Here is a 55,003-nt window from a genome sequence, read left to right as displayed (position 1 = left end):
GCGGCTGCGGATGCTGCGCGACGTGGACAGCAAAAGCCTGGACGGCGCGCTTCAGGACGGATTGCGAGACAATACGACCTCGCAGGAACTTGCCGCGCTGAAGGCGCCCGCCGAGCGCCTGTCACGCTTGATGAACGACATCGGCGCCGCGCGCGAGGGCGATGTCATCGATCTGGACTTCGATGCCCGCGGCGTTGCCGTTACCAGCAACGGCAAGCCGCGCGGCCGCATCGACGATCCCGCGTTCGCCCGCGCCCTGCTTCGCGTCTGGCTGGGCGACAGCCCCGCGCAGGCCTCCCTGAAGAAAGCCCTGCTGGGCAACTAGGGCCTTGCGCCCCAACGGAACCGCAAGACATGGAACGAATCTGGCACAAGAGCTATCCCTACGGTGTGCCCGCCGAGATCGGGACCGACAGCGCGACCACCCTGGTGACGATCATCCAGGAAAGCTTCCGGCGCTTTCCCGACAAGACGGCCTACATCAGCATGGGCAAATCGATCACCTATGCCGAATTGGACGCGCTGACGCGACGCTTCGCCGCATGGCTGCACGCGAACGGCATTGGCCGCGGCGACCGCGTCGCGCTGATGATGCCCAATCTGCTGCAGTACCCCGTCTGCCTCTTCGGCGCCCTGCGCGCCGGTTGCATCGTGGTGAACTGCAACCCGCTCTACACCGCGCACGAGCTTGAACACCAGCTTGCCGATGCGGGCGCGCGCGCCATCGTGGTCGCGGACAACTTTGCGGCCACGCTGCAAAAGGCGTTGCCCGCCACGCGGATCGAACGCGTGCTGGTGACTTCCATCGGCGAGATGCTGGGTCCCATCAAGGGGCGTCTCGTGGACTTTGCCGTGCGGCGCGTCAAGCGCATGGTGCCGGCGTGGTCGCTGCCCGGATCGCAGAAACTGGGCGATGCGCTGCGCCAAGCCCGCGACCTGCCTTTCACCGACGTGCCGCTCACCGCTGCCGACCTGGCGTTCCTGCAGTACACGGGCGGCACGACCGGCGTCGCGAAAGCCGCCATGCTGTCGCACGGCAACCTGGTGGCCAACGTCAGCCAGGCCTACGCCTGGGTCAGGCCCCTGGTGAAAGACGGCGAGGAATGCATCGTCACGGCCCTGCCGCTGTATCACATCTTTGCGCTGACGGCGAACTGCCTGACGTTCATGAAACTGGGCGCAAGCAACCTGCTCATCATCAATCCGCGCGATATTCCGGGGCTGATAAAAGAGATGGGCAAGGTGCCGTTCTCGGCGTTCACAGGCGTAAACACGCTCTTTAACGCGCTTCTCAACCACCCGGATTTTGCCCACCTGGATTTCTCGCGGCTGCGGTTGACGATGGGCGGCGGCATGGCGGTGCAGCGCTCGGTGGCAGACCGCTGGCGCGCCGCGACGGGCGTGTCGATTGCGCAGGCTTACGGGCTCACGGAAACGTCGCCCGCCGTCACCATCAATCCCCTGGACACCAAGATCTTCAACGGCTCCATCGGCTTGCCCGTGCCTTCCACCGACCTGTCGATCCGCGACGACGCCGGCCGCGAACTGGGGGTCGGGGAAAACGGCGAGATCTGCGTGCGTGGCCCGCAGGTCACGCAGGGCTACTGGAACCGGCCGGACGAGACGGCGCTGGTCATGTACCCGGACGGCTTCCTGCGCACGGGCGACATCGGCTACGTCGACGAGACGGGCTATGTCTATCTGGTCGACCGCAAGAAGGACATGATCCTGGTGTCGGGCTTTAACGTGTACCCGAACGAAGTCGAGGACGTGGCCGCGCTGCACCCGGGCGTGCGCGAGGTGGCGGCAGTGGGCGTGCCCGACGAGCGCTCCGGCGAGGCCGTCAAGCTCTACGTCATCCGCAAGGATCCCACGCTGGACGCGGATACGTTGATCGCGCATTGCCGCACGCAGCTCACGGGGTACAAGGTGCCCCGGTACATCGAATTCCGCGACGACCTGCCGCGCACCACCGTGGGCAAGATCCTGCGGCGCGAACTGCGTCCGGACGCGCAAGGCGCGGCGCCGGCCAATGCGCCCCACGCGGCCACCGACGCCATCGACAACGCAACTGCCCCCGCTCCCGCCGTCACCCGCCAAGCGACCGGCCAGGACTGATCGCCGCAGGCGCCCCGCCTTTCCGCCCTCGCGGCACTGTCGCACGCGGGCAACAGCGCCCGCGTCGGCCCCGGGCGTGGAACTGCGCGTCAACCCGCTGAATTCGCAAGGCTTTTCTTCGGCAATTCCCAAAGCCCCGCGCTGCCGCAGGGCTTTTTTACATCTTCCCCGATGTCCGCTATTGGCTGCGTGCATCAACACAATTAATAATAGTTATCGTTGTTATTTCTATACGTAGCTGGCCGCATCCTTTTGCCGCGCCAGTGGGGAGATCCTTTTGAAACGCCATCACACTCCGGCCGCCCAGCGCGCGCGGCTGCGCCCCCGTGTTCCCGCCGCCGCAGCGCTGGCTGCCTGCCTGGGCGCGGGCGCCGCGCACGCGCAACCCGAGCAGCCCGCCACGCTGCCCGCCGTGCAGGTCCTCGGCACCGGCGAGACCGCCACCGGCCCCGTCGAAGGCTATGTGGCCCGGCGCAGCGCCACCGCCACCAAGACAGACACGCCGCTGTCCGAGACGCCGCAGGCCATCACCGTGATCCCGCGCGAGCAGATCATCGACCAGGGCGCGCAGAACGTGCAGGACACGATGAACTACGCGGCTGGCGTGCGTCCGAACGCCTACGGCGTGGACAACCGCGGCGATTACGTGCGCGTGCGCGGCGTGGAGCCCGTGCAGTACCTGGACGGCCTGCGCCAGTTCTTCAACTACAACAACCCGCGCACCGAGGTCTACGGCCTGGAACGCGTCGAGGTGCTGCGCGGCCCGGCGTCGATGCTGTACGGACAGGGCAGCACTGGCGGCATCGTCAATCTGGTCAGCAAGCGCCCGCAGGCCGAACAGCAGGGCGAAATCGGCGTGCAGCTGGGCAACTTCAACCGCCGCGAAATCCAGGCGGACATCACCGGCCCGCTGACCGAGGACGGCCAGTGGCTGTACCGCGTGGTCGCGCTGGGCCGCGACAGCGACACGCAGGTGCAGTACGCGCAGGACGACCGGATGTTCCTCGCCCCGTCGCTCACGTGGCAGCCCAGCGCGGCCACCTCGCTCACGCTGCAGGCCTCGTGGCAGAAGGACCGGTCCGGCACGACGCAATCGTTCCTGCCCTGGAGCGGCACCGTCGACCACAATCCGAACGGCCGCATCCCCACGCGCCGCTTCGCCAGCGAGCCGGGCTTTGACGCCTACGACACCGAGCAATTCAACGTGGGCTGGCTGTTCGAACACCAGTTCAACGACACCTGGAAGGTCCGCCAGAGCTTTCGCAACACGGTCAGCAGCGTCGACTACAAGTCGCTCTATCCGAACGTCTATGGCGACCGCCGCGGCGATTCGTACATCGACGCCGCGCAGACCACCGTCGACCGTTACTACTACATCAACAAGCCCCGCATGCGCACCTTGCTGGCCGACCAGAACCTGGAAGGCAAGCTGAACTGGGGCCGCACGCAGCACACCGTGATCGTGGGCATGGACTACACGCGCTACCGCGAAACCAGCCAGTCGGACAGCGGACTGGGATCGCCGCTGAACCTGTACCACCCGGTGTACGGCAACGCGCCGGATTACACGCTGACCGACACGCCCAAGCAGCGCCAGCAGCAATTGGGCTTCTACGCGCAGGACCAGATCACGTTCGACAAGAACTGGATCCTGCTGGCCGGCATCCGCCGCGATCGTGTCGAAAGCACGACTGACGGCCAGGACAAGGAAACCGACCAGGCCACCACCAAGCGCTTCGGCCTGATGTATGCGGCCGACAACGGCTGGTCGCCCTACGTGAGCTACAGCGAGTCCTTCACCCCCATCGCGGGCGCGGACTTCTACAACCAGCGCTGGAAGCCCATGCGCGGCAAGCAGTGGGAAGTGGGCCTGAAGTACATGCCGCCCGGCGCCGACCTGGAATTCACCGCGGCGGCGTACGACCTGCGCGAAAGCAACCGCCAGACCAACGATCCGGACAACCCCAACAACCAGATCCAGGCAGGCAAGACGCGCACGCGCGGCGTCGAACTGGAGATGCGCGGCCGCGTCACCCAGAACGTGGACGTGATCGCCAACTACATCTACACCGACATCGATCCGCAGCTTGAGGGCATGCCCAAGCACATGGCGTCGCTGTGGGGCAAATACCGTTTCACGCTCGCGGGCCAGCCCGGCTTCGCGGTCGGCGCCGGCACCCGCTTCCTGTCCAAGTTCCGCGACGGCGGCGCGCCGGAAACGCCGTCGGTGACGCTGTTCGATGCGATGGTCAGCTACACGAACGGACCGTGGCGCTACGCCCTGAACGTCAACAACATCGCGGACCGCACGTATGAAGTGGTGTGCCTGGACCGCGGAGACTGCTTCTACGGCGCGCGCCGCACGGTCATGTTGAGCGGCGCCTACCGCTTCTGACGTCCAAACCGTCCCCATATCCGGGACGGATACCTCGGGTCAACCTGTACGTACATGCTGTACGTACAGGTGTACACTACGATTTTTTCAACCGTCCGACAGACGCGCACATGAACGTCTGCAACCCAGAAAAATCGTCCTGGAGACCCCGATAGTGTCGACCGCAACTACCCGCTCGCCCTTTTTTGGCACGATGCAGAAAATCCCCGGTGGATTGATGCTGGTGCCGCTGATCCTGGGTTCCCTGATCGGCACCTTTGCCCCCGATGCGCTCGCCATCGGCGGCTTCACCACTGCGCTCTTCAAGAACAGCGCACTGCCGCTGATCGCGCTGCTGATCTTCGCAACCGGCACGCACGTCAACGCCCGCACGGGCGGTCCCATCCTGGCCACCGCCGGCACCATTCTGCTGATGAAGACGCTGGTGCCTGCCACCCTCATCATCATCCTGGGCAGCTACGTCGGTCTTGACGGCCTGTGGGGTGTGTCGATCCTGGCGATGCTCGCCGCCTTCGACAACAGCAACGGCGGCCTGTGGCTGGCCTACACCGGCCAGTACGGCGATGCCCGCGACCGCGGCGCCTACGTGGCCAGCGCGGTCAACGACGGCCCCTTCTTCAGCCTGCTGTTCCTGGGCGCGTCTGGCCTTGCCGACATTCCGATGATCGCCCTGGTGGCCGCGCTGGTGCCCTTCCTGCTGGGCGTGGTCGTGGGCAACCTGGACCCGAAGTGGCGCGACGTGCTCAAGCCCGTGCCGAATATCGTCATCCCGTTCTTCGCCTTTGCCCTGGGCACCGGCATCAATCTGGGCGCGGTCGTCAGCGGCGGCATCAGCGGTCTGATCCTGGGCCTGATCATCAGCCCCATCACCGGCGGTCTGGTCTACCTGGGCTATCGCCTGATCCTGCGCCGCGGCGGCAAGAGCGGCCTGGGCTTTGCGGCCGGCACCACCGCCGGCAACGCCATCGCCACGCCCGCCGTGGTCGCGGCCGCCGACCCCAACTTCCAGCAGTATGTGTCGGCCGCCACCGCGCAGGTCGCCGCGTGCGTGCTGATCAGTTCCATTCTGGCTCCGGTGCTGGCATCCTGGTTCCTCAAGCGCGCCGGTGAGCTCAAGTCCGAGGACGCCGATGCCACCGTTGCCCCACCCCTGACCGAAGCCCGCGGAGAGGCCTTGTGAAACCCGCCATCGCCATCGTCGCCGACGACCTGACCGGATCCGGCGACACCGCCGTGCAATTCGTGCGGGCTGGCTGGTGCACGCACCTGTCCATCGGCGGCGCGGACGAGGCCCTGGCAGGTCCCGCGCACGACGACGTCGAGGTGCTGGCCGTCACGACCAACAGCCGGGCGCTCAGCGCCGCCGATGCCGCCGACGTCATCGGCCGCAACGTGCGGCAATTGCGTGAAGCCGGCGTGTCGCGCCTGTACAAGAAGGTCGATTCGACCCTGCGCGGCGCCTTCAAGGCCGAGATCGACGCGGCGCGCGACGCCTGGCGCGACGACGCCATCGCGGTGGTCTGCCCCGCCTTTCCGGCCACGGGCCGCACCGTCGAGCAAGGCATTCTGTATGTAAACGGCAAGCCGGTCACCGAGACCTCGGCGGCCACCGACCCGGTCACGCCGGTAACCGAAAGCCATATTCCGACCTTGCTCGGCAGCGCCCACGTGGCGCCGCTGGCGGACGACACGCCGGAAACGCTGGCCGCGCGCATCGCGCAGGCCGGCGCCACCGTGGTGGTCGATGCCGCCACCGATGACGACCTGGAACGGCTGGCGCGCGCCGTCGGCCTGCTGGGCGAGCGCGCCCTGCCCGTGGGCGCGGGCGGACTGGCCGTGCCGCTTGCCCGCGTGTGGGCAGGCGCCGACCAGACCGCGCCTGTCGTGGTCGTGGTGACGTCGCAGCACAGCGCCGCGCGCGGCCAGGCCGCCGCGCTGCAGGCTGCGGGTGCCGACACCTGGCGCCCGTCGCTCGAGCAGTTGGCCGACGACGCGCAATGGCAGGCCTGGAGCCAGCCGCTGCTGCAGGCGCACGCGCAGGCCCCGCTGGAAGCCGGCACGATTCTGCTGCTGGCCCCAGAAGGCCAGCGCGCCGGCCTGGATTCCGACAAGGTCGCCGACCGCCTCGGCAGCCTGGCCGCGCAATTGATTGCCGCCTCGCGCGCGGCCGGCGTGGTCGCCACCGGCGGCGACGGCGCGCGCAGCGTGCTGTTGGCGCTGCAAGCCAACGGCATCGCGCTGGTGGACGAAGTGATGGGCGGCGTGCCTCTGGGCACGCTGACCGGAGGCACGGCCGCGGGCCTGCCCGTGGTGACCAAGGCCGGCGGCTTTGGCACCGAAGACGTACTGGTTCGCGCGGTGCGCGCGATCCGCGACAGGAGATTCAAGCGATGACACAAACCCTTCCCGCGAAGCTGCCCCTCTTGGCTGTGACCTTGGGCGACGTAGCGGGCATCGGGCCGGAAATCACGGCCAAGATGCTCATGGGCCACGACGAATTGCGCCAGAAGGCGCGCCTTTTCGTCGTTGGCGATGCTGACGTCATGGCCAATGCGGTGCGCAATCTGGGCGCCGACCCTGCCATCGTGCGCAAGATCGAGCGCCCGGCCGACGCGACCAACACCCCGGGCCTGATCGAAGTGCTGCAGGCCGGCCCGTCGCTGGCGCACGTGAAGCTGGGCGAGATCAGCGCGGACGCCGGCGACGGCTCGGTGCGCTTTGTCACCACGGCCTGCGCCCTGGCGCGCGCCGGCGAGATCGACGGCATCGTCACCGCTCCGCTGAACAAGGCCGCCATGCACGCCGCCGGCCACAAGTGGCCCGGCCACACCGAACTGCTGGCGCATGAGTTCGGCGTCAAGACGTTCTCGCTGGTGCTGTCGGCCGGCGACCTCTACATCTTCCACGCCACGACGCACGTGTCGCTGCGCCAGGCGATCGAAGACGTGAACCCTGCCCGCATGCGCGCCGTGCTGCGGCTGGCCGGCGCGTTCGCCACCGCGCTGGGCCGTGCCGACGAACCCGTGGCGGTCGCGGGCCTGAACCCGCACGCCGGTGAGAACGGCATCTTCGGCAGCGAAGACGCTGACATCCTGGCGCCCGCCGTGGCTGAAGCCAACGCCGCCGGCATCCTGGCCGCCGGTCCCATCCCGGCCGACGCGCTGTTCCCGCAGGCCGTGCGCGGCAAGTGGAAGTTCGTGATCGCCTGTTACCACGACCAGGGCCACGCGCCCTTCAAGTCCGTGTACGGCGACGACGGCGTCAACATCACCGTCGGCCTGCCGGTCGTGCGCGTCTCCGTGGACCACGGCACCGCGTTCGACATTGCCGGCAAGGGCATCGCGCGCGAAGACAGCCTGATCCTGGCCGCCGAGCGCGCCGCGCATCTGGCCCCGGGCTGGACGCATGTATGGGAAACTGCGCGGGCACAAACCGGAGGTTGATTCCCATGGCGCCCGCCACGCACGACGCATTGCCCGATCTTGACCGCGCGGGAGACATCCCGCTGCACGCCCAGGTGGCGTCGCGGTTGCGCGGATACATCCGCACGAACAAGCTCGCGGCAGGCGCCGTGCTGCCCAGCGAGGCGGCGCTGTGCGACCGCTTCGGCGTGGCCCGCAGCGTGGTGCGCCAGGCCCTGGCGGCGCTGGCCGCCGAGGGTCTCATTCAACGCGAGACCGGCCGCCCCGCCACCGTGGCGGCGCCGCAGGAACACCGCCGCCTGGTGCAGCGGTCCACCGGTCTTTACGAACAGTTCGCCCAATCGGGTGTTGCGCTGCGCACGCGCGTGCTGGCGCTGGGCCCGGCCGAGCCGCCCGCCGACGTGGCCGAGTTCTTCGGCACCACCCGCCTGTTATTGCTGGAACGCCTGCGCCACGTGGCCGAAGCGCCGCTGGCCTACGTGCGCACCTGGCTGCCCGCCGACGCGGTGCCGGGACTCGTCGCCGACCATCTGGCAGACGCCTCCCTGCACGGCGTGCTGACGCGGCAGTTCGGCCTGCGCCCCGGCGCGGGGCGCAACCAGATCCGCGCCGTCGCGGCCGACGACAAGCTCGCCACGCTGCTCGACACGCAGACCGGCACGCCGCTGCTGATGCTGCAAGGCCAGGGCATGGACCAGCACGGCAAGCCGTTGGAATGGTTTACCACCTGGCACCGCGCCGAACAACTGGTGTTCGACGTGGACGTCAGCATGGGACACGAAAGCGTGCAGCCGCGGCTGCATGACCCCGCCCCGGAACCGCAGGCGCCGGTCAACGGACATGATCCGCTGGCGCGCGCGCAGGCGCTGGTGGCGGAGCTATCGGCGGAACTGGAACGCTTGCGCGCGCAGTCCTGAACCCTGGCGCGATTCGCGCCAGCCGTGTTGCAGGCGGGTAGTCAAAGCAATCCTCGTCGCGGCGGTTTCCCGCGTTTTGAGTGCAGCAAGGCGCTTACGCCGCCTGCCCACCGTCCCGGCCCGCGCGCCACGCCGCCAACACCCGGTCGCAGATCGCAGGCGCCTCGCCAACATAATTCGCCGGATTGCCAAGACGATCCAGATCATCGTCGCTGAGCAGTCCGCGCGTCGCGGCATCGCTCTCCAACGCTTCGCGCAGCGCGTCCCTGAGTGGACGCTTCGTCACGACCGCATCCCGCGAGGCGCGCTCCACTAGCGCATGCGCAGGCAGTCGGCCCAGCCGGGCTCCCAACGCCAGCATGTAGGCTTCGCCCAGGATGAGGCCGTCGGTCAGCGCCAAATTCTGCAACATGCGATCCGGATACACCTCAAGCCCGTCCAGCACGCCGGCGAGATGGCGCAACGCGCCCCCCGTCAACGCGGCAATCTGGGGCAGCACATCCCACTCTGCCTGCCAGCCGCCCAGCGCGCGCTCATGTTCCTGGATCATCCCTGACAGCATCGTCGACACCAGCGGCGGCACGCGGATCGCGGCCGCCAGGATGGCCGCGCAAGCCACGGGATTGCGCTTGTGCGGCATGGTGCTCGATCCGCCGCGTCCCGGGCCTGCCGGCTCGCTTACCTCGCCGATCTCGGACTGTGCCAGCAGCGACACGTCCCGGGCAATCTTGCCCATCGTGCCGGCCAGCACCCCCAACGACGCGGTCAGACTGGCAAGACGGTCACGATGCGTGTGCCAGGGCATCGCAGGCGCGCCCAGTTCCAGCTCGGCGGCCAGCGCCCGCCTTACGTCAACGCCCGCCGAGCCAAGGCTCGCCAGCGTGCCCACGGCCCCGCCGAACTGCAGCAGTGCGATCTGCGATGCGTCCTCGCGCAAGCGGAGCCGGCTGCGCTCCAACGCCTCCAGCCAACCCGCGGTCTTGGCCCCGAAGGTGGTGGGCAGCGCATGCTGCAGCCACGTGCGCCCCACCATGATGGTGTCCCGATGCGCGCCGGTCAGCCGCGCACAAGCCAGCGTGGCACTCGACAGCCCGGCATCAAGCCTCGCGGCCAACTGCCGCAACTGCAGAACGAGCGCCGTATCCAGAATGTCCTGGCTGGTCGCGCCCCAATGCACATAGCGGGCGGCTTCGGCATCCACGCGCGCGATGGCCGCGGTCAATTGCTTGACGAACGGGATCGCGATGTTTCCCGCCGCAACCGCTGCCGTGGCGAGGCCGTCCATGTCCAGCATGTCGCTGATCTCGCCGCCCAGGCAGACCGCATCGATGACCGCCGCGGCGCTTGCGGGAATGACGCCGCATTGCCCTTGCACCTTGGCCAGGGCTGCCTCCACGGCAAGCATCTGGCCGACGGTCGCCGCGCCGGAAAACAGCGACAGGATCGCCTCGTCCGAATAGATGCATTCGGTCAACCCTGAAAGGTTGCTCATGGTGTGGGCCTCTGCCGCGCCGGATCAAATGTCGAAAAACACTGTTTCGTCCGATCCTTGCAGGATGATGTTCCAGCGCAGAACGCCCGCCTGCGCCGGTTGCGCCACCATCGTGCCGCGCCGGCTGGCAGGCACCTTGCCCAGGATCCAGTCCGCCTCGTTGGCGCCGGCCTCATCCGGGAAATACATCCGCGTCGACAGGTGCTTGAGCAGGCCGCGCATGAAGACGGATACCACCAGATGCGGCGCCTGCAGCTGTCCGTCCGGCCCGGGCACACGCCCCGGCTTGATCGTGGTGAAACGAAAACCGCCGTCCGGCTGCGTGGCCACACGGCCAAAGCCGCCGAAGCCCCCGCTGCCCTCGCCATGCCGGGGATCGTCCGGATGCCCGTACACGCCGCGCGCGTCGGCCTGCCATATCTCGACCATGCCGTCCGGCACGGGATTGCCTTCGCCATCGATCACGCGCCCTTCGATGACGACGGGCGGCACACCCAGGTCGCTGCGTCCTTCCGTCAGATCGTCGCGGTTCAACCCGGACAGCCCGATGTGCAGATAAGGGCCGACAGTCTGTGAACTGGTGGGATAGAGCATGCGTTACTCCATGGGCGTGGCGTTGCGGCCGCGCAAAACGATGTCGAAGCGATAGCCCAGCGCGTACTCGGGGGCAGTAGTCTCCCAATCCAGCGCGGCAATCAGCCGATTGCGCGCCTTGGCGTCCGGCACGCACTGGAAAATGGGATCAAACTCCAGTAGCGGATCGCCGGGAAAGTACATCTGAGTGACCAGCCGCGTGGCATACGCGCGGCCAAATAGCGAAAAGTGAATGTGCTGCGGACGCCATCCGTTGTAATGGTTGCCCCACGGATACGCGCCCGGCTTGATCGTCTTGAATTGATAGTGGCCTTGGGCGTCCGTAACGGTTCGCCCTTCGCCACTGAAGTTCGGATCCAGCGGCGCATCGTGCTGATCCCGCTTATGCAGATAGCGGCCCGCGGCATTGGCCTGCCAGATCTCGATCAACGCGTCCGGCACCGGCCGGCCGTTCTCGTCCAGCACCCGGCCGGACACGATGATGCGCTCGCCGATGGCTTCAGCTGTGGACACGCGGGTCAGGTCGTTATCGCCCTGCTTGACGAACGCCCCGCCGAACATCGGCCCCGTGACCTCCGATAGCGTCTGCGGCACGACGATCAGCGGTTCATTCGGCGAGCGCAAGCGGGTGGACCCATACGGATCGAAACGGTAACCCGGCTGGGTGTCCCAGAAGGGGCGCCGGTATTGAGCAAGATCGGACATTGCAGAAATCTCCCATTAATCAGGCTTCACGGTGCGCCGGCGGGAGGCGCGTGGGCGCCTACCCGCCAAACCAGCGCGCGGGAATGATCACCAGGGCCGGAAAGGCCACCATCAGGAACATGACAAGAAACTCGGCGGCCATGAACGGCAGGACACCGCGCGTCACGTCGTCCATCTTCATCTTCCCGACACCGGCCACCACATTGAGCACGGTGCCCACGGGCGGTGTAACCAACCCGATCGAGTTGTTGATGATGAACAGCACGCCGAAATAGACCGGGTCGATGCCCGCCGCGCGCACCACCGGCATCAGCACGGGCGTGAGGATCAGGATGGTCGGTGTCATGTCCATGGCGGTGCCCACTACCATCACCAGCACCATGATGGCGGCCATTAGCAGGATCTTGTTGCCCATGAACGGCTGCAGCATGTCCACCACCTTGGACGGCAGGTCGGCCACGGTGATCAGCCAGGCGCTGACCATGGCGGCGGCAATCAGGAACATGACGATGGCGCTGGTCTTGGCCGCCGACACGAACACCGCGTACAGCTGATTGAGCTTGAGTTCTCGGTACACGAGCGTCGACACCAGCAAGGCGTAGGTCGCGGCGACCACCGCGGCTTCGGTCGGCGTGAATACCCCCATCCGCAGCCCCACCAGGATGATCACCGGCAGCATGAGCGCCCAGATCGCCTTGCGGAATGCGGCGGCGATCTCCTGCGCGGATTTGCGCGGCGGCGGCACGATCTGTTCGCGCCTGACCAGCCACGCCCACGTCAGCCACAACGCGCCGCCGATCATCAGGCCGGGCGCAATCGCGGCCATGAACAGCTTGGAAATGGACACGTTGGCCGCCACGCCGAAGATGACCAGGCCGATGCTCGGTGGAATGACCGGACCGATCACGCCGGTCGCGGCAATCAGGCCGCCCGCGGTCCGCTTCTTGTGACCGGCGCTGACCATCATCGGCAGAAGCAGCGCCGTGAGCGCGGCGGCGTCCGCCACGGCCGATCCCGACAAGGCCGACAGCAGGCAGCCCGCCATGATCGTGACGTAGCCAAGCCCGCCCTTCACATGTCCGACCAGCGCAAGCGCAAGATCGACGATACGGCGCGACAGCCCGCCCACATTCATGATTTCGCCGGCCAGCATGAAGAACGGCACGGCCAGCAACGGAAAGCTGTCCGCCCCGCCAATCACGTTTTGCGCGAGGATCTGCGCGTCAAAGATGTCCAGATGCCACATGAGCGCCACGCCGCTGGCGAGCAGCGCGAATGCGATGGGCACGCCCAGCGCCATGACGCCCAGCAGCGATCCGATGAATACGGCGATGGTCATGCGCTTCTCCCTGGCGCGCCGTTGCCGGCATCCTCGAGAATCTGCTTGAGCTGCACCGCCTCCTCGGATTCCTGGACCATGATCAGATCCTGATCCTGCAGCTTGCCGGCGAGCACGCGGTACAAATCCATGGCGATGATCAGGCCCGCCATCACCGAGAACACCAATCCGGCCACATAGACAATGGCCATCGGCAGGCCGCTCACCGGCGCGCTGACGTCCGCATTGATCACCGCCTGATCCCAGCTTCCCTTGAACATGAGGCCCACGATGTAGAGCATCAGCACCTGCCCCGCGACGAGACAGATCTTCTTGCCCGCCGTGGGCAGCTTGGCCACGATCATGTCCATGCCCAGGTGGCCGCGCTCCTTCAAGGCAATGACCGCCCCCAGAAAGGTCAGCCAGATGAACATCCAGCGCGACAGCTCTTCCGACAGCGTGATGCCGGAGTTAAAGCCGTAGCGCGCGACGACATTGCCGAAGACCAGCACCACCATCGCCGCCAGCAGCAAGGCGATGGCGAACGCCAGCACGCGGCAGACCGCGCCGATGAATCTGTCTATGACGACCATGGCCAGCCTCCTTGCGGCGTCGAATGCACAGGCGCCGGGCTCATGCCTTGGCGTCCTGCAAAAGACCGACCAGACCGCGCAACGCCGTCAGGTAGGACTGGGGCCCCAATCCTTGCACCGTGCCGCGCACCGCCGGCGAAATGATCGAATGCGCGCGCCAGGTCTCGCGTGCGGCGATGTTCGACATGTGCACTTCCAACGTCGGAAACGGCATGGCCTTGATGGCATCATGCAGCGGCACGCCATGCTGGGTCAGCCCTGCGGGATTCACCAGGGCGCCCTGAGCGGAGTCGATGTTCTCGTGCAAAAAGTCGATCAACGCGCCCTCATGGTTCGACTGCAGCGTCGACAACTGGACGCCCAGTTCCGCGGCCAGCGCGGCCAGGCGATCGTTGATCTCCGAAAGCGTCGTGGTGCCATAGATGTGCGGCTCGCGGCGGCCAAACAGGTTGAGGTTGGGGCCGTGCAGGACAAGGATCTTCATGATGGGGAGCCGGTGCGGTTTACTTGCGGATGCGGGCGAGTTCTTCGTTGTAGAGCTTGACGATCGTCGGGTCGTAGCTGCTGGTGAAGTGCTCGATCACCGGCTTGACGACCTGCTGCATGCGGGCCTTTTCGCCCGGTTCGATCGTGTTGAACTGGATGCCCTTGGCCTGCAGTTCCGTGACGGCCTTCTGGGCGGCGGCCCGGCTCACCTTGCGCTGGTAGCCGCGCGCTTCATCGGCCGCCTCGTGCAGGATCTTCTGCTCGGCGGGCGACAGCTTGTCCCAGAACTTCTTGCTGACCAGCACGATGTTCGCGGCATACACGTGGTTGGTCGCGCTGACGTATTTCTGCACTTCGTAGAACTTGTTGGACAGGATCACCGAATAGGGATTTTCCTGGCCATCGACCGCCCGCGATTCCAGCGCCCCGTACAGCTCCGCAAAGGGCATCGGCACCGGATTGGCCTTGAACGCCTTGAACGTATCCAGGAAAACGGGGTTGGGAATCACGCGGATCTTCAGGCCCGCCAGGTCCTCCGGCTTGCCGATGGCGTGCTTGGAATTCGTCACGTTGCGAAAGCCCAGGTCCCAGAAACCCAGCGCGACCAGTCCCTTTTCGGGCAGCTTGGCGATCAGGGCCTGGCCCAGCGGGCCGTCCAGCAGCGCGTCGGCCTGGCCGAAGTCGGTGACCGAGAACGGCAGATCGATCAGCCCGAACTCCTTAACGATGCCAGCCAGCGACGTGGAAGCCGGCGCGGACATCTCCTGCACGCCGCCTTGCAGTCCGGACTGCTGCTGCATTTCATTGCCAAGCTGAGAAGCCGGAAACTCCTTCACCTTCAGCTTGCCGCCACTCTTGGCCGCCACCAGTTCCGTGAACTTCTGCACCCCAGCGCTGACGGGGTGATCGGTGTTGTTCAAATGGCCGAAGCGAATCGTGCGCTCCTGGATGTCTTGCGCGGCGGCCGTCGTGGCGCTTGCGCACAGTGCGGCCGCCAATGCAAAGCGGAAAAGGCTGGTCTTCATCGTTGTCTCCGGTGTTATTTGGAATTTTTTCGATGTCTGGCAAGACTCGGTAGTGGAATGTAATTCCGAGTGGAATAGTTTTCCACCTAGGGTTATCATCCATCATCCCACTACTTGTTGAGATGACATGGCCGGAGTTCTCGAACGCGCGCTCGCCGTCATGGAGTACCTGTCCTCCAGGCCCGAAGGCGTGCCCCTCGCTTCCCTCGCGCAGCAACTGGAGATTCCTCAAAGCGCCGCGCACCGTCTGCTGACAGACCTTTGCCGCTGCGGCTATGTGCGCCAGATCCGGGATCACGGCGACTACGCGCTGACGGCCCGGGTCGCGTCGATCGGGTTGAGCTATCTTGCGGCGACAGGCATCGTCGACATTGCCCAGCCGCTGGTGGACCGCTTGGCGGACATCTCCGGGGAGCTGGTGCGCCTGGCCATCGTGGATAACGAGGAACGGCTGACCTGGGTCGCGAAGGCGCAGGGCGCCCGGCATGGTCTGCGCTATGACCCCGAGATGGGATCCGAGGCCAGGCTGTCGTGCAGCGCTTCCGGTCACGCTTGGATGTTGACCATGTCCGACGAACGCGCGCTGGACCTGGTCTCGCGGCAAGGTTTCGGCTCGCCGGAGGAATACGGTCCCAACGCCCCCACCACCATCGCCGCGCTGACGAAGATGCTTCAGGCCGGGCGCAAGCGCGGCTACGCGATGATCAACGAAGTCTTCGCGCCTGGCATGACTGCCATGGCGGCGCCCGTGCAGCGCAAGGGCGAAGCGGCCATCGGCGTTTTAAGCATCGCCGGCCCGGCGATGCGACTGACCGAAGCGCGAATGGAAGCGCTGGGTCCCGACCTGCTGGCGGCCGCGCAGGAGCTGGCGCTGGCCAGCTTGGCGTCGCCGATGTTCAGGACGCGCTTTCCGATGCAGGGCCGCAATTCGGGAGAAGACGCGCCTGCGGGCTAATCCGCAGGCAGGTCTTCACCCTCCGCGGGGCCATTTCCCCAGGTGCCCACGCGAGCCGATCGCAGCAACGGCGAGGCATCCCCGGCCTGCGCCAGCTCGCTTGCCGCGCGCAGCAGCGCCGGCCCGAATTTCTCCATGGCTTTAACGGTCAAGCGTTGCGACGGCCCTGCCACCACCAGGATGCCGGTGCTTTGATGTCCGGGACGCCGGATGGGCGCCGCCATCGCGCTCATGCCGGCCGCGTAGACGTCCTGCAGAATGCTGTAGCCGCGCCGCCGATGCGCGTCCAGGCTGACGAGCAACGCGCGTATCGACGTCGGCGCATTCGGCCCGAAGTCCCGCGGCTTTCCCAGCCCCTGTTCGGTGACGTAAGCGATGGCTTGGTCTTCGGGCAGCGTCATCAGCCACGCGTGGCCGGCCGCACTGCACGACAGGCGCAGGTCGATGCCCATGTCCGGATCGTAGAGCAGCCCTGATTTCGCGCCTTGCGCCTTGGCCACCAGTGTCAGGCGCTTGCCGTCCACGATGGCCAGGCGCACAAGTTCACCCGTGGCCGATGCAAAACGGTCGATGACCGGCTGGGCGATGTCGATCACGCCGGACCGGCTCAGAAAGCTCAAACCCATCGACACCAGCTTGGTCGTCAACGCGTATTCGCCCCGCACCGATGTCTGCCGGACGTAGCCGAATTTCATCAGTTCGTGCAGGGTCCGGTGACATCCGCTGCGTAGCTGGTGCAGGTCGTCCGCAATGTCGGCGAGGTTGGCGCCGTCCGGGTGCGCAGCCAAGTATTCAAGCAATGCCAGTGTCTTTTCGATTGCCCCGCTCATTGCGCTCTCCGGGTGACCGCCCATGGAATCGTTCAATTTTTGAATTCAATCAAATTTTGAACGGCATTCAAAATTATGCCCTATGCTCGCAGCCGGGTATTCACACGATGGCCCGCTGCCGTAGCCGCATCAACCGGACCTTTGCCAACAACAACCGAAGAAGGTGCTTGTGATGAATTCAAAAAAAACGTGCTTGCGCATCGCCGTGAATGCGGCAGCGACCGTCCTGGCCTGCCTTGCCGTGGCGGGAACCGCAGCCGCGCAAGACATCAAGACGCGCACGATGAAGTTCGCATTCAGCCTGGCCGCGGACCATCCCCTGGGCCAGGGCGCGCAGAAATTTGCCGATCTGGTGGCTGAGAAAAGCGGCGGCAAGATGAAGGTGTCGATCTACGCCAATGCGGTGCTGGGCGGCGATCCCCAAAACCTGTCGGCGGTTCGCGGTGGCACGCTGGATTTCACCTCGATGGCGACGGGCCTCTTGGCCGGCATCGACAAGCGGTTCATGGTCTTTGACCTCCCGTTCCTGTTCAACGACGCACGCGAAGCCTACGCGGTCTCGGACGGGCCCGTTGCCCAGCGCCTGTTGAATGACCTGTCCGATCACGGCCTGATTGGCCTGGGCATCTGGGACCTGGGCTTTCGCAACATGACGAACAGCAAACGCCCGATCGCGCAGGCGCAGGATCTGCAAGGCCTGAAAATGCGCGTCATCGCCGCCCCCGTCTACATCGACATGTTCAAGACATTGGGCGCCAACCCCGTGCCGATGACGTTCGGCGAGGTGTACGGCGCGCTGGAGTCCAAGGCCATCGACGGTCAGGACAACCCGGTGGGCGTGATCCTGTCCGCCAAGTTTGCGGAAGTACAGAAGTATCTGTCGCTGACGCGCCATATCTACACGGGAATGCCGTTCCTGATGAGCCGCAAGACGTGGGACAGCATGTCGGAAGCCGAGCGCAAGATCATTCTGGAAGCAGCCGCCGAAGCCAAGGCGGAAGAACGCCGGATCTCTCAGGCCAAGGAGGCGGTGGCCATTGACGATCTGCGCAAGCTCATGCAGGTCAACACCTTGACGCCCGAAGCAGTCGAGCGCCTTCGCGGCGCTGTCCAACCGGTGGTGGACAAGTTCGCGGCTGAAATTGGGCCCGACGTCATGCAGCAGGTCACCGCGGAAATCACCGCGCTGCGGGCCAGGAACTGACCATGGCCATGCTTGGAAAGGCCGCAATCGCAATGTGGTGGGACATTGCGCCGGGCTGGCGCGCGGAGTTCGAAGACTGGCATACCCATGAGCACTTCCCGGAGCGAATGGGCGTTCCCGGTTTTCTGCGCGGCACGCGCTGGACAAGCGCCCGTGGCGGCGAAGGTTTCTTCGTGATGTATGAACTGGATGCCTACGAGACGCTGGTTTCTCCCGGCTACCTTGCGCGGCTCAACGCGCCCACGCCGTGGTCCACGAAGCTCATGCCGCAGCACCGCAACATGATCCGCAGCCAATGCCGAGTGATCGAGAGCGCTGGAGGCGGCCTGGCGAGATATGCGCTGACCATCCGCCTGTCCCCCCGGCCGGGCGCGGAGGAAGCGTTGCGAACTTACCTGAAGACGCATGCGGCGGCTGCGGCCGCGCAGCCCGGATTGACCGGCGCACATCTGATCGTGACGGACACCCCGGCGATGAACGCCACGACAGAACAAAAGATTCGCGGCGGGAAAGACCGCGCGGCCGACTGGATCTACATCGTCAATGGTTATGCGATCAACGCGGTGGCGGCTTGCGATGGCGACATTCTGAATTCGGGCCAGATGCACGCGTTGACGGGCGATGCACCGGCGTGGTCGGAAGTCTATTGCCTGTCCCACACGATGCAGGCTGCGGAAGCAAGGTAGACGCCTCGCTCCGCGCCTGTCGCGTCTCTGGCTCGGGGTCGGTCAGCGCACCATGCAAGGCCGCTTGTTGTCGAACTTCCAACCCGGCACCAGATACTGCATCGCCGTGGCATCGTCGCGCGCGCCCAGGCCGTGCTGCAGGTAAAGCTGATGGGCGCGCTCGATCGCGTCCATGTCCAGCTCGATGCCCAGGCCACCAGTCTGCGGCAGCTCGACGTAGCCGTTGCGGATCTGCAGCGGGTTGCGGGTCAGATGTTGGCCGTCCTGCCAGATCCAGTGCGTGTCGATCGCGGTGACGCGGCCCGGCGCGGCGGCGCCCACATGCGTGAACATCGCCAGCGACACATCGAAGTGATTGTTGGAATGCGAGCCCCACGTCAGGCCGAAGGCCTGGCAGGTCTGGGCCACGCGCACCGACCCCTGAAGCGTCCAGAAATGCGGATCGGCCAGCGGAATGTCGACCGACTGCAGCGACAGCGCATGCGCCATTTCGCGCCAGTCGGTGGCGACCATGTTGGTGGCGGTGGGCAGGCCCGTGGCGCGGCGGAACTCGGCCATGACTTCGCGGCCGGAAAACACGCCTTCAGCGCCGCACGGGTCTTCGGCATAGGCCATCACGCCGTGCAGGTCGCGGCACAGGCGCACGGCGTCCTTGAGCAGCCAGCCGCCGTTCGGGTCGAGCGTGACGCGCGCTTCAGGAAAGCGTTCGTGAAGGGCGCGGATGGCTTCGACCTCTTCCTCGCCGCGCAAAACGCCGCCCTTCAACTTGAAGTCCTGAAAGCCATAGCGGTCGTGAGCGGCTTCGGCCAAGCGGACGATGGCCTCGGGCGTCATGGCCTTTTCGTGCCGCACGCGCAGCCAGCCGTCGGCGTCGGGCGCCGTCTGGTAAGGCAGCGGCGTGAGCGACGAGTCGCCCACGTAGAACAGGTAACCCAGCATCTGCACGGAGGTGCGCTGCACGCCTTCTCCCAGCAGCGCGGCCACGGGAACGCCCAGGTGCTGGCCCAGCAGGTCCAGCAACGCCGACTCCACCGCCGTCACGGCATGGATCGCCACGCGCAGGTCGAAGGTCTGGGCGCCGCGGCCCGCGCTGTCCAGACCGGCGAAGGCCTGGTGCATCTGGTTCAGCGTGTGCTGGTAGTTGCCGATGGAGCTGCCCGCGATGAGGGCGCGCGCGTCTTCCAGCGTGGCGCGGATCTTTTCGCCGCCGGGCACTTCGCCCACGCCGGTATTGCCCGCGCTGTCGGTCAGGATGACCAGATTGCGCGTGAAATAAGGCGCGTGGGCGCCGCTCAGGTTGAGCAGCATGGAGTCCTGGCCGGCGACCGGCACGACGCGCATGCCGGTAATCGTGGGCGTCTGGGAGGCTTGCGATGCGTGATGAGTCATGATTGCTTCTTGAAAATGCCCGGCCGGCGGGGCCGGGCGCGTTGCGTCATTGCACGGAGATGCCGCCGGTCTCGATGACCTGCTTCCAGCGCGCGCTTTCCTGCTGCTGGAACTTGGTGAAGGCTTCGGGCGAGTTGGCGACGACCTCCAGGCCGATGTCGGTGAAGGGCTTGCTGAGCGCCGGATCCTTCAGCGCGGCGGTCAGGGCGGCGGACAGCTTGTCGCGCACGTCGGCGGGCAGGTTCTTCGGGGCCACGACGGCCTGCCAGGCGTAGACATCGACGCCGGGCACGGACGCCTCGGCAAACGTGGGCACGTCCGGCAGCACCGGCGAGCGCTTGGAACCGGTGACGGCGATGGCCTTGAGCTTACCGGACTTAATATGCGGCAGCACCGCGTTCACGTTCTGGAACGACATGTCCACCTGGTTGCCCAGCAGATCGGAAATGGCGGGCGCGCCGCCCTTATAAGGCACATGCAGGCCCTTGGTGCCGGTCTTCTGCCAGAAGAGTTCGGCGGTCAGGTGGTCGGACGAGCCCGCGCCGGAAGTCGCGAAACTGATCGCGCCCGGCTTTTCCTTCAGCAGCTTCAGCACGTCCTGCACGCTGTTGATCTGCGGCGCTAGCTTGGGGCTGACCACCAGCACATTCGGCGTCTGCACGGCCACGGTAAGGTACGTGAAGTCCTTGGCCGGATCGTAGGTGATGCCCTTCATCAGGTGCGGGGCCACGACCAGCGGGGCCAGCGACGTGACCATCAGGGTGTAGCCGTCCGGCGCGGCGCGGGCCACCTGCGACGCGCCGATGGTGCCGGTGGCGCCCGCCTTGTTTTCCACGACGAAGGATTGCTTGAGCTGTTCGCCCAGCTTGTTGGACAGCGCGCGCGCCACCGAATCGGTTGCGCCGCCGGGCGGGAATGGGACGACGACGGTGACGGCCTTGTCAGGCCACGCCTGCGCCGCACCTGCGGCGGCCATCAGGGTCAAACCAATCATCCAATTGCGCGCATTGATCTTCATTCGTGTCTCCGGATCGGGTTCTTTTATTTACGTTAACGTTAACATTTCTTTTGTTAACGTTAACATGACGGCTTTTTTAGAATATTTCGCGGCGCAGACGTTTCGCCATCCGGACAAACCCTGACACCATCCGGCCCGCAAGGCGCACGTCTGCGGTTAGGCTTGACGCCAGTTGCACCCCGCCGTTTTCGACTCCCTTTTTGATGCACCCGTCCCGCATGCCGTCCGCCGACTCCCCTTCCCGCTCCCCGGAGCGCGCCAACGTCACCGTGCGCGAGGTGGCGCAAGCGGCCGGGGTGTCGATGATTACCGTTTCGCGCGCCATCAACACACCGCAGCAGGTCTCGCCCGCCACGCTGGACAAGGTCAACGCCGCGATCCAGGCGCTGGGCTATGTGCCCAACCTGATGGCCGGCAGCCTGCGCCTGTCGCGCAGCAACCTGGTGATGGTGCTGGTGCCCTCGATCGCCGGGTCGCTCTTTGGCGGGATGCTGACCGCGCTGACGCAGTCGCTGGAGGCCAAAGGCTTTCAGCTTATGGTGGGCCAGAGCGGCTACGACTCGCCCCGCGAGGACGCGCTGCTGCGCGCCATCATCGGACGGCGCCCGGACGGCATCGTGCTGACGGGTGTGATGCACTCGCCGCAGGGCCGGCAGCTGCTCAAGGCATCGGGCATCCCCATCGTCGAAACGTGGGATGCCACGGACGCCCCCATCGACATGCTGCTCAGCCTGTCGCACGACGCCATCGGCGCGGCCGTCAGCCACTACCTGCGCGACGCGGGCAAGACGCGGCAGGCGGTGCTGAGCGGCGACGACCACCGCGCCCGGCTACGCGCCGAAAGCCTGGTTCGCGCGGCGCTGGAATCGGGCCTGCCCGAACCGTTGGTGCACTACATGCCCGCGCCGACGACGCACGCGCAAGGCCGCGAAGGCCTGCGCGCCCTGCAGCGTTCGGGCCAAGGCATCGACGCGGTGTTTTGCAGTTCCGACATGATGGCGGCCGGCGTGCTGACCGAGGCCGCGGCGCAAGGGCTGGACGTGCCTGGGCAACTGGCCGTGATGGGCTTTGGCGACATGGACATCGCCGCGTCGATGTCTCCGGCCATCACCTCCGTGCACGTGGACGGCGCCGCGATCGGCGCGCAAGCGGCCGAGATGATCGGCTTGCGCGCCAACGGCCAGCGTCCCGCGCAGTCGGTGGTGGAAATCGGTTTTCGCATCGTGACGCGCGAGAGCGCGTAGGGGGCGCGCGGCAACGCACGACGGCCACGGACACACAACCGCCGATCAGGTTTGCGCCGGCGCACCGGGCAGGACATGAGAGCCGCGTGCACGTCGCGCGCGCTTGTCGCAGCCAGGTCGCTACGGCAAAATGTTTGCCTTCCTTGCGCCTCGCCCCGGCGCTGGCCCTTTCCATGACCGACACCGCCCGCTTCGACCAGCACCGTTCCCGCCTTTATGGCATTGCCTATCGCATGCTGGGGGCCGTGGCGGAGGCCGAAGACGTCGTGCAGGAAGCGTGGCTGCGCTGGCACGAAGCTGACCGCGCGGTCATCCAGAACCCCGAAGCATGGCTCGTCACGGTGACCACGCGCCTGTCGATCGACCGCTTGCGAGCCGTGAAGGCTGAACGCGAACACTACGTTGGTGTCTGGCTGCCGGAACCCATGCTGATGGCGGCGCCCTCCACGCCGGAACAGATCCATGAGCAGGCGGACGATGTGTCGGTGGCGTTTCTATTCATGCTGGAACGCCTGTCGCCCGATGCCCGCGCGGCGTTTCTCATGCGCGACGTGTTCGATGCGGACTACGAAGACATCGCGCAAACGCTGGACAAGACCCCGGCTGCCGTGCGCCAGATGGTGCGGCGCGCGCGCCAGCAACTGCGCCAGGGCGCGCCGCGCGAGGCCGTGCCGCGCGCGACGCTGCAGCGCCTGTTGCAGGCGTTTGCCGACGCGATGCAGCGCAGCGATTTCAACGGACTGCTTGCGCTCCTGAGCGACAACGCCGAACTGATCGGCGACGGCGGCGACAAGGTCACCGCGTTTGCCAGTCTGGTGGGCGGCAAGCGGCTGGCGCAGCTCTTTTATGCGGGAAAGCGGCGCTATCGCGACGCGCTGGATGTCCGGGTGGTGCAGGTGAACGGGCAATGGACCCTCTTGCGCTTGATCGATGGCGAACTCGAATCCGTGCAGTCTTACGAGACCGATGGCGAACGGCTGACGCGGGTGCTGGTGCAGCGCAATCCCGACAAGCTCGCAGGCATCGCCGCGGCGCTCAAGGGCGCTTGAGGCGCGTGGATGGTGTGCCGTTGGAAGGGTATTGCGCTGCATTGGGTTTGGGACTGGTACGTTTGCATGGGATTCGGCTGGGTTCTTGAGACGCCCGGCGCGGCGTGGGCCTGGGGCGGGCGGGGCTCCGATTGCGGTCCGGAGCCTTCGCTCCGGACTAGCCTAGGCGGCCCCCCCCCGCGCACAACCTCGTCCGCCTTCGGCTCCCTTCGGTTTCCGCCGGGCGCATCTAAACGCCCCGCCCACCCCAGGCCCACGCCACACCGGGCTCTACGGTTGAATCTTTACGGGTGCCGGGGCGAGTCGGGTTCTTGAGGTTCTTGCACGCAGTCGTTTGGAAGAGAAGCGTCTTGCGGGGCCCGCCCCCGGGCGGCCGCGCGGGCGGCCTTCGTGGGCTTACGCAGCGTCTTGCGTCGTCGCGATGGCGCTTCGCGTGTGGCTGCTTTCGCTCCAGGTGTCTGACACCCTGGTGAGATCTGCTTCATACCAAGTTCATCTCCCAAGGGTGTCAGACACCGGCAGAGATTCGCTCAGCGGTCGCCCCCGGCTACGCGCCGCGGCTGGCGGCCTGATGCGTTGGTGCCTGGCAGGCAACACGGTGATCCCTTGTGCGTGCCTACCGCCTCGCGGGCCGCGCTTCTACGATGGACCTGTCATCACTCACACGCAAGGACAGGCCATGTCTAACACCACCAAGTTCGGATTGCCCTTCATCGCCGCGGCGGCGCTGATCGGCCAGCCCGTTTACGCCGCCTCCCATCACGCATCGTCCGGCGCCACGGCCGCCGATCCCATCGTCACCGAACTGATGACCAAGGCGCTGCCGGACATTCCCGGCAAGGACGCGTTGATGCTCATCGTCGACTATCCGCCCGGCGGGGCCGATCCCATTCACCGCCACGATGCTTATGGTTTTGTCTATGTGCTGGAAGGCAGCATCGTCATGCAGGTCAAGGGCGGCAAGGAAGTCACGCTGACGCCCGGGCAAACCTTCTATGAAGGGCCAGACGACGTTCACACGGTGGGACGCAATGCCAGCCAGACCCAGCCGGCCAAGTTCCTTGTCGTCCTCATCAAGAAGCAAGGCGCGCCCGCCCTGACCCCGGTCAAATAGGGACGCCCGGCACGCGGCAGGAGCCTAACGTCGGCCCGCCAGGCCTTCCCCTCGGGGCAAGGCCTTTTTTTTGCGCGTGATGTCACAAGATTGCGGGCTGCGCCGTCTTAGCTGTAGGATCAACCCACTTGCGGCGCCGCCACCATGTCGACACCCTACCCTGCCCCCTCGGATACCCCTGCTTCGGCCGGACCGGATTCCCTGGCCGACAGCTTTGCCACCAGCTATGCCGGTGTCATGGCCTTCATCGCCGTCGCCGCCGAAGGCAATTTCGCCAAGGCGGGCGACCGGCTTGGCATCGGCCGCTCGGCCGTCAGCCGCAGCGTGCAGAAGCTTGAAGATCAGCTCGGCACGCGCCTGTTCGTGCGCACCACGCGCAGCACGTCGCTCACGCCCGAGGGCCAGCGCTTCTACGAGCAATGCCACCCGGGCGTTGAACGCATCATCCAGGCGCTGGACGACATGCGCGACCTTCGCGAGGGCCCGCCGTCGGGCCAGTTGCGCGTGTGCGCCACCGTGGGCTTCGGCCGCAAGGTCGTCGCGCCGCTGTTGAAGGGATTTCGCGAGGCCAATCCGGGCATCTCGGTGGAGTTGCTGCTGGACGACGGCCCTACCGACTTCACCACCGACCGCGTGGACGTGTCCTTTCGCAACGGGCGCATGGAAGACAGCCAGGTGATCGCCAAGAAAGTGATCCCGATGCAGATGATGCTGTGCGCGTCGCCGGCCTATGTCGCGCACCACGGACTGCCCGCCAGCGTCGAGGACATCGCGGACCATGCCTGCGTGAATTTCAAGCTGGCGTCCGGCCGCGTGTTCGAATGGGAGTTCAAGGTGGGCGGACAGATGCGCAAGGTGGCGCCGCCCGGCATGCTGACCTTCAACGACGCGGACCTGGTGCTGCAATCCGTGCTGGACGGACACGGCATCGCGCAGATGGCGGCCTATCAGGTCTGCGACCACCTGCGGGCGGGCCGGCTGGTGGCCTGCCTGCCGCAATATGCGCCGGACGACCGCGGGCATTACCTGTGCTTTCTCAGCCGCCAGCACCTGCCGACGCGCATGCGCGTGTTTATCGATTACATGACGGAGAACATCCGCGCGATGGATCTGCAGATACTGGACAGCCTGCTGGTCAAGCCGGCGTGAAGCGCAAGGCGGCAAGGCTCGTAGAAAGGCGCTCCGGCAAGCGGCGCTACTGCGTCAGTGCGACGACGCTTTCGATGCCGCCCTGCGCCATTTTGGAATAAGGACAGAGGCGCTCGGTGTTGCGCACCAGTTCTTCGGCAATGGCCTTGTCCAGGCCGGGCAGGTGGATGTTGACATCCGCCTTCAGCGCGAACAGGCCATCGACGGGGTCGCGTCCGAACGCGATCGTGGCGGTGACCGAGGCGTCGGGAATGGACAGCCCGGACCGCTCGGCCAGCATGCTGAGCGCGCCGTGGAAACACGCCGCATAACCGGCGGCAAAGAGCTGCTCGGGGTTGGTTCCGCCGCCCGAGCCGCCCAGTTCGACCGGCAGCCGCAATTGCACGAGCAGTTCGCCGTCGTCTGAGATGGCGATGCCCGAGGCGCGTCCATGCGCGGCCTCCCCGCCGCGCACCGTCACGCTGGTGGTGTACAGGGGACGGAAGTCGCCGCCCCGGTACTTGTCCAGGAGGCTTGGGGGAGGAGGCCGCAGTTTGCTCATGTAGGTCCTTGTGACCGCCGCTACTTTCTCGCGTCCGAGTGGCTGAACCAGGTGTCAAAGTCGATATCGCCCAGGCGCGGGCTGGTTCCCGGCACCAGTGTGCTGTCGTCCAGCAGCGCGCCGAAATAGCGCACGCCGGCGTCCGCGTGCACGGTGCGGGTGTCCCCGATTCTACGCATGTAGCGTTGGGCCAGTTCGGACAACCTGACCTTCTCCGGACCGGCGATCTCGACAATGCCGTTCACGGGCGCGCCCAACGTGGCGTCGGCCATGGCCAGCGCGACGTCGTCCGAGGCGATGGGCTGCACGTAGGCGGAGGACAGCCGTACCTCGTCGCCCTGCGTGCCGGACTGCACGATGCCGCCCAGGAACTCGAAGAACTGGGTGCTGTGCACGATGGTGTACGGAATGCCGGCCGCTTCGATCAGGTCTTCCTGCGCGATCTTGCCGCGGAAATAACCGCTTTCAGCCAGGCGGTGGGTGCCCACCACCGACAGCGCGACATGATGGCGCACGCCCGCGCGCTTTTCGGCGGCCAGCAGGTTGCGGCCGGAGGTCTGGAAGAATTCCAGGACTGCCTTGTCTTCGAAGGACGGCGAGTTGGCCACGTCGACCACGACGTCGACCCCGGCCAGGGCCGCGTCCAGGCCTTCGCCGGTGATGGTGTTCACGCCGGTGGCGGGCGAGGCGGCGATGGCCTCATGGCCGCGTCCGGCAAGCAGTTTGACGAGCTTGGAGCCGATCAGGCCCGTGCCGCCGATGACGAGGATTTTCATGATCGATCCTTAGTTGAATTGGGCCTTGTCCAGCCCATACGCCTTGTCGGCCGAGCCGGGCACGGTCTGGAATCCCACGTTCAGCCGGTTCCAGCCATTGATGGCCATGACGGCAAAGCTGAGGTCCGAGATTTCCTTTTCGGACAGTTCGCCGCGCACGCGCTCGTACACCTCGGTCGGCACGCCATGCACGCCCAGCGTGGTCAGCGCTTCGGTCCAGGCTAGGCACGCGCGCTCGCGCGCCGAGAATTGATTGGATTCGCGCCAGATGGCGACATGGTGCAGGCGCAGTTCGCGCTCGCCGGCAAGCTTGGCCTGCTTGATGTGCATGTCCAGGCAGAAGCCGCAGCCGTTGATCTGCGAGGCGCGGATGTCGACCAGGTCAAGGATCGACTTTTCGATGGTGCCGGATTTGGCCAGCATGGTGAATTCGACAAACTTCTTGAACAGTTCCGGCGATTGGGCAAAGGCGTTGAGACGTTGGCTCATGATGGCTCCTGGGTGGGTTGGGCGCTTCCCGATCGGGTTGCCGGGCGCGGCGCTTGCTTGTTCGACGCCCAAATCGTAGGCCGGCCCGCCGGACCGCAGTAGCCCCGGCGCGGGGACCATGATGTTGCCGCAATGGCAACAATCGGCAGGCGCGGTCACGCCGACAATAGGCAGGCAATCAAGGCTCGCGCCCGGAACTCATCATGAACAGAAACGATATCTCGATGCAGGACATCCATTACTTCGTCGAAGTCGCCAAGCGTGGAAAGCTGTCCGCCACCGCCGCCGCGCTCGGCATCCCTGTCGCCACGTTGTCGCGGCGGCTCACGCAGCTGGAACAGGCGCTGGGTTACAAGCTCTTGAACCGCACGACGCGCAGCGTCAGCCTGACGGCCATCGGACAGCAGTACTTCGATCATTGCGCGGAACACGTCGAAGGCGCCCTGTCGGCGCATGAAATCATCAATTCACGCTTGAACCACCTGGCGGGTACGCTGCGCGTGTCAGTCATGCCCGGCCTGACGACGATCCTGCCGGCGGTGCTGAAAGAGCTGCGCGAAACCTATCCGCAGATCTCGTTTGAGGTGGAGCTTGGCTTGGCCGACACGGGGCGCAATGGCCAGCACTTCGACCTGATGCTGCGCTCGGGCGAGCTGGAGGATTCGGCGTTCATCCAGAAGCACGTCGCGCAGGTGCAGTGGGTGCTGGTGGCGGCCAGCAGCTACCTGGACCGATTCGGCCGGCCGACCTGCCCGGAAGACCTGGGCCTGCACGAGCGCATCATCACCGGCGACCTGCAGGACTGGACACTGGGGGAAGGCGAGAGCCTGCTGAACGTCCGCGGCCCCACCCACATCGGCACCAACAGCTCGGCGCTGGGCGTGCAGCTTGCCATCGCCGGTCTGGGCATTGCCTGGATGCCCAGCCACCTGGCGCTGTCGCAAACACTGCGGGAACTGGATCTGGAACAGATCCTGCCAGACTGGAAACTGCCCCCGGCGACCATCTACGCGCTCTCAGACAACCGCGTGACGCCGGCACGGGCGAAGGTGTTTCTGGATACGCTGCAACGGCATCTGCGCGTGAACTAGGCGTCCGCGCCCCAACCATGCCCTGCCTCAGCCCAACAAGTTCTCCCTGACGTGCACCAGATGCCGGCGCACCGCCGCCATCGCGCGGTCTGCGTCGCGGTCATGTAGCGCCTCGACGATTTCGCGGTGTTCGGCCTGGTAGGCCGCGCGCCGCTCGGGGGTGAGGCTCTTGCGCTTGAGCGCACCCCAGGTGGCCTGCGAACGCGCCGCGGTCATCAACGCGAAGACCTTTTCGATGAAGAGATTGTGCGTGGCCGTGGCCATCAGTTCGTGCAGCTTCGCGTCCCACACCTCGAACGCTTCAAAGCTGGCCGCGGCCTCCGCCTCGTCACACGCATGCTGCATGGCGGCGAAATCCGCCGGCGTGCCGTGCTGCACCACCAGTGCCGCAATAGCCGGTTCCAGCACCAGGCGCGCGGCCATCAGTTCGGCGGGGCTGGTTGACAGCACTTCGCCACGCAAAAACGCCTCAGTCTGCGCCAGCGTCGAAGGCGGGTTGGCGTAGGTGCCGCTGCCCACGCGCTGCGAGATCAGTCCGTCGTCCTTCAACTGCGCCAGCGTGCGGCGCACGGTAGACCGGCTGAGGCCGAATTCCTCGCTCAACGCGCGCTCGGTCGGCAGGCGATGTCCGGCGGGCCAGACGCCCGACTGCAGGTTTTCGATGATGACCGCCCGCATGGCGGAGGCTTTGTCCATGAGGACTCCCGGATGAATGCCGCGATGATACCAAATCAGTCCAATAAATTCCTGCTTATCCGGCAATAAACGGATTCGCCTGCCGAGAATTTTGGTTTATCCTGCCGAACAGCACCAATTGGGCCTGAATTATTCAAATTGGTATTTTTTGGTATTTCATCAACGGGCGGCGTAAGCCCCGCAGGAGCAAGCATGAAAATCGCGGTATTTCGAGTCAATGGTGAGCGGCGCGTGGGCGTGGTCTCGGACGACGGCAGCACGGTTACCGCGCTGGACTTCGCGCCCGAACTGGCCGCGGCCGGCGCCCTGACGGCGGTGCGGTGGATGGCCGAGGGCCGCGCCCTGCCCGCCCAGACTGGACCGTCCTATCGCTGGGATCAGGTCGAGCACGAAGCGCCCCTGCCGGCGCAGCCGCGCAACCTGTTCTGCGTGGGCCGCAACTATCACGCCCATGCCAAGGAACTGCGCGACTCCGTCTTCAAGGACAACGACGCCAACCCGGAGTCCTGGCCCATCGTCTTCACCAAGGTGCCGCAAACCGTGGTGGGTCCCTGGTCCGACGTGACGCTGCCCACCGGCATTTCCGACAAGATCGACTACGAGGCCGAACTGGCCGTGGTGATCGGCAAGGGCGGGCGCAACATCTCCCGCGCCGAAGCCATGAGCCACGTCGTCGCCTACACCGTGGTCAATGACGTCACCGCGCGCGACGTGCAGATGCGCCACCAGCAGTGGGACCTGGGCAAATCCTTCGACACCTTCTGCCCGATGGGTCCGTGGCTGGTCACTGCCGACGAACTGGACGGACGCAACACGCGCGTGCGCTGCTGGGTGAACGGCGAGTTGCGCCAGGATGGCAACACGGAAGACCTGATCTTCGACATCCCCACGCTCATCGAAACCTGCTCGCGCGGCATCACGCTGTATCCCGGCGACGTCATCGCCACGGGCACGCCCGCTGGCGTGGGTCAGGGCCTGAATCCGCCGCAATTCCTCAAGAGCGGGGACGTCGTCCGCATTGAAATCGACGGCATTGGAAGGATCGAGAACCGATTCGTCTGACGCCCGCGCCAACGAGCGCCGGTCAATGAAACCGGCGCCGCGCAGCACGAAAGCCCATAAGGAGTGAGACATGAAACTGCGCTGCAAACAGGTGGCCGCGGCTGCCTTGCTATGCCTGAGTGCGACGGCCACGATGACCGTGCTGGCCGCCGGCTATCCCGAACGCCCCGTCACGCTGGTGGTGCCCTTCCCGCCCGGCGGCGTGGCCGACACCATCGCCCGCCCGATTGCCCAGGCCTTGGGCGACAAGCTGGGCCAACCGATCGTCATCGAAAACAAGGGCGGCGCCGGCGGCGCGATCGGCATCGGCCAGGCGGGCCGTGCCAAGCCCGATGGCTACACGCTGCTGATGAGCCTGTCGTCGATTTCCATCCTGCCCGCGGCTGATCGGCTGCTGGAACGCAAACCCGCTTATCAACTGGACCAGTTTGTGCCGATCGCCCGCATCACGGCCGATCCCACCGTGCTGGTGGTGCGCGCGGACGCGCCCTACAAGACGCTGGACGAATTTCTTGAGGCGGCCAGGAAACAGGGCGGCAAGCTGAGCTACGGCAGCTCGGGCATCTACGGCACGATGCACGTGCCGATGGAAATGCTGCAGAACGCCGCCGGCATCAAGATGATGCATGTGCCCTTCACCGGCGCGGGTCCCGCGGTGCAGGCGCTGGTCGGCGGGCAGGTCGACGCCCTGGCCACCGGCCCATCCAGCGTCATGCAGCTCATCCAGGCCGGACGTGTGCGCCCACTGGCGCATTGGGGCGATGGCAAGCTGGAGAGCCTGCCGCAGGTGCCCTCGCTCAAGTCCAAGGGGTTTGACGCCAGCTTCGTGCAGTGGTCTGGCATCTTCGCGCTGGCCGGCACGCCGCCCGCCGTCATCGACAAGCTGCGCGATGCCGTCAAGCAGATCGCGGACGATCCCGCGGTGCAGGCGCGCATCGCCGGCACCGGCAGCCCGGTGCAGTACCTGGACGCGCCGGCGTTCGACGACTACTGGAAAAAGGACTCCGCTTCGCTGGAAGTGGCGGTCCAGCGGATCGGCAAGGTCGAATGACGACTGGAACGTAGAGTCAATCGGGGGGCTTCACGCCCCCCTTTTTTCATTGCACCGTTTCGCGCCCCGCCGCCTGCCGGGCCAGCGCCTTGCGGTCCACCTTGCCCACCGCGTTCTCCGGCAACCGGTCGACCCAGATCACGTCGCGCGGCACGTAGATCCGGCCCAGCCGCGCCAGCACCTCGGCCTGTATCGCGGCCGCGTCAGGCGGACAGTCGCCATTGCCCTGCACGAAGATCACCGGCGTCTCTCCCAGATCCTCGTCCGGCGCCCCCACCACGCAGCAGGCCGCCACGCCGGGCATCCCCGTCACCACGCCTTCGATGAGCGCGGGCGAAATGTTCTCGCCGCCGCGGATGATGACGTCCTTGATGCGGCCGGTGATCATCAGATAACCCTGTGCGTCGAAGCGGCCCAGGTCGCCCGTGCGCAACAGACGCGGCGCCCCCGCGTCCGCACTGTCCACGCCCAGATAGCCCAGCATCAGGCTGTCGCCCGCGATGCAGATCTCGCCTTCGGCGCCTGCCGGCGCCAGGCTGCCGTCGGACAGGTGCAGGCTCACGTCCTGCCCTTCAAGCACCGTGCCCACCGATCCCACGCGCCGCGCCGCGGGCGGATTCATGGTGGACGTGCACGTGGCCTCCGACAGGCCATAGGACACGACCAGCGGACACCCGAGGAAGGCTTCGATCCGGCGGTGCAAGGCCTCGGTGATGGGCGCCGAGCCGCAACGGGCAAAGCGCAGGCCGGCCAGGCTGTCCGGATCGAACGTCAATTCCAGCATCCGCGCATACATCGTCGGCACGCCGGTGATGATCGTGGGCCGGAAGGCGGCCAGCAGACCCGGCATGTCCTGCGCGCGGAACCGGCCGGCCAGCGCCACGCTCGCCCCCGCCAGCAGCGGCGTGAAGATCTGATTGTTGAGCGCGTTGGTGTGGTGCAGCGGCATGACGTGCAGCAGGCGATCGCCGGGCGTCAGACCCGTATGCGCCAGAACGCCGCGCGCGTTGTTCACGATCCCCCGGTGGCTGAGCAGCACGCCCTTCGGGTTGCCGGTGCTGCCGGACGTAAAGAGCAGCAGCCCCGGGGCCTCTGGCGCGACATCCGCGCCGGACCAGTCCTGCCCGCCCTGCGCGATCTTGGCCGCATCGAGCACGCGCGCCGCCGGCAGGCCGCAGCCGCGCGCGGTGGCGGCGTTGTCGTCATCGGCCAGCATCCATGTCAGCCCCACTGCCGCCACGCGCCGCGCGGTTTCCTCAACCGACAGCCGCGGCTCCAGCGGGCACGGGCATGCGCCCGCCGCCATGACACCCAGAATGGCCAGCACCTGCGCCAGCGAGCGCTCCATCGCCACGCCGACGTAGTCGCCGGGCGCAACGCCGGCAGCCCTCAGGCCGCCCGCGGCCTGCCCCACCCGACGGCGCAGGTCCGCGTAATTGACGGTTTCCTCGGCGGTCACGAGCGCGGGGCGCGCGGCCCATTCCGGCTGGTCCCACAAGCGTGCAAACGCCGCCACGACCGTGGCATCGGCAATCGACATGACTGATTCCCCCTGTACCGGGCTCGTTGTGATGGGTGGATGCGCGATCAGCGCAGCGCGACGGCGGCGTCGCGTTCGAACTGCCCGTCCGCGTCCAGTTCGCGCAAGGCAAGGGCTTCGCGCTCAGTCGGCGGTTCGGTCGGACCCGCGCCGGCGGCGTCGAACTCAAAGCCCGTGCGCTCGCGCACCTCGGACAGGCTGGACTCCGGATGCCAGGATTGCAGCGCCAGCCGGCCGTCGCGTTTGATGAACACGGCAATCGGCGTGACCACCCCATGAAAGCCGCCCCACGACGTCATGAAGTCCAGCTTGGGCACGAACGTGCGGCGCGAATGCTCGGTGCGCCAGGTGCAGGCGCGCCGCGCCGTGGGCAGCATGACCGCCCCGCCGCCGCCGCCGGGCAGGCGGACCTTGGGTTCATGCCAATCGCCAATGCACGAGTTGTTGGCGCAGCCCGCGCCGTCGATCTGCGCGGCGCCCAGAAACGTCAGGTCCATGCGGCCGCGCGTGCACAGGTCGTAGAAGTCTTCGTTCGAGAAGATCGACGCCGTGTGCTCGGCCAGCACCGGATCGGAGCTGGACAACGGAATGTGCGAGGGCCGCGGGTTCACGCCGCCGGCCACGTTGATGTAGACGAAGTCCCAGTCATACGCGCGCTTGGCCAGCAGGCAGGCCAGCATGGGCATCGTGGAGTTCACGCCGCTGAACGTGATTTCATCGGGGCGGATGAAGCGCGCCAGATTGGTGACGATGTACGAAAAGCCCGACCATTGCTCAGCCATGATTTCCCTCCCGCGCTTCGGGCGCCGCAGCCAGGTGCGCGCGCAGATCGCTGTTCTTGTCCATGTAGGTTTCCACCGCCGGATAGTCGATGGCGTAATCGGGCCAGCAGGATCCCGGCCACGCGCCCCGCGGCACGACCGCATAGGCCTGCACCATGAAATACGGCACCAGCGTGGATTCGGGCTGCGCTTCGAACACGGCGCTATCCACCTGCTTTTCAGCCACGACCAGCACACTGCCGGCGGCGCGCGACATGATCCGGTCCCAATGCGCGGTGCCATGCACGCGCACGTTGCCCTGCGCATCCACCTCCGACGCCTGGATCACCGCGAAGTCCGGCCGGATCGCGGGCACTACCCACGTCTTCTCGCCGCTGCCGTACGGGTCTTCCAGGCATTTCCAGCCGTTCAGTTCCGGCAGGCCGCTGCCATGCAGGCCGCCGCAGGGCTGAAACGGCACGCCGAAGGCCGCCGCGCGCAGGCACGCAGTCAGGCTGGCGCAGGCATGTTCCTCCAGCTCGATCTCGTGGCGTTCCACGGCGCGCCGGTACCAGGGCGCCAGACCGAAGTTGCCCTCCATCGCGACGATGCCCGCGCGCACGCGGCGCAGCACGCCCGCCCGGCACAGGATGTCCACGTCGTAGCCCGGCGACTGCTTGATGAGTTCGAGATCGCGCTTTTCCTGGCGGATCAGTTCACGCACGAACGCAAACGGTCCGCGATGCAGGAAGCTGCCGCCCAGCGCGATCGATGCCCCGTTGGGCACCAGCGCCGCCAGTTCCTGCAAGCTGCACTGCTTGTTCTTCTGATTGAATCCTGAAGCCATTGTCTTCCTCCCTGCTTGATGGGACGCGCCTAGCGCGCCTGCAGATATGCCGCCACGCGGTCCTTCAGCCCCGGCGCCGATGCCGAGCGCACCAGCCGTGCCAGGTCCGTGTCCGGGGTCTCCTGCGACAGCGCGGCGTAAAGCTGCACGCGGCTGTCGTCTGTGAGCGTGCTGGCGGTTTCCAGCGCCTCGTCGCCGATCCGCGTCCAGTCGGCCGGCGGCGCAAGCCGGCTGGCAAAGCCGTCGCGCAATGCGTCTTCGGCATTGAACGTGGCGGCCTGTTCAAGCACCGCGCGCGCGCGCTCGGCGCCCACCAGCGAGGCAAACCGCCGCGTGCCCAGCACCAGTCCAAACTTCAGACCGGGCATCCGAAACGTGGCGTCCGGCGCGCTGACGCGCCATTTGCAGGCCCCGAACACATCCACGCCCGCGCCGAAATTGCGCCCGTGCGCCAGCGCGACGGTCAGGCACGGCGAGGCCGCCAGCCGCTGCAGCAGAGTTTCGATCCGCACGAAGCGCAGCAACAGATCGCCTTCGCTCTGCGTCTGCCAGTCGCCGAAGTCAAAGCCCGCGCTGAAATTCTTGCCTTCGCCTTGCAGCACGATGACCTTGGCGCCCTGGCCTTCGGCCTCGTCAAGCGCCGCGATCAGCGCCTCGACCAGGTCGGCCGATAGCGCATTCATCTTTTCGGGACGCGCCAGCGTCAGCACGTGGCGCGGCCCTTGCCGGTCGATACGCAGGACACTCATGCCGCGCCCCCCTTGCCGCCCGCACGCAGCGGCCCCAACACTTCGTCGTTATGTTCGCCCAGCGCCGGGGGCCTGCGCCGCAGCGCCGTCGTCTCGCCGTCGAACCGCACCGGCAGGCCGAACGTGCGCGTCTGCACGCCGTTGGGCAGCTCAAGCGGCTGGACCCAGCCCATGTGCGCGACCTGCGGATCGTCCAGCACCTCGGAATACGTGTTGATGGGCGCGCACGGCACGCCGGCCGCGCGGAAACGCGCCAGCCATTCCTGCGCCTCGTGTTCCGCAAAGATCGCTTCCAGGATGTCGCGCAGCGCGGTCTGGTTGCGCGCGCGGGCGCTGGTGTCGGTAAAGCGCGGATCGGCCAGCAGGTCGTCGCGCCCCACCGTGGCGCACACGGCTTTCCACAGCGCCTGGTTGCCGGCGGCCATGCCGAAATACCCGTTCTTGCAGCGAAACGCCTGATACGGCGCGTTGCGCGGGTGCGCCGAGCCCAGCTTGACGGGATCCTTGCCGCTGCCGAAGAACTCGGACGTCTGCAAGGCAGCGATGCCCAGCGTCGCGCCCAGCATCGGCACGTCGATGTGCGTGCCCTGCCCGCTTGCCTGCGCCGCGCGCAGCGCAGACGCGATGGCGAACGCGCCATACAGCCCGGCCGAAAAATCGGCCAGCGGCACGCCGCATTTGACGGGTTCGCCGCCGGCCTCGCCCGTCACGCTCATGATCCCGCTCATGGCCTGGATGGTGAGGTCAAAGCCGCCTTCCTGCGAGCGCGGTCCGGACTGGCCGTAGGCGGAGATCGAGCAATAGACCAGGCGCGGATTGGCCTCGCGCAGCTGCAGGTATCCCAGGCCCAGCCGATCCATCACGCCCGGCCGGTTGTTTTCGATGAGCACGTCGGCGCGCAGCGCCAGCTCGCGCGCCAAGGCCACGTCGCCGGGATCCTTCAGGTTCAGCGTCACCGAGCGCTTGTTGCGATTGAGCGAAGCGAAGTTCTCGCTGTAGCCATCAGAGATGGGCGGCCAGCTGCGCAGCGTATCGCCGCCTTCGGGGTGCTCCACCTTGATGACGTCCGCGCCCATGTCCGCCAACAACATGCCGCAAAAGGGTCCCGCCGCGACGTTGCAAATCTCCAGCACTGTGATGCCGGTTAGCGCCGAACTGGGTGTCATGTCTGACCTCTCGTTATGAAAATTCAATATTTGGGATAAGAAAAACAGTATAAGACGCGGCCTTCAACGGTGGCATCATCCAGTCCGACCCAGACGGGAAGTCGTTGATTTCCTGGCGAAGCCTAGTGCAATCCCTAGGTGTCGCGGTTAATTGTTGACCAGCATAGCACCGTGTGGAATTCTACGTAAACCATTTATTGGAACGTCGATCCTATATTTTAGGATTTATTAAAAGAGGACTGCAGCGGTCAAGTCGCCGGCGATACGCACGGCGCCTGTCGCATGCTGGCCCATCCACCGAGGAGACTTGCATGAGACTGTTGTGGCGTATTGCCTTGGCCAGCACGGTGCTGGCGCTGTCGGCCAATCCCGCATCCGCGGACAACTGGCCAACGAAACCCGTGCGCATGGTGGTGCCGTTTCCGCCGGGCGGTGCAACGGACGCCGCCGCGCGCATCTATGCGCAGCATCTGGGAGACTTTCTCGGCCAGAGCGTGGTCGTGGAAAACAAGGCGGGAGCGGGTGGAGAAATCGGCGCCGAGTTCGTCGCCAAGTCCGCGGGCGACGGCTACACGCTGCTGATGGGCGCCGTGGGCAGCCATGCCATCCACGCGGCCATGCCCGACAAGCCGGGCTACGATTTCGGCACGGCCTTCGTCGGCGTGTCGATGGCCACCAGCATGCCAATGGCCGTGGCGGTCAACAGCAGCAAGATCTCCGCCAAGAACGTGCAGGAACTGATCGCGCTGGCAAAAAGCAAACCCGGCACGATCACGTTCGGATCGGCCGGCCCGGGCACCTCGCAGCACATGGCGGGCGAACTCTTCCAGGCGGTGACCGGCACGCGGCTGATGCACGTGCCTTACCGCGGCAGCGGACCGGCCATCACGGATCTGTTGGGCGGCCAGATCGACATGGTCATCGAAACCTTGCCCGCCCTCTTGCCGCAAGTTGCCAGCGGCAAGATCCGCCTCTTGGGCGTCACGACCGCCAAGCGCGCCACGGCGCTGCCCGACCTGCCGACGCTGATGGAGCAAGGGGTGAAGGACTACGCGGTCGCCACCACGTACGCCCTGCTCGCGCCGGCGGGCACGCCGCCCGCGGTCGTCGAGAAGCTGTCGGACGGCATGCGCCGCGCCGCCGCGATGCCCTCCGTGCAGCAGGCTGCCTTGAAGCTCGGCGCCGACGCCATCGCAACCACACCCGCCGACACCAGCCGGATGCTCAAGCAGGAAACCTCGCGCTGGGCCGACGTGGTGCGCCTGTCGGCGGCGAAATGACGCGCGCCCCCGCATCGGGCCGGCCGGCCGCAATCGACCTGGCCATCGTCGGCGGCGGCTCGGTCGGCGTCAGCTTCCTGTATCAGTTCCTGCTGGCGCTGCAGGCCGCGCCAGCCGCACGGGACACGCGGCCGCCGGTGATCCATCTGTTCGAACCGCAGGCTGTGCCTGGCCCGGGCGGCGCATACCAGGACGACCTGCGCAGCAACCTGCTCAACATCCCCGCCGGCAACATGTCGGCGCGCGCCGACCATCGGCTGGACTTCGTCGACTGGCTGCGCGCGCAGGATGCCGGCTGGCTCGGCGGCTACGGCGTCACCGCGATCGATCCCGCCGACTTTCTGCCGCGTCCGCTCTTCGGCGCCTACATGGGCGCGGTCTACGAACGCTGCCGCCAGCTCGCCCGGTCCCTGGGCGTGACGCTGGAACACGTGCGCAGCCGCGTGCACCGCGTGGCGCCGCAACCGGACGGCGGCGCGATCATCCAGCCCGAAAACGGCGCGCCGCGCCACGCGCGTCACGCCGTGCTGTGCAACGGCAACCTGCCCTCGCAGGCGTTTCCCTCGCTGGAAGGCGTGGCCGGTTACTTCAACAGCCCGTATCCGGTGTCGGCGCTGGCGCAGGACATCGCACCTGATGCGTCCGTGTGCATCGTCGGCACCAGCCTGAGCGCGGTGGACGCCGTGGCCGCACTACAACAGGCCGGACACCAGGGCCCGATCCTGTGCGTGTCGCGCAACGGCCGCTTGCCGTCCGTGCGCAGCCCGCACAACCGTCCGCCGGACACGCTGCAACGTCTGAGCCGAGACGGCGTCCTGGCCCTGGCCGCTCAGCACGGCGGCACGCTGACGCTGGACATCATCTGGCAAGCCCTGCGCGACGAAGTGCTGGCGTTGCAGGGATCTCTGGACCTCGACGAGGTGCTGGGCATGGACGGCGACGCGCGATCCGCGCTGGAAGACGAGATCCGCCGGTCTTCCGCCGCCCCGCGTCCGTGGCAGGCGGTGGCCGCGGCCACCAACGCGGCGGTGGACCAGATCTGGCACTTGCTGCCCGACACCGAACGGCGCCGCTTCCAGTCGCAATGGCGATCGCTATGGATGGCCCGGCGCGCAACCTTTCCCATGCGCAACGCCTTGAAGCTGCAGGCACTGTTCGGGGCGAATCAACTCAGCGTTGCGGCGGGCTTTGCCGGCTGCGAACACGATCCGGCCAGTGGCCTGTTCCGCACGCAGCTGCGCACGGCGGGCGGCCAGATCGAGCACCTGAGCCATCATCTGATCAACGCCACGAGCTTCTCGGTGGACGCAGAGCGCACGGACGATCCGCTGGTGTCTGAACTGCTGCGCGAGGGCCATGCGCAGGCCGATCCGCACGGCGGACTGACGCTGGACTACGACACGGGCTGCCTGATAAATGCCGACGGCCAGCACGTGGCTGGCGTCTCGGTGCTGGGCAGTCTGGCCGGAGGCACCTACTTCTGGACCACGTCCATGGACGTCAACGCCCGCCTGGCGCGGGATCAGGCCGAGCGGATTGCGGCCACCCTGCGCGCCACGCCCCTCACTGATCCAGAAATCCGCGGCGATAGCCCATTCCCTGAGAGATGGACTGCGCACAGGCCGCCACATCCGGCGCAAGCTGCTTCATCCTGGCGGCGCTAAGGCGGTCCAGCGGCCCGGAGATCCCGACCGCGGCCACGGGCTGGTCCAGGCTGTTGAACACCGTCACAGCCAGCCCGCCCACCCCTTCGCGCCACTCTCCGCGGTTCACCGCGTAACCGGCGCGCGCGATCTTGCGCAGCTCGTCTTTCAAAAGCGGCATGGACACGATGGTGGACGGCGTGTGCCGCACCATCTGCTCCGCGTAGCGTTCGACGTACCCCTCGGGCTGATAGGCAAGCAGCGCCTTGCCGGTCGCCACCGCATAGGCGGGCGCGCGGCCGCCCACCATCGAGTACGCGCGGATGGGCTGCGGGCTGTCGATCTTGTCCACGTACACCACGTCAAAGCCATCCAGCACCGACAGGTGCACGGTCTCGCCCGTCTGGTCCGCCAGCGTGCGCATGTGGGGCGCGGCCAGTTTGCGCACATCCAGTTGCGCCAGTTGCCGCGCCGCCAGTTCGAAAAGGCGCACGGCCCCGCGGTAACCGCCGCCGTCGTCGTCCTTGATCACGTAGCCGGCGTGTATCAGCGTCTGCAAGGTGCGATGCGTATTGCTGCGGGTCAGACCCACGCGGGCCGCCAGCGCGTCGATGGTGCGCGGCGGATTGTCCACATCGGTCACGGCTTCCAGCACCATCAGCCCTTTGAGCAGCGTCTTGTCCATTCGTGATTTTTCCTAATATTTAGGACGGGAACATAGCACGGGACGCGGTGCGGGAACAGCAAATTCCGCCCGGCGGAGACGCTAGCCCAGCGTGGCGCGCACGGCGGCGGACCGATCCCACAGATTGGGCAGGCTGGGCGACGAATAGCCCGATACGAACGGCTTGGCCTGGCCGGTATCGGGGTCATACACGTGACGCGACACCGCGCCGATATTGCCGCCATACAGGTGCACGCTGATGGACACCCTATCGGGATAGGCATTGGACACGCGATGGATGTCGCCCTCGGCCGGCGACAGGCGCTCGACGTCGCCCGGGCGAAGCGTCGTAGGTTCGCCCGCCAACGCCAACCGGCCGTCCGCATCACGCGTGAACCGCTGATTGATCTCGGCGCCGCGCAGCATGCCCACATAGCCCCAGACCTCGTGATCGTGCACGGGCGTGGACTGCCCCGGCCCCCAGACAAAGCTCACCAGCGAGAAACGCTCCAGCGGATCGCAATGCAGCAGGTACTGCTGGTAGAACTGCGGATGTGGGGCGGTACAGGCGTCGGGCAGCCAATCGTCGTGACCCACCAGGTCCGCGAACACGGCCGCCAGCTCGGGGCCCTGGTCCAGCGCCTGCGGCGAAGCCAGCCGCGTCGCAGTGGCAATAAAACGGCGCAGCCGTTCCAGGCCGGTGTTCGATTCAGGCATTCTCAGCTCTCCAACGCGGGATGAAATCCCAGATTGAAAAAACAGTATCCACGATTCGGGACGCCGACGCACGCGCGTACCGCTTGCTGGCCCGCGCGGCGCCGTGTTCCCGCCCTTGACAGCGCCTTGCCAGCGCGTGCAGCGTATCGAACTGTCTGCAAGGTTGGAAATGAAAAACACGCATCACGATATTCCGCCCGCGCTCGCGCAGGCCCTGCGCAGCGCGCGCCGCGTCGTCGTATTCACGGGCGCAGGGGTGTCCGCCGAAAGCGGCATCGCCACGTTCCGCGATGCCCTGACCGGGCTCTGGTCGCGGTTTGACGCCCAGACGCTGGCCACGCCCGAAGCATTCCGCGAACATCCCGACCTAGTGTGGGGCTGGTACGAATGGCGGCGCGCGCAGGTCCTGCGCGCCGCACCCAACGCCGCACACCACGCCATCGCAGCCCTGGCGCGCCATGTCCCGGAGTTGGCCGTCATCACGCAGAACGTGGACGACCTGCACGAGCGCGCGGGCAGCCGCGCGGTCACGCATCTGCACGGCAGCCTGCATGCGCCGCGTTGTTCGCACTGCGGCGCTCCACAAGCGTTTGCCACCGACCTGCCGCAAGAGTCCGACACCGGCCGGCGCCTGGCGCCGCCCGCGTGCACGGAGTGCGGCGCACCGGTACGGCCCGGCGTCGTCTGGTTCGGCGAAAGCCTGCCCGCGCAGGCCTGGCGTGACGCCACCCTTGCCGTGCAGCAGTGCGACCTGCTTTTCAGCATCGGCACCTCGTCCCTCGTGTATCCCGCGGCCGAACTGCCGCGGCTGGCCGTCGCGGGCGGCGCCACGGTCGTGCAGGTCAACCCGGCCGCAACGCCGCTGGACGCGATCGCCCATCACAACCTGCGCGGCGCCGCGGCCCAGATCATGCCCGCCGTGCTGGCGGCGGCGCAATTCACGCTTGGCCTTCCGGCCACGCCGGCAACACCGGGCGGCCGCGAGGTTTTGTGAGCATCCGTGGCGTCCAACCACACGCCTATGACACTTGCGCGACACTTCCAGGAAAACCCTCAAATTCACCATTACATCCGCGCTATACAGTGGTGTAATGGGTTTCGCTTGTGGAGATGATCATTCCGTTTTCCTGGAGACTTCCTGACGTCTTCGTACGTTCGCCGGACGGTGTGCTGCACCGTGTGGTGCGCCACGCCACGACCACGGAAACCATCGCCAAGCTCGAAGGCATGCCCAGCAATACCCACCTGGATTGCGAATGCAAGCTCGACAACGGCGAAACGCTTTGCTGGATGGGCAACGACAAGTACCGCCAACTGAACGGCGGCGCCATCTTTCTTGCCGTCACGGCACACACCACACCCCGGGGCGAGTCGCAGCGCAGCGGCGCGGTCCCGGGCGATGAAAAGGCGGCATCCGCGCCGCACGCCTCAGGCAAGAAGATTGCTGGGGCCAAGGCGCGCCTGCCGCCAGCTGTAGTCAATCTAAAAACCGGCAACGATTGGAGCTTGATACGCGCCTGGCGCGAGCATCTGAACATCAGCACTGCTGACATGGCTGCCCGGCTTGGCGTCGATCACTCCATCTATATCGAGTTGGAACGGCCGCGCCCGCGGCCCCGGCAGGTCATTCTTGACCGCGTGTCGCAGGCCCTGGGCGTATCGCCAGACCAACTGGATGATTCATTGTTAGGAGGACAGTTTCATTAGCGTCGCGCGCAAGGCATTGCCTCGCGCTCCCGCCGTGAATTGTTCAGACGACTTTGGCGCCGACACCTGACGGCCCGCGCATGGAGGTATTGAATATGCTCGGCACCGCAAGACGATTGACCGATGTGCTCGCCACATCGCCGGATGGCACGTTGTATCGCATCGAACGTTTCGTTTCCGATCCCGATGCGTATTCCGCGCTGGGCACGCCACGCTTTGACCCGAAGACGCACTGCGTCTGCCGCACCAGCTCCGGTGAAAAGGTCGCGTGGCTGGGCGGCCAGACCTATCAGCTTCTCAAGAGCGGCACATCCCTGACGGCGGTGGACCGACGACGCGCCTGATGCCCTACCGCTACTGTGCCAACCGCGTCACCACGAAATCCACGAATGTCGTGAGTTTGGGCGGCGCCTGGCGATCCTTTGCATACAGCAACGTGATGGGCCGGGCGACCGGCCAATAAGGCTGCAGGATCGGCACCAGGCGGCCGGCGCGCACGTCGTCGGTCAGCAGCAGTTCGGGCTGCAGGACGATGCCAAAGCCGGCCAGCGCCGCCTGCCGCAGCGCCTGCCCGTTGTTCGACACGAACCGCCCCGTGGGATACCCCATTTCCCCGCCCTCGTCCGTGCCCAGCCGCCAGCCCGTGCGCCGGCTCCAATGCGAAAAATCCAGGCACTGATGCCGTGCCAGATCGCCAGGCGTGGCGGGCGTGCCATAGCGCGCCAGATACGCCGGCGCGGCGCAGACGATCATCTGATAAAGCCCGATGCGCCGCGCCACGAGCCCCGAATCCGCGGGCTCGCCAATACGCAGCGCCACGTCAAATCGTGACGCCACCACGTCTTCCACGCTATCGCTCAACGACAGTTCCACGCTCACGTCCGGATAGATCGACAGGTAATCGGCGATCACCGGCGCCAGCGCGAATGACCCGAACGACACTGACGAAGTGATCCGCAGATGGCCGCGCGGGGCCGATCGCAGCGCCTCGGCGCCTTGCTCCGCATCGCGAATGTCCGCCAGGATGGCTTTGCAGCGCGCGAAGTAGGCCTGGCCCGCCTCGGTCAGGCTCTGGCGGCGCGTCGTGCGGTTCATCAGCCGCAGTCCCAGCCGGTCTTCCAGCCCCTTGACGTGCTTGGCGGCCATCGCGGGCGACATGTCCAGCCGCGCCGCGGCAGCCGTCAGGCTGCCCAGCTCGACCACCGCCACGAAGACTTCCATGCTAAGCAGGCGATCCATGGATTCCGTACCCTGAGTGTTGACTGATCCGACAATTCTAGGATTTTTCTTGCGGAATGAGACGCGCAGAATGCGTTCATGCGCTGGCGGCCCCGCCGGCGCCCCCCAACGGCATTCCACGGAGAACCTCATGAAGATCATCCTCATCGGCGCAAGCGGCACGCTCGGCAGCGCAGTCGCGCGCGAACTGGGCCAACGTCACGACATCATCGCGGTGGGCAAGCGCCGCGGCCAATATCAGGTCGACATGACCCGCAGCGACAGCATTCGCGACCTCTTCGAACGGGTCGGCAAGGTCGACGCCATCGTGTCCGCCGCCGGCAGCCTGCACTTCGGCCCGCTTGCCGACATGACGGCGGATCAGTTCAAGATCGGGCTGCATGACAAATTGCTGGGCCAGGTCGACCTGGCCCTCATCGGCCAGCACTACGTCAACGCGGGCGGCTCGATCACCCTGACCAGCGGCATTCTGAGCGACGAGCCCATCCGCTATGGCGCCAACGCCGCCGCCGTGAACAGCGCCATCGACGGCTTCGTGCGCGGCGCGGCAGTGGAACTGCAAGGGATCCGCATCAACGCCGTCAGCCCCACCGTGTTGCAGGAATCGCTGGACAGCTACGGCCCCTACTTCCAGGGTTTCGAGGCGGCCCCGGCCAGCCGCGTGGCGCTGGCCTTCAGCCGCAGCGTCGAAGGCGCGCAGACGGGACGCGTGTACCGCGTGTGGTGATCCGCGCCAGTGATCCGCGCCACGAAAAAAAGCGGCTTGATGAATTCATCAAGCCGCTTTTCGCGTCCGCATTGCTGCGGTTTTCCTGCGGAAACCACGCTGTGCAGCATGATCTCGAATAAGTTGGCGCGCCCGGCAGGATTCGAACCTACGACCCCCTGGTTCGTAGCCAGGTACTCTATCCAGCTGAGCTACGGGCGCCCCGAAAGAGGCGTGTTTATAACACGAAAGAATCGCACCATGCAAATCGACCGCGTTTAAATCGGGAGGCGGCACAGGTGGCGACCCCGCATTTGCGCGATGTCAATGAATCGCAGGCCCCGACAGCAGTACGCTGAGTTCAACAAGAACAACAGGCAGACAGCATGGCCAAGAAGTTTCCCCTACACCCCAAACACCCCGAACGCATCTGCTGGGGCTGCGACCGCTACTGTTCCACCGACTCCATGGCCTGCGGCAACGGCTCTGGCCGCACCATGCACCCGGCGGAATCGCTGGGCGAAGATTGGTATCTGTTCGGAGACTGGGGGTTGGACGACGCGGACGAAAAATCGAAGGATACAGAGAAGGAAAGCGCGGAAGAAAGCGCCGCGCATTGATCGGCATTGATTGGGCAGGAAGCCCGGCACTGCCGCCCTGCACATTTACGACGTTGCCGTGCGGCGCAAGCCAAGCACAAGCACAAGTATTAACGGCAACCGGCACTACAGAACCACGCATAAAAAAAAACCGCGCGCCAAAACAAAAAGGCCTTCGATGCAAGATCAAAGGCCTTTCCATTTTTACTGCAGTTTTCTTTGCCGCATTCACATCGCGATGTTTAAACCGTGATGGTTTGGCGCGCCCGGCAGGATTCGAACCTACGACCCCCTGGTTCGTAGCCAGGTACTCTATCCAGCTGAGCTACGGGCGCTCCGGCAAAGAGGCAAAATTATATCAGAATAATCGTGCCATGTTTGTAGTGATACATAACTTCTCTTCACTACAAACTCTGCTTTTTCATCCGTTTCGCAGACATCTGCGCATACCGCAAACAACCGCGAAATAACTTGGCGCGCCCGGCAGGATTCGAACCTACGACCCCCTGGTTCGTAGCCAGGTACTCTATCCAGCTGAGCTACGGGCGCTTGAAAAAGCAAGCCTTGAATAATAGCGTTGTTTCGAAGGTTGCGCAAGTCGGATGGCACGCGGGGCCCGTCTACCCCGGGCCCGTCTGTCCATGCATCAGCAGCGCGTCGATCTGCGCGACACGGCCTGTCGTGATCCCCTCCCGCTGCTCAACAGCCAAGGGATGGCTCGTCGCCTCCCGTTCGATGTACGGCCGGATGCCATCGTCACCGAGATGCACGTGCGTCTTCAATCCAATTGCGTCCGGATACGGATCAAGCCGCGTCGCGAGCCAGCCGAACAAGGGCGGCGTGTGCGACCGCATCAGTTGCCCTCCAACCCGTCGCCCCCGCACCGCATGCGAAAATCTTCCGATTCTTCCACCGAGGCGGTCTTCGTGAAACACCTGCTTGTCAGCCTGGAAAGGCTGCATGATTTCGACGAAATCATCGATGTGCGCACGCCGCTTGAATACGCCGACGACCACATTCCTGGCGCCTGCAACGCACCGGTGCTCAACAACGAAGAACGCGCGCTGATCGGCACGATGTACAAGCAGGTCTCGCCGTTCGAAGCGTCCCGCGCAGGCGCGGCCCTCGTCGCGCGCAACATCGCCCGCCATCTTGAGACCACCTTCGCGGACCGCCCGCAAGGGTGGCGTCCGCTTGTGTATTGCTGGCGCGGCGGCAAGCGTTCGGGATCGATGACGCTGATGTTCAATATGATCGGCTGGCGCGCCCGGCAGCTCGACGGCGGCTACAAGACCTACCGGCGCGCCACGCTGGACGACCTGCAAACGCTGCCGCAGCCACTGCGCTTCGTCGTGCTGACCGGCCCCACCGGCAGCGGCAAGACGCGGCTATTGCACGCCTTGCGCGAAGCGGGTGCGCAGACCTTGGATCTGGAAGCGCTTGCCTCGCATCGCGGCTCGCTGCTGGGCGCATTGCAGCACGCTGAGCAGCCCACGCAAAAGCGCTTCGACACGATGCTGGCGGTGCGACTGCGCGAATTCGATGCCAGCCAGCCGGTGTTCATCGAAGCCGAAAGCCGCAAGATTGGCGCGGTGGAAATTCCCGCATCGCTGCTGCGCGCCATGCATCACGGCCAATGCATTGACGTTCGCGCCAGCCGCGAAGACCGCGCGCGCTTCCTGCAACAGGATTATGCGCAGCTCTTTGACACGCCGGATTGGCTAAAGGCGCAGTTGCAGCGCATGGTCGGGCTGCACAGCCGAGACACCATCAAGGGCTGGATGACATTGGTGGACGAAGGCCGCCGCGAAGACCTCGCGCGCGAACTCATCGACCGACATTACGACCCGGCGTACGCGCGCAGCTCGCAGTCGCACTTTGTGAATCTGCCACGCGCCGAGCGGCTGGATTTCCGCCCGAATGACGCCGATGTAGTCGAGCAGGCGCAAACGCTGATCGACAGGCTGGGGTGAATCGCAGCGCGCCTTGCTTTAAGCCGGCACAACTGCGGCCCGCAGTGGACCGCACAAAACAAAAAACCCGCAGAGCAATAAGCTATGCGGGTCTTGAGGCAACCTTGTGTCACTGGTGCAAGTGTCTTTGGCGGAGACGGTGGGATTCGAACCCACGATGCAGTTTTTAGCCACATACTCCCTTAGCAGGGGAGCCCCTTCAGCCTCTCGGGCACGTCTCCGAAAAGAGAACGAGATTCTAGCACGATTTTTTTGGCTCTCGCCCGCGTTTCGGGCATTCACGCAAAAAAATCGTGCCGGACCTGATTCGTCAGACCTTGGTGGCGGGCGCCTGGTCCAGACCGAAGGCCTTGTGCAGCGCGCGCACGCCCAGTTCCATGTACTTGTCGTCGATGATGACCGAGGTCTTGATTTCGCTGGTGCTGATCATCTGGATGTTGATGCCCTCTTGCGAGAGCGTCTGGAACATCAGGCTGGCAACGCCGACGTGCGAGCGCATGCCGATGCCGACGATGGAGACCTTGGCGACCTTTTCGTCGGTGGACAGTTCACGCGCGCCCACGGCGGGGATGACTTCGCGCTTGAGCAAGTCCACGGCGCGCGCGAATTCGTTGCGGTTCACGGTGAACGAGAAGTCGGTCGTGCCGGCCACGGACTGGTTCTGCACGATCATGTCGACGTCGATGTTGGCGGCGGCGACGGGGCCCAGGATGGAGAATGCGATGCCGGGTTTGTCGGGAACGCCCAGCAGGGTGATTTTGGCTTCGTCGCGGCTGAAGGCGATGCCGGAGACAACGGCGGCTTCCATTTTTTCGTCTTCCTCAAAAGTAATCAGCGTGCCCGAGACCATTTCTTCCTCGAGCGGGATAAGGGGGTCGGTCAGCGAGGACAGGACCCGGACCGGAACACGATACTTGCCGGCGAATTCGACCGAGCGGATCTGCAGGACCTTGGAGCCCAGCGAAGCCATTTCCAGCATTTCCTCGAAGGAAACGACGGCCATGCGGCGCGCTTCGGGCACCACGCGCGGATCGGTCGTGTAGACGCCGTCCACGTCGGTGTAGATTAGGCATTCGTCGGCCTTGATGGCAGCCGCCACGGCCACGGCCGAGGTATCGGAGCCGCCGCGGCCCAGCGTGGTGATGTGGCCGTCGGGGTCGATACCCTGAAAGCCCGTCACGATGACCACGCGGCCGGCGTCCAGGTCGGCGCGCACGCGGGCGTCGTCGATGGACGTGATGCGGGCTTTCGTGAACGACGAATCGGTGCGCACGGGCACTTGCCAACCGGCATAGCTGCGCGCGGGCACGCCTTCGGCCTGCAAGGCAATGGCCAGAAGGCCGCTGCTGGCTTGCTCGCCGGTGGCGGCGATCATGTCGAGCTCGCGGCCGTCGGGCTGGGGCGAAATCTCGCGCGCCAGACCCAGCAGACGATTCGTCTCACCCGCCATGGCGGACGGGACAACAACAACTTGGTGGCCGGCGGCGTGCCACTTTGCGACGCGACGCGCCACGTTTCTGATGCGCTCGACCGAGCCCATCGAAGTACCGCCATATTTGTGAACGATCAGGGACATCTCGTACTCTGGCTGGACACCCGCCGCAAGTGTTGACGGGCAAAACCATATATTCTAGCGCGACGGTAAAAATTTGCGCAGATTGCGCAAATTTATGTCCATTCCGCGCGCAAAATCGCTGGCAACTACGTTGAAACCGGCGATCCCGCATCGCCGCGCGCCAATTACGAATCCGAACCTTCCCGGGGCTCGACCCACACGCGGCCGCGATGGCACCGGACCACGTGGCCGGCCTGCTCCACCCGCAGCTGCCGGTCGTGGCCCAGGCTGTGCAGCCCCCGCAACTGCCGCAACAGATCGGCCATGCGCGCATCGGTCGGCATGCGGGCGCCGTTGCGCGCCAGCCAATGGCGCAGCACATGCGCCTGCCGGGCGGGCGACAGACCGCGCCACGCCTGTAGCGAAAAGCTCACGCCGTCAGGGCTGGGGTCCAGCCGCGCAAAATCCTCGGCCGCCACTTCGTCCAGGATCTCGGCCGCCTCGGCCATGTGCCGCGCATGGCGCGCGACGATGGCGCGCCAGCCGGGCCAACGCGCATCCAGAACAGGCGCCAGCAATTCGCGCAGCGCGGCGCGGGTGTAACGCGGATCGGCGTTGGTGGGGTCCTGCACGGCGCGCCAGCCGATGGCGGCTTCAAGGTCGTTCGCCGCGCGCAGGATCTCGCTGCGATCCCGCTCCAGCCACGGCCGTAAATAAGTCACGCCATCGCGCTGCGCCACCGGCGCCATGGCGGCCATGCCGGCCAGCCCGGTGCCGCGCAACAGGCGCAGCAGCACGGTTTCGGCCTGGTCGTTGCGGTGGTGGGCAAGCAGGATGTGACGGACGTCGTGCTGACGCGCCAACCCGGCCAGTGCGGCATAGCGCGCGTCGCGCGCGGCGGCTTCGATGCCCTTGCCGGCGGCCGGCTCCACCTGGACGCGCGCTTCATGCAGCGGCAGCGCAAGCCGTGCGGCCAGGTCCTGGCCATGCCGCGCCCAGGCGTCCGCCTGCGCCTGCAGGCCGTGATGCACATGGAAAAGCAGCACCTCGATGCCAAGCGCAGGCGCAACCGCGGCTGCATGCACAGCCAGCATGGCCGAGTCCGCCCCGCCACTGAAGGCGACGGCGATGAGGCGCGGGCGCTCGGGCAAGGCCGTGAGCGCCTGACGCAACGCCGCGGCAAGCGCGGCGCAAAGAGGCAAGGAGAAACTGCCGCCCGCGTCGGCCCGAGGGGAGATGCCGGGCGGCGGGACGTCGGTCATGGCAGAGGGCGCGGGGGCCGCGGCGCCGGCAATGAGGGCCGGCGCCCTGCCCGCTTTACGCGCGCACTTCCTGGAAGGCGCCGTACGAGAGCACGCGCTGCACGCGCTGCTCGACGAGCTGTTCGGGCGTCAGGCCCTGAAGCTGGCGCAGGGCGTCGCCGAGCGCGCGGCGCAAGAGGCGCGCCATGACGCGGGGGTCGCGGTGGGCGCCGCCCACGGGTTCGTTGACGACGCGATCCACCAGGCCCAGGTCCTTGAGGCGCGGCGCGATGATGGCCAGCGCATCGGCGGCCTCGGGAGCCTTGTCGGCGCTGCGCCAGAGGATCGAGGCGCAGCCTTCGGGCGAAATCACGGCATAGGTGGCGTATTGCAGCATCAGCACGGCATTGCCCACGGCAATGGCCAGCGCGCCGCCCGATCCGCCTTCGCCGATGATCGTGCAGATCACCGGCACCTTGAGTTCAGCCATGGCGTACAGGTTGTGGCCGATGGCTTCGGACTGGCCGCGCTCTTCGGCGCCGATGCCGGGGTAGGCGCCGGGGGTGTCCACGAACGTGAAGACGGGAATGCCGAATTTTTCGGCCAGGCGCATCAGGCGCAGGGCCTTGCGATAGCCCTCGGGACGCGGCATGCCGAAGTTGCGCGCGGCGCGCTCTTTGGTGTCGCGGCCCTTCTGGTGGCCGATGACCATGCACGGCGTGCCGTTAAAGCGCGCCAGGCCGCCCACGATGGACTGGTCGTCGGCGTACATGCGATCGCCATGCAGTTCATGGAAGTCGGTGAACATTTCGCGCACATAGTCCAGCGTGTAGGGACGCTGGGGGTGACGCGCGACCAGCGCCGTCTGCCAGGGCGTGAGCTTGGCGTAGATCTCCTTGGCGAGCGTCTGGCTCTTCTGCTGCAGACGTCCGATTTCATCGGAGATGTCTACTGCCGAATCGGCCTGCACATAGCGCAGCTGCTCGATCTTGTTCTCAAGCTCGGCGAGCGGCTGTTCAAATTCCAGAAATGTATTGCGCATGTAGTGTGGTTCCGTAGATGGGCTGCCTGGTTTGCGTCAGTATTGGACCGGCGTCGGTTCCAGACTGCGCCACAGATACCAGGTTGCCACGGTACGCCAGGGTTGCCACGCCAACGAGACTTCGCGAGCCTCGAAGCGAGAGACAGGCTCGCCGCTGAAATAGTGTAGCGAGATTGCCTTGAGCAACCCAGGATCATCCAGCGGCAGGACATCAGGCCGCTGTAGATTGAAAATCAAAAACATCTCCGCCGTCCAGCGTCCGATGCCGCGGATGGCGACCAGTTCAGAAATGACGGCCTCGTCGTCCATGGCCGCCCATTTCTCGGGGTGGACCCGGCGTTCGCCGAAATGCACGGCCAGGTCGAGCACGTATTCGGCCTTGCGTTGGGACAGTCCGGCCTTGCGCAGGCCGTCCACGCCCACGCGCAGCACGGCGACGGGCGTGGGGCGCTTGCCCACGGCGTCGATGAACTTGGTCCAGACGGCATCGGCCGCCTTGGGGGAAATCTGCTGCCCGATGATCGCCCGCGCCAGCGTGATGAACGGCGTGCCCCGCGAGGTCAGCCAGACCTCGGGGTGCTGGGGGATGATCTTTTTCAGGATGCGGTCGCGGCGCATCAAGTGCGCGACGGCGGCTTCCCAATATTCAGGCTTGGGAATGTCGAGATCTGCGGTGGACATGGCCGGCGTATCCTGCTTGGTCACGCGCGGCGCCATTGCGTGAGGCCACCCGGTTTGTCGTCGAGCTCGATGCCGGCGTCGCGCAGTTCGGCGCGGATGCGGTCGGCCTCGGCGAAGTTGCGGGCGGCCTTGGCGGCCGCGCGCGCGTCGATCAGGGCCTGGATGGCGTCGGCGTCGAGCGTGCTGCGCGCGCCCTGCTCCATGGCGGCCGCCGAGTAGCGGGTGGCGGACTGGAAGTAGGCGGCCGGGGCTTGCTGCAGCAGACCCAGCAGCGAGGCAAGCGCCTTCATCTGCCCGGCGCTGCGCGCGCTCTTGGTACGGTTGGCCTCGGAGGCCAGTTCGAACAGCGCGGCCACGGCGCCCGAGCTGTTGAAGTCGTCGTCCATGGCGGCCTTGAAGGCTTGCGCCTGCGGCTCGTCCCAGTCGATGCCCTGGTCGTCGGCCGGCACGTTCTGCAAGGCCTGGTACAGGCGATCCAGCGCGTTCTGCGCGTCGACGAGGTTATCCGGCGTGTAGTTCTGCGGGCTGCGGTAGTGGTTGCGCACGATGAAGAAGCGCACCATTTCGGCTTCGCGCGGGTTCACCGCGTAATCGGACTGGTCGGCTGCCGGATCGCTTTGAGCAATGGTCTGGCGGATGGTCCGGAAGTTGCCGAGCGACTTGGACATCTTGTCCGAATCGACCATGAGCGGGCCGCAATGCATCCAGATGTTGGCCAGCGTGCCGCCGAACGCGCCTTCGGTCTGCGCGATCTCGTTTTCATGGTGCGGGAATTTCAGGTCCGGACCGCCGCCGTGGATATCCAGGGGCAGGCCCAGCAGCGACTTGCTCATGGCCGAGCACTCGATGTGCCAGCCCGGGCGGCCCAGGCCGTAGGGCGATTCCCACTTGGTGTCGGCCGGTTCCTCGGCCTTGGCGGACTTCCAGAGAACAAAATCCAGCGGGTCACGCTTGCCGGAGCCGACGGCCACGCGCTCGCCGGCGCGCAGGTCATCCAGCGTCTTGCCGGACAGCTTGCCGTAGCCGGCAAACCCGCGCACGGCGTAGTTCACATCGCCGTCTTCGGCTTGATAGGCCAGGCCGTTTTGTTCGAGCTTGCCGATGATGTCGAGCATCTCGCCCACATATTGCGTGGCGCGCGGCTCGCGGTCGGGGGATTCGACGCCCAGCGCGCGCTCGTCGGCGTGCATGGCGTCGATATAGAACTCGGTGACTTCGCCAATGCGGCGGCCGGTCTCGACCGCGCGGCGGATGATCTTGTCGTCGATGTCCGTGATGTTGCGCACGTAGTCGACAGCCAGGCCGCTGGCGCGCAGCCAGCGCTGCACGACGTCGAACGACACCAGCATGCGGGCGTGGCCCAGATGGCAGAAGTCATAGACGGTCATGCCACACACATACATGCGCACCTGGCCGGCCTGGGCCGGTTTGAACGGTTCTTTGGTACGCGATAACGTGTTGTAGATTTGCAGCATGGCGCGATAGGCTTCGTTTAGTGTTCCGTGGCGGTTCGGAAAATTGCAGTCAGCGGAAGATACCGCCGACACGTGCCGCCCCATTTACAGTGCCGACCCGTTTGCAGGGGTGCTTCCCTTGTACAGGGTCGTCCCATTGCACTTTGGCAGGAGGGTTCGCGTAGAAAAGATGAGTTCGCGACCCTCTTTTCCTTACTGCCCTGAACGCGATGGTCGAGCCAAAACCCAACCGGGGCTAAAATGGCGGTCGTCAAGTATAGCAAGCGGCCCGGTCGAGCGCGTAAGCGCCGGCCGGCCAAGACTTTTAACGGAACCCACACGTGACTATCAAGCCGCGTTTTTGCGTTGCCCTGCTCGCCCTGGCCCTGGCCAGCTCGCCCGCGGGCGTCGCCATCGCCCAGTCGATGAGCGGTGGCGCGGGAGAAAACCCCAACGCCACTCGCACCACCCTGGATCCCATCCCGCCCGAAGGCGGCTGGGACGCCCTGGCCAAGCTGCTGGAGGCCGCCAAGCCCAGTGTGGATACGCGCCTGACCCCGTCCGCCTCCCAGATCACGACGCACATCGAGCTTCTCTTGAACCGCGGCGATAACGAGAAGGCGCTGGCGATGATCGAAAAGCGCGAGGCCGAGATCAAGGATCAGCGCGGCACCGATGTCCAGCTCATGTTCCAGCATGCGCGCGCCCTGGCGGCGCTCAACCGCACGAACGAAGCCATCGACATCTACAACGACATGACGACGCGGTTCCCCGAATTGCCGGAACCCTGGAACAATTTGGCGGCTCTATATGCAAGCCGCGGTGAACTCGACCGGGCGCAGGATGCCTTGCAGATGGCCCTGCGCGCCGACCCGAACTACGCGGCTGCCCGCGCCAACCTGGGCGACCTGCAGTTGCTGCAGGCCCTGCGCACCTACAAGGAAGCCGCCGGCGACGGCGTGCCCGGCATGCGCGAAAAGGTCCGCGAAGTTGAAACAATGTTGAAGGATAAACAAGGCAAATGATGTCCCGTTACTCCCCTCTACACCTGCTGCGCCTGACGGCGTGCTCGTTCGCACTGGCTGCATTCGCACCGGCGCTGGTCAGCGCCGCCCCGGCAGCCTCTTCTTCCCCCTCCACCTCCGAAGGCACCAAAACCATGAGCACCAATCCCCGCGTCAAGCTTCAAACGAACCAAGGCGACATGGTCATCACCCTGGACGCCGCCAAGGCGCCCAAGTCCGTCGAAAACTTCCTGACCTACGTCAAGGAAGGCTTCTACAACGGCACGGTGTTCCATCGCGTGATCGACGGCTTCATGATCCAGGGCGGCGGCTTCGAGCCCGGCATGAAGCAAAAGCAAACCCACGCCCCGATCGAAAACGAGGCCAACAACGGCCTGAAGAACGACAAGTACACCCTGGCCATGGCCCGCACCAGCGACCCGCACTCGGCCACCGCCCAGTTCTTCATCAACGTGTCCAACAACGACTTCCTGAACTTCACGTCGCCCACGCCGAACGGCTGGGGCTATGCCGTGTTTGGCGCCGTCACCGAAGGCCAGGACGTGGTCGACAAGATCAAGGGCGTGAAGACCGGCAACAAGGGCTTCCACCAGAACGTGCCGAACGAAGACGTCATCATCGAGAAGGCCGAAGTTCTTGAATAAGATCACGCTGCCCGGCCCGGTCTGGCTGGCATCGGACCTGCACCTGGGGCCGGCCACGCCGGCCACCTCGGAGGCCTTCCTGGCCTTTCTGCAGGTTGCGCAAGAAGAGGCGGCAGCCCTGCTGCTGCCCGGCGACATCTTCGACGCCTGGATCGGCGACGACGTGATCCGCGCTGCCCCGCCGTGGCTTGCCACGGTGCTGACGGCGTTAAAGACCACGGCAGCCCGCATCCCGGTCTGGCTGGGACGCGGCAACCGCGATTTCCTCATCGGCGAGGAACTGGCAAAGGCCGTGGGCGCGCAACTGCTGCCCGAGCCGGCGCTGCTCGAAACCGATTTCGGCTCGATCCTGCTGACGCAC

At 66.0% G+C, this 55,003-nt stretch carries 56 protein-coding genes and 4 tRNA genes (2 of these 60 only partly in view); 28 read left to right on the top strand and 32 right to left on the bottom strand.

What is annotated here, in order from left to right; translation table 11 throughout:
• The 7 genes from HV786_RS23155 to HV786_RS23125 form a co-directional block, all read left to right on the top strand.
• Positions 1 to 325: the 3' portion of a chalcone isomerase family protein gene (locus tag HV786_RS23155; RefSeq protein WP_128828689.1), read on the top strand. 263 nt of this gene lie to the left of the window's left edge; the window shows 325 of its 588 coding nt (coding positions 264–588); its start codon lies beyond the left edge, outside the window; it ends in the stop codon at positions 323 to 325.
• Between the two features lie 29 nt (positions 326 to 354).
• On the top strand, positions 355 to 2,118 hold the full coding sequence (locus tag HV786_RS23150) for an AMP-binding protein (RefSeq protein WP_175211909.1): 1,764 nt from the start codon (positions 355 to 357) through the stop codon (positions 2,116 to 2,118).
• Positions 2,119 to 2,395: 277 nt separating this feature from the next.
• A complete protein-coding gene (locus HV786_RS23145) occupies positions 2,396 to 4,513 on the top strand; it encodes a TonB-dependent siderophore receptor (protein WP_420809654.1) in 2,118 nt (705 codons plus the stop codon).
• Between the two features lie 193 nt (positions 4,514 to 4,706).
• Positions 4,707 to 5,693 (top strand): 2-keto-3-deoxygluconate permease, encoded by a 987-nt coding sequence (locus tag HV786_RS23140; protein WP_276558103.1) that lies wholly within the window; start codon positions 4,707 to 4,709, stop codon positions 5,691 to 5,693.
• Positions 5,690 to 6,907, top strand: a complete 1,218-nt coding sequence (gene dtnK, locus HV786_RS23135; protein WP_175211908.1) for a D-threonate kinase — start codon at positions 5,690 to 5,692, stop codon at positions 6,905 to 6,907. The genes HV786_RS23140 and dtnK overlap by 4 nt, the downstream gene beginning before the upstream one ends.
• A complete protein-coding gene (pdxA, locus tag HV786_RS23130; protein WP_175211907.1) occupies positions 6,904 to 7,956 on the top strand; it encodes a 4-hydroxythreonine-4-phosphate dehydrogenase PdxA in 1,053 nt (350 codons plus the stop codon). The genes dtnK and pdxA overlap by 4 nt, the downstream gene beginning before the upstream one ends.
• A gap of 5 nt (positions 7,957 to 7,961) precedes the next feature.
• Positions 7,962 to 8,852, top strand: a complete 891-nt coding sequence (locus HV786_RS23125) for a GntR family transcriptional regulator (RefSeq protein WP_175211906.1) — start codon at positions 7,962 to 7,964, stop codon at positions 8,850 to 8,852.
• A gap of 94 nt (positions 8,853 to 8,946) precedes the next feature.
• On the opposite strand, the gene HV786_RS23120 is transcribed toward HV786_RS23125, so the two are convergent.
• Genes HV786_RS23120 through HV786_RS23090 form a run of 7 tightly spaced genes read right to left on the bottom strand, consistent with a single transcriptional unit; the run spans position 8,947 to position 15,065 of the window.
• On the bottom strand, positions 8,947 to 10,344 hold the full coding sequence (locus HV786_RS23120; protein WP_128828691.1) for a 3-carboxy-cis,cis-muconate cycloisomerase: 1,398 nt from the start codon (positions 10,342 to 10,344) through the stop codon (positions 8,947 to 8,949).
• Between the two features lie 24 nt (positions 10,345 to 10,368).
• Positions 10,369 to 10,938, bottom strand: coding sequence for a protocatechuate 3,4-dioxygenase subunit alpha (gene pcaG / locus HV786_RS23115; RefSeq protein ID WP_128828692.1), 570 nt, complete (start codon positions 10,936 to 10,938; stop codon positions 10,369 to 10,371).
• A gap of 3 nt (positions 10,939 to 10,941) precedes the next feature.
• Complete coding sequence (gene pcaH / locus HV786_RS23110; RefSeq protein ID WP_128828693.1) at positions 10,942 to 11,643, bottom strand: protocatechuate 3,4-dioxygenase subunit beta; 702 nt, start codon at positions 11,641 to 11,643, stop codon at positions 10,942 to 10,944.
• A gap of 58 nt (positions 11,644 to 11,701) precedes the next feature.
• Positions 11,702 to 12,982, bottom strand: a complete 1,281-nt coding sequence (locus HV786_RS23105; RefSeq protein WP_128828694.1) for a TRAP transporter large permease subunit — start codon at positions 12,980 to 12,982, stop codon at positions 11,702 to 11,704.
• Positions 12,979 to 13,545 (bottom strand): TRAP transporter small permease, encoded by a 567-nt coding sequence (locus tag HV786_RS23100; protein ID WP_420809656.1) that lies wholly within the window; start codon positions 13,543 to 13,545, stop codon positions 12,979 to 12,981. The genes HV786_RS23105 and HV786_RS23100 overlap by 4 nt, the downstream gene beginning before the upstream one ends.
• 49 nt (positions 13,546 to 13,594) lie before the next feature.
• A complete protein-coding gene (locus HV786_RS23095; RefSeq protein ID WP_128828696.1) occupies positions 13,595 to 14,038 on the bottom strand; it encodes a type II 3-dehydroquinate dehydratase in 444 nt (147 codons plus the stop codon).
• Positions 14,039 to 14,057: 19 nt separating this feature from the next.
• Positions 14,058 to 15,065 (bottom strand): TRAP transporter substrate-binding protein, encoded by a 1,008-nt coding sequence (locus HV786_RS23090; protein ID WP_128828697.1) that lies wholly within the window; start codon positions 15,063 to 15,065, stop codon positions 14,058 to 14,060.
• Between the two features lie 127 nt (positions 15,066 to 15,192).
• Between HV786_RS23090 and HV786_RS23085 the strand changes: the two genes are divergently transcribed.
• Positions 15,193 to 16,020, top strand: coding sequence for an IclR family transcriptional regulator (locus HV786_RS23085; protein ID WP_128828698.1), 828 nt, complete (start codon positions 15,193 to 15,195; stop codon positions 16,018 to 16,020).
• On the opposite strand, the gene HV786_RS23080 is transcribed toward HV786_RS23085, so the two are convergent.
• Positions 16,017 to 16,850: an IclR family transcriptional regulator gene (locus tag HV786_RS23080; RefSeq protein ID WP_128828699.1), complete on the bottom strand. Its 834-nt coding sequence runs from the start codon at positions 16,848 to 16,850 to the stop codon at positions 16,017 to 16,019. The two genes, HV786_RS23085 and HV786_RS23080, sit on opposite strands and share 4 nt — an antisense overlap.
• Before the next feature lie 172 nt (positions 16,851 to 17,022).
• Here HV786_RS23080 and HV786_RS23075 point away from each other — a divergent pair, with 172 nt between their 5' ends.
• Together HV786_RS23075 and HV786_RS23070 are read left to right on the top strand one after the other, a co-directional pair.
• Positions 17,023 to 18,054 carry a TRAP transporter substrate-binding protein gene (locus tag HV786_RS23075; protein WP_128828700.1) on the top strand — a complete coding sequence of 344 codons (1,032 nt, stop codon included), beginning with the start codon at positions 17,023 to 17,025 and terminating at the stop codon, positions 18,052 to 18,054.
• 2 nt (positions 18,055 to 18,056) lie between these two features.
• Positions 18,057 to 18,740, top strand: a complete 684-nt coding sequence (locus HV786_RS23070; RefSeq protein ID WP_128828701.1) for a hypothetical protein — start codon at positions 18,057 to 18,059, stop codon at positions 18,738 to 18,740.
• A gap of 42 nt (positions 18,741 to 18,782) precedes the next feature.
• Here HV786_RS23070 and gudD read toward each other — a convergent pair whose 3' ends face one another.
• Positions 18,783 to 20,129, bottom strand: a complete 1,347-nt coding sequence (gene gudD / locus HV786_RS23065) for a glucarate dehydratase (protein ID WP_128828702.1) — start codon at positions 20,127 to 20,129, stop codon at positions 18,783 to 18,785.
• A 46-nt stretch (positions 20,130 to 20,175) separates the two neighbouring features.
• A complete protein-coding gene (locus HV786_RS23060) occupies positions 20,176 to 21,147 on the bottom strand; it encodes a Bug family tripartite tricarboxylate transporter substrate binding protein (protein WP_128828703.1) in 972 nt (323 codons plus the stop codon).
• 218 nt (positions 21,148 to 21,365) lie between these two features.
• Here HV786_RS23060 and HV786_RS23055 point away from each other — a divergent pair, with 218 nt between their 5' ends.
• From HV786_RS23055 to HV786_RS23040, 4 genes are all read left to right on the top strand, one after another.
• Positions 21,366 to 22,391, top strand: a complete 1,026-nt coding sequence (locus HV786_RS23055) for a LacI family DNA-binding transcriptional regulator (protein WP_167427998.1) — start codon at positions 21,366 to 21,368, stop codon at positions 22,389 to 22,391.
• Between the two features lie 173 nt (positions 22,392 to 22,564).
• Positions 22,565 to 23,440, top strand: coding sequence for an RNA polymerase sigma-70 factor (locus HV786_RS23050; protein WP_175211905.1), 876 nt, complete (start codon positions 22,565 to 22,567; stop codon positions 23,438 to 23,440).
• Positions 23,441 to 24,119: 679 nt separating this feature from the next.
• The gene (locus HV786_RS23045; RefSeq protein ID WP_128828704.1) at positions 24,120 to 24,554 is read left to right on the top strand and encodes a cupin domain-containing protein; all 435 of its coding nucleotides are present in this window, start codon (positions 24,120 to 24,122) and stop codon (positions 24,552 to 24,554) included.
• A 144-nt stretch (positions 24,555 to 24,698) separates the two neighbouring features.
• Positions 24,699 to 25,703, top strand: coding sequence for a LysR family transcriptional regulator (locus tag HV786_RS23040; RefSeq protein WP_128828705.1), 1,005 nt, complete (start codon positions 24,699 to 24,701; stop codon positions 25,701 to 25,703).
• A 46-nt stretch (positions 25,704 to 25,749) separates the two neighbouring features.
• Here HV786_RS23040 and HV786_RS23035 read toward each other — a convergent pair whose 3' ends face one another.
• From HV786_RS23035 to HV786_RS23025, 3 genes are read right to left on the bottom strand one after another with little or no spacing between them, the layout of a single operon-like run.
• The gene (locus tag HV786_RS23035; protein ID WP_128828706.1) at positions 25,750 to 26,244 is read right to left on the bottom strand and encodes an Ohr family peroxiredoxin; all 495 of its coding nucleotides are present in this window, start codon (positions 26,242 to 26,244) and stop codon (positions 25,750 to 25,752) included.
• A 20-nt stretch (positions 26,245 to 26,264) separates the two neighbouring features.
• Entirely contained in the window at positions 26,265 to 27,020 is a 756-nt protein-coding gene (locus tag HV786_RS23030; protein ID WP_128828707.1) for an SDR family oxidoreductase, read from the bottom strand.
• A gap of 9 nt (positions 27,021 to 27,029) precedes the next feature.
• Positions 27,030 to 27,509: a carboxymuconolactone decarboxylase family protein gene (locus tag HV786_RS23025; protein WP_056323593.1), complete on the bottom strand. Its 480-nt coding sequence runs from the start codon at positions 27,507 to 27,509 to the stop codon at positions 27,030 to 27,032.
• A 203-nt stretch (positions 27,510 to 27,712) separates the two neighbouring features.
• On the opposite strand from HV786_RS23025, the gene HV786_RS23020 reads away from it, so the two are divergent.
• On the top strand, positions 27,713 to 28,600 hold the full coding sequence (locus HV786_RS23020) for a LysR family transcriptional regulator (protein ID WP_128828708.1): 888 nt from the start codon (positions 27,713 to 27,715) through the stop codon (positions 28,598 to 28,600).
• Between the two features lie 27 nt (positions 28,601 to 28,627).
• On the opposite strand, the gene HV786_RS23015 is transcribed toward HV786_RS23020, so the two are convergent.
• Complete coding sequence (locus tag HV786_RS23015) at positions 28,628 to 29,296, bottom strand: FadR/GntR family transcriptional regulator (protein ID WP_062839193.1); 669 nt, start codon at positions 29,294 to 29,296, stop codon at positions 28,628 to 28,630.
• Between the two features lie 192 nt (positions 29,297 to 29,488).
• Between HV786_RS23015 and HV786_RS23010 the strand changes: the two genes are divergently transcribed.
• Entirely contained in the window at positions 29,489 to 30,358 is an 870-nt protein-coding gene (locus HV786_RS23010) for a fumarylacetoacetate hydrolase family protein (RefSeq protein ID WP_128828709.1), read from the top strand.
• A 70-nt stretch (positions 30,359 to 30,428) separates the two neighbouring features.
• Positions 30,429 to 31,409: a tripartite tricarboxylate transporter substrate binding protein gene (locus HV786_RS23005; RefSeq protein WP_128828710.1), complete on the top strand. Its 981-nt coding sequence runs from the start codon at positions 30,429 to 30,431 to the stop codon at positions 31,407 to 31,409.
• 46 nt (positions 31,410 to 31,455) lie between these two features.
• Here HV786_RS23005 and HV786_RS23000 read toward each other — a convergent pair whose 3' ends face one another.
• From HV786_RS23000 to HV786_RS22980, 5 genes are read right to left on the bottom strand one after another with little or no spacing between them, the layout of a single operon-like run.
• Positions 31,456 to 32,949: a class I adenylate-forming enzyme family protein gene (locus HV786_RS23000; RefSeq protein ID WP_175211904.1), complete on the bottom strand. Its 1,494-nt coding sequence runs from the start codon at positions 32,947 to 32,949 to the stop codon at positions 31,456 to 31,458.
• A gap of 47 nt (positions 32,950 to 32,996) precedes the next feature.
• Positions 32,997 to 33,731, bottom strand: coding sequence for a CoA-transferase subunit beta (locus HV786_RS22995; protein WP_062839197.1), 735 nt, complete (start codon positions 33,729 to 33,731; stop codon positions 32,997 to 32,999).
• Complete coding sequence (locus HV786_RS22990) at positions 33,724 to 34,557, bottom strand: CoA transferase subunit A (protein ID WP_128828711.1); 834 nt, start codon at positions 34,555 to 34,557, stop codon at positions 33,724 to 33,726. Before HV786_RS22990 ends, HV786_RS22995 begins: the two co-directional genes overlap by 8 nt.
• A 29-nt stretch (positions 34,558 to 34,586) precedes the next feature.
• Positions 34,587 to 35,306, bottom strand: coding sequence for an enoyl-CoA hydratase/isomerase family protein (locus HV786_RS22985; protein ID WP_128828712.1), 720 nt, complete (start codon positions 35,304 to 35,306; stop codon positions 34,587 to 34,589).
• The gene (locus HV786_RS22980; protein WP_128828713.1) at positions 35,303 to 36,472 is read right to left on the bottom strand and encodes a CaiB/BaiF CoA transferase family protein; all 1,170 of its coding nucleotides are present in this window, start codon (positions 36,470 to 36,472) and stop codon (positions 35,303 to 35,305) included. The genes HV786_RS22985 and HV786_RS22980 overlap by 4 nt, the downstream gene beginning before the upstream one ends.
• A 311-nt stretch (positions 36,473 to 36,783) precedes the next feature.
• Between HV786_RS22980 and HV786_RS22975 the strand changes: the two genes are divergently transcribed.
• Together HV786_RS22975 and HV786_RS22970 are read left to right on the top strand one after the other, a co-directional pair.
• Entirely contained in the window at positions 36,784 to 37,752 is a 969-nt protein-coding gene (locus HV786_RS22975; RefSeq protein ID WP_175211903.1) for a Bug family tripartite tricarboxylate transporter substrate binding protein, read from the top strand.
• Positions 37,749 to 39,416 (top strand): FAD/NAD(P)-binding protein, encoded by a 1,668-nt coding sequence (locus HV786_RS22970; protein ID WP_175211902.1) that lies wholly within the window; start codon positions 37,749 to 37,751, stop codon positions 39,414 to 39,416. The genes HV786_RS22975 and HV786_RS22970 overlap by 4 nt, the downstream gene beginning before the upstream one ends.
• Here the strand turns inward: HV786_RS22970 and HV786_RS22965 are convergent.
• Both HV786_RS22965 and HV786_RS22960 read right to left on the bottom strand, forming a co-directional pair.
• Positions 39,316 to 40,080: an IclR family transcriptional regulator gene (locus HV786_RS22965; RefSeq protein ID WP_056323557.1), complete on the bottom strand. Its 765-nt coding sequence runs from the start codon at positions 40,078 to 40,080 to the stop codon at positions 39,316 to 39,318. The two genes, HV786_RS22970 and HV786_RS22965, sit on opposite strands and share 101 nt — an antisense overlap.
• Before the next feature lie 81 nt (positions 40,081 to 40,161).
• Entirely contained in the window at positions 40,162 to 40,776 is a 615-nt protein-coding gene (locus tag HV786_RS22960) for a cysteine dioxygenase family protein (protein WP_128828714.1), read from the bottom strand.
• A 169-nt stretch (positions 40,777 to 40,945) separates the two neighbouring features.
• Between HV786_RS22960 and HV786_RS22955 the strand changes: the two genes are divergently transcribed.
• The 3 genes from HV786_RS22955 (at position 40,946) to HV786_RS22945 (ending at position 42,827) form a co-directional block, all read left to right on the top strand.
• On the top strand, positions 40,946 to 41,770 hold the full coding sequence (locus HV786_RS22955) for an SIR2 family NAD-dependent protein deacylase (RefSeq protein WP_175211901.1): 825 nt from the start codon (positions 40,946 to 40,948) through the stop codon (positions 41,768 to 41,770).
• Between the two features lie 110 nt (positions 41,771 to 41,880).
• On the top strand, positions 41,881 to 42,483 hold the full coding sequence (locus HV786_RS22950; RefSeq protein ID WP_128828716.1) for a helix-turn-helix domain-containing protein: 603 nt from the start codon (positions 41,881 to 41,883) through the stop codon (positions 42,481 to 42,483).
• A gap of 95 nt (positions 42,484 to 42,578) precedes the next feature.
• On the top strand, positions 42,579 to 42,827 hold the full coding sequence (locus tag HV786_RS22945; protein WP_172802127.1) for a hypothetical protein: 249 nt from the start codon (positions 42,579 to 42,581) through the stop codon (positions 42,825 to 42,827).
• Positions 42,828 to 42,837: 10 nt separating this feature from the next.
• Here the strand turns inward: HV786_RS22945 and HV786_RS22940 are convergent, their stop codons facing one another.
• Positions 42,838 to 43,722 carry a LysR family transcriptional regulator gene (locus HV786_RS22940; RefSeq protein WP_128828717.1) on the bottom strand — a complete coding sequence of 295 codons (885 nt, stop codon included), beginning with the start codon at positions 43,720 to 43,722 and terminating at the stop codon, positions 42,838 to 42,840.
• A gap of 130 nt (positions 43,723 to 43,852) precedes the next feature.
• Here HV786_RS22940 and HV786_RS22935 point away from each other — a divergent pair, with 130 nt between their 5' ends.
• Complete coding sequence (locus HV786_RS22935; protein ID WP_128828718.1) at positions 43,853 to 44,449, top strand: short chain dehydrogenase; 597 nt, start codon at positions 43,853 to 43,855, stop codon at positions 44,447 to 44,449.
• A 124-nt stretch (positions 44,450 to 44,573) separates the two neighbouring features.
• Here HV786_RS22935 and HV786_RS22930 read toward each other — a convergent pair.
• Positions 44,574 to 44,650 (bottom strand) — tRNA-Arg (locus HV786_RS22930).
• A gap of 164 nt (positions 44,651 to 44,814) precedes the next feature.
• On the opposite strand from HV786_RS22930, the gene HV786_RS22925 reads away from it, so the two are divergent.
• Entirely contained in the window at positions 44,815 to 45,048 is a 234-nt protein-coding gene (locus HV786_RS22925; protein ID WP_128828719.1) for a DUF3079 domain-containing protein, read from the top strand.
• Positions 45,049 to 45,285: 237 nt separating this feature from the next.
• Here HV786_RS22925 and HV786_RS22920 read toward each other — a convergent pair.
• The 3 genes from HV786_RS22920 to HV786_RS22910 form a co-directional block, all read right to left on the bottom strand.
• Positions 45,286 to 45,362 (bottom strand) — tRNA-Arg (locus HV786_RS22920).
• A gap of 137 nt (positions 45,363 to 45,499) precedes the next feature.
• Positions 45,500 to 45,576, bottom strand: a tRNA-Arg gene (locus tag HV786_RS22915).
• A gap of 71 nt (positions 45,577 to 45,647) precedes the next feature.
• On the bottom strand, positions 45,648 to 45,881 hold the full coding sequence (locus tag HV786_RS22910; protein ID WP_252870197.1) for a DUF2199 domain-containing protein: 234 nt from the start codon (positions 45,879 to 45,881) through the stop codon (positions 45,648 to 45,650).
• Between the two features lie 72 nt (positions 45,882 to 45,953).
• Here HV786_RS22910 and mnmH point away from each other — a divergent pair, with 72 nt between their 5' ends.
• A complete protein-coding gene (gene mnmH / locus HV786_RS22905) occupies positions 45,954 to 47,000 on the top strand; it encodes a tRNA 2-selenouridine(34) synthase MnmH (protein ID WP_128828721.1) in 1,047 nt (348 codons plus the stop codon).
• Positions 47,001 to 47,128: 128 nt separating this feature from the next.
• Here mnmH and HV786_RS22900 read toward each other — a convergent pair.
• The 6 genes from HV786_RS22900 to cysS form a co-directional block, all read right to left on the bottom strand.
• Positions 47,129 to 47,221: transfer RNA gene (locus HV786_RS22900), tRNA-Ser, on the bottom strand.
• Positions 47,222 to 47,310: 89 nt separating this feature from the next.
• Complete coding sequence (locus HV786_RS22895) at positions 47,311 to 48,576, bottom strand: aspartate kinase (protein ID WP_056323526.1); 1,266 nt, start codon at positions 48,574 to 48,576, stop codon at positions 47,311 to 47,313.
• A gap of 164 nt (positions 48,577 to 48,740) precedes the next feature.
• A complete protein-coding gene (gene tilS, locus HV786_RS22890) occupies positions 48,741 to 49,727 on the bottom strand; it encodes a tRNA lysidine(34) synthetase TilS (RefSeq protein WP_420809655.1) in 987 nt (328 codons plus the stop codon).
• 145 nt (positions 49,728 to 49,872) lie between these two features.
• Entirely contained in the window at positions 49,873 to 50,838 is a 966-nt protein-coding gene (locus tag HV786_RS22885; protein WP_056323524.1) for an acetyl-CoA carboxylase carboxyltransferase subunit alpha, read from the bottom strand.
• Positions 50,839 to 50,874: 36 nt separating this feature from the next.
• Positions 50,875 to 51,519, bottom strand: coding sequence for a DNA-3-methyladenine glycosylase family protein (locus HV786_RS22880; protein ID WP_056324588.1), 645 nt, complete (start codon positions 51,517 to 51,519; stop codon positions 50,875 to 50,877).
• 20 nt (positions 51,520 to 51,539) lie between these two features.
• Positions 51,540 to 52,994 (bottom strand): cysteine--tRNA ligase, encoded by a 1,455-nt coding sequence (cysS, locus tag HV786_RS22875; protein ID WP_175211899.1) that lies wholly within the window; start codon positions 52,992 to 52,994, stop codon positions 51,540 to 51,542.
• A gap of 320 nt (positions 52,995 to 53,314) precedes the next feature.
• On the opposite strand from cysS, the gene HV786_RS22870 reads away from it, so the two are divergent.
• The 3 genes from HV786_RS22870 to HV786_RS22860 all read left to right on the top strand — a co-directional run.
• Positions 53,315 to 53,998, top strand: coding sequence for a tetratricopeptide repeat protein (locus HV786_RS22870; RefSeq protein WP_062839208.1), 684 nt, complete (start codon positions 53,315 to 53,317; stop codon positions 53,996 to 53,998).
• 134 nt (positions 53,999 to 54,132) lie between these two features.
• Positions 54,133 to 54,642: a peptidylprolyl isomerase gene (locus HV786_RS22865; protein ID WP_056324586.1), complete on the top strand. Its 510-nt coding sequence runs from the start codon at positions 54,133 to 54,135 to the stop codon at positions 54,640 to 54,642.
• On the top strand, positions 54,635 to 55,003 hold the start of the coding sequence (locus tag HV786_RS22860; RefSeq protein ID WP_128828723.1) for a UDP-2,3-diacylglucosamine diphosphatase. It continues 405 nt past the right edge of the window; the window shows 369 of its 774 coding nt (coding positions 1–369); it begins with the start codon at positions 54,635 to 54,637; its stop codon lies beyond the right edge, outside the window. Before HV786_RS22865 ends, HV786_RS22860 begins: the two co-directional genes overlap by 8 nt.

Origin of the sequence: Achromobacter mucicolens (assembly GCF_902859725.1) — a bacterium.
GTDB classification, from domain to species: Bacteria; Pseudomonadota; Gammaproteobacteria; order Burkholderiales; family Burkholderiaceae_B; genus Achromobacter; species Achromobacter mucicolens.
This window is presented reverse-complemented; position numbering and strand designations above follow the sequence as displayed.

What these genes read in the sequence shown, in the direction of transcription:
- HV786_RS23150 (WP_175211909.1), top strand. Translation starts at nt 355, where the DNA reads ATGGAACGAATCTGGCACAAGAGCTATCCCTACGGTGTGCCCGCCGAG.
- HV786_RS23140 (WP_276558103.1), top strand. Translation starts at nt 4,707, where the DNA reads ATGCAGAAAATCCCCGGTGGATTGATGCTGGTGCCGCTGATCCTGGGT.
- pdxA (WP_175211907.1), top strand. Translation starts at nt 6,904, where the DNA reads ATGACACAAACCCTTCCCGCGAAGCTGCCCCTCTTGGCTGTGACCTTG.
- HV786_RS23125 (WP_175211906.1), top strand. Translation starts at nt 7,962, where the DNA reads ATGGCGCCCGCCACGCACGACGCATTGCCCGATCTTGACCGCGCGGGA.
- HV786_RS23120 (WP_128828691.1), bottom strand. Translation starts at nt 10,344, where the DNA reads ATGAGCAACCTTTCAGGGTTGACCGAATGCATCTATTCGGACGAGGCG.
- pcaG (WP_128828692.1), bottom strand. Translation starts at nt 10,938, where the DNA reads ATGCTCTATCCCACCAGTTCACAGACTGTCGGCCCTTATCTGCACATC.
- pcaH (WP_128828693.1), bottom strand. Translation starts at nt 11,643, where the DNA reads ATGTCCGATCTTGCTCAATACCGGCGCCCCTTCTGGGACACCCAGCCG.
- HV786_RS23105 (WP_128828694.1), bottom strand. Translation starts at nt 12,982, where the DNA reads ATGACCATCGCCGTATTCATCGGATCGCTGCTGGGCGTCATGGCGCTG.
- HV786_RS23095 (WP_128828696.1), bottom strand. Translation starts at nt 14,038, where the DNA reads ATGAAGATCCTTGTCCTGCACGGCCCCAACCTCAACCTGTTTGGCCGC.
- HV786_RS23090 (WP_128828697.1), bottom strand. Translation starts at nt 15,065, where the DNA reads ATGAAGACCAGCCTTTTCCGCTTTGCATTGGCGGCCGCACTGTGCGCA.
- HV786_RS23085 (WP_128828698.1), top strand. Translation starts at nt 15,193, where the DNA reads ATGGCCGGAGTTCTCGAACGCGCGCTCGCCGTCATGGAGTACCTGTCC.
- HV786_RS23080 (WP_128828699.1), bottom strand. Translation starts at nt 16,850, where the DNA reads ATGAGCGGGGCAATCGAAAAGACACTGGCATTGCTTGAATACTTGGCT.
- HV786_RS23075 (WP_128828700.1), top strand. Translation starts at nt 17,023, where the DNA reads ATGAATTCAAAAAAAACGTGCTTGCGCATCGCCGTGAATGCGGCAGCG.
- HV786_RS23070 (WP_128828701.1), top strand. Translation starts at nt 18,057, where the DNA reads ATGGCCATGCTTGGAAAGGCCGCAATCGCAATGTGGTGGGACATTGCG.
- gudD (WP_128828702.1), bottom strand. Translation starts at nt 20,129, where the DNA reads ATGACTCATCACGCATCGCAAGCCTCCCAGACGCCCACGATTACCGGC.
- HV786_RS23060 (WP_128828703.1), bottom strand. Translation starts at nt 21,147, where the DNA reads ATGAAGATCAATGCGCGCAATTGGATGATTGGTTTGACCCTGATGGCC.
- HV786_RS23055 (WP_167427998.1), top strand. Translation starts at nt 21,366, where the DNA reads ATGCCGTCCGCCGACTCCCCTTCCCGCTCCCCGGAGCGCGCCAACGTC.
- HV786_RS23050 (WP_175211905.1), top strand. Translation starts at nt 22,565, where the DNA reads ATGACCGACACCGCCCGCTTCGACCAGCACCGTTCCCGCCTTTATGGC.
- HV786_RS23045 (WP_128828704.1), top strand. Translation starts at nt 24,120, where the DNA reads ATGTCTAACACCACCAAGTTCGGATTGCCCTTCATCGCCGCGGCGGCG.
- HV786_RS23040 (WP_128828705.1), top strand. Translation starts at nt 24,699, where the DNA reads ATGTCGACACCCTACCCTGCCCCCTCGGATACCCCTGCTTCGGCCGGA.
- HV786_RS23035 (WP_128828706.1), bottom strand. Translation starts at nt 26,244, where the DNA reads ATGAGCAAACTGCGGCCTCCTCCCCCAAGCCTCCTGGACAAGTACCGG.
- HV786_RS23030 (WP_128828707.1), bottom strand. Translation starts at nt 27,020, where the DNA reads ATGAAAATCCTCGTCATCGGCGGCACGGGCCTGATCGGCTCCAAGCTC.
- HV786_RS23025 (WP_056323593.1), bottom strand. Translation starts at nt 27,509, where the DNA reads ATGAGCCAACGTCTCAACGCCTTTGCCCAATCGCCGGAACTGTTCAAG.
- HV786_RS23020 (WP_128828708.1), top strand. Translation starts at nt 27,713, where the DNA reads ATGAACAGAAACGATATCTCGATGCAGGACATCCATTACTTCGTCGAA.
- HV786_RS23015 (WP_062839193.1), bottom strand. Translation starts at nt 29,296, where the DNA reads ATGGACAAAGCCTCCGCCATGCGGGCGGTCATCATCGAAAACCTGCAG.
- HV786_RS23010 (WP_128828709.1), top strand. Translation starts at nt 29,489, where the DNA reads ATGAAAATCGCGGTATTTCGAGTCAATGGTGAGCGGCGCGTGGGCGTG.
- HV786_RS23005 (WP_128828710.1), top strand. Translation starts at nt 30,429, where the DNA reads ATGAAACTGCGCTGCAAACAGGTGGCCGCGGCTGCCTTGCTATGCCTG.
- HV786_RS23000 (WP_175211904.1), bottom strand. Translation starts at nt 32,949, where the DNA reads ATGTCGATTGCCGATGCCACGGTCGTGGCGGCGTTTGCACGCTTGTGG.
- HV786_RS22995 (WP_062839197.1), bottom strand. Translation starts at nt 33,731, where the DNA reads ATGGCTGAGCAATGGTCGGGCTTTTCGTACATCGTCACCAATCTGGCG.
- HV786_RS22990 (WP_128828711.1), bottom strand. Translation starts at nt 34,557, where the DNA reads ATGGCTTCAGGATTCAATCAGAAGAACAAGCAGTGCAGCTTGCAGGAA.
- HV786_RS22985 (WP_128828712.1), bottom strand. Translation starts at nt 35,306, where the DNA reads ATGAGTGTCCTGCGTATCGACCGGCAAGGGCCGCGCCACGTGCTGACG.
- HV786_RS22980 (WP_128828713.1), bottom strand. Translation starts at nt 36,472, where the DNA reads ATGACACCCAGTTCGGCGCTAACCGGCATCACAGTGCTGGAGATTTGC.
- HV786_RS22975 (WP_175211903.1), top strand. Translation starts at nt 36,784, where the DNA reads ATGAGACTGTTGTGGCGTATTGCCTTGGCCAGCACGGTGCTGGCGCTG.
- HV786_RS22970 (WP_175211902.1), top strand. Translation starts at nt 37,749, where the DNA reads ATGACGCGCGCCCCCGCATCGGGCCGGCCGGCCGCAATCGACCTGGCC.
- HV786_RS22965 (WP_056323557.1), bottom strand. Translation starts at nt 40,080, where the DNA reads ATGGACAAGACGCTGCTCAAAGGGCTGATGGTGCTGGAAGCCGTGACC.
- HV786_RS22960 (WP_128828714.1), bottom strand. Translation starts at nt 40,776, where the DNA reads ATGCCTGAATCGAACACCGGCCTGGAACGGCTGCGCCGTTTTATTGCC.
- HV786_RS22955 (WP_175211901.1), top strand. Translation starts at nt 40,946, where the DNA reads ATGAAAAACACGCATCACGATATTCCGCCCGCGCTCGCGCAGGCCCTG.
- HV786_RS22945 (WP_172802127.1), top strand. Translation starts at nt 42,579, where the DNA reads ATGCTCGGCACCGCAAGACGATTGACCGATGTGCTCGCCACATCGCCG.
- HV786_RS22940 (WP_128828717.1), bottom strand. Translation starts at nt 43,722, where the DNA reads ATGGATCGCCTGCTTAGCATGGAAGTCTTCGTGGCGGTGGTCGAGCTG.
- HV786_RS22935 (WP_128828718.1), top strand. Translation starts at nt 43,853, where the DNA reads ATGAAGATCATCCTCATCGGCGCAAGCGGCACGCTCGGCAGCGCAGTC.
- HV786_RS22925 (WP_128828719.1), top strand. Translation starts at nt 44,815, where the DNA reads ATGGCCAAGAAGTTTCCCCTACACCCCAAACACCCCGAACGCATCTGC.
- HV786_RS22910 (WP_252870197.1), bottom strand. Translation starts at nt 45,881, where the DNA reads ATGCGGTCGCACACGCCGCCCTTGTTCGGCTGGCTCGCGACGCGGCTT.
- HV786_RS22895 (WP_056323526.1), bottom strand. Translation starts at nt 48,576, where the DNA reads ATGTCCCTGATCGTTCACAAATATGGCGGTACTTCGATGGGCTCGGTC.
- HV786_RS22885 (WP_056323524.1), bottom strand. Translation starts at nt 50,838, where the DNA reads ATGCGCAATACATTTCTGGAATTTGAACAGCCGCTCGCCGAGCTTGAG.
- HV786_RS22880 (WP_056324588.1), bottom strand. Translation starts at nt 51,519, where the DNA reads ATGTCCACCGCAGATCTCGACATTCCCAAGCCTGAATATTGGGAAGCC.
- cysS (WP_175211899.1), bottom strand. Translation starts at nt 52,994, where the DNA reads ATGCTGCAAATCTACAACACGTTATCGCGTACCAAAGAACCGTTCAAA.
- HV786_RS22865 (WP_056324586.1), top strand. Translation starts at nt 54,133, where the DNA reads ATGAGCACCAATCCCCGCGTCAAGCTTCAAACGAACCAAGGCGACATG.